We start from the raw sequence: 55,776 nt of genomic DNA on the forward strand, positions 1-55,776 counted from the left end.
GCAAGCGCACCTGATCGCTGCAGATCCGGCCCGCCGCCCGGGCAGCGCCGCGATGGCGGCGCGCCGGGCAAGCGGCGGATGGCGGTCAGGCCGCGTTCTTCATCGCGTGCTTGCGGGTGCGCATCACGTCATGGCAGGCGCGCACTTCCGGCAGCAGGCGGGTGGCGGCATCGCGCGCGGCGACCGGGGTATCGGCGTCGGCGATGGTCTCGTTGAAGGCCTTCAGCAGGCGATCCTCGGACTCTTCCAGCTCGGCGACGTAGCCGTACTTGGTGTCGCCCAGCGCGGCGCGCACCTTGCCGTACATCTGCTGCATGCTGCCGACCATCGTGCCGTGCTCTTCCGGCTTGCCGCCGACCGACTGCACCACCGCGCTCAGGCTGCTGACGATGTCCGACTTGACGCCGGCGATGCGCAGGAACAGCGCGGAGAGCTCGGCGTCGCCCACCTTCTTCGCAGCTTCTTCGTAGAAGTCCTTGCCGTCGCGGGAAATGGCGATGAGGTCGTTGAGGCTGTGCGTGGTCTTGCTCTGGATGCTCATGGAAAACTCCTGTGGCGAAGCCGGCGATATCGCGCAACGGGCACGCGGGGTGGACCTGGATATCGCACGGCGCGGTCGAGGGAATTGCCGCGTTGCGTGGTGTTGGCGATGCTGGGCAGAACGGCATAAAGCGCGCGTGAGCCGTTCGTCCTCGTTCGTCACGCGACATTGCCGGTGGTGAACATGCGTTCATTGGGAACTGCACGCAGTCAGGCATGTGGTGAAATTTTCACCATCCTGTCTGCGCGTGTTGCGGCGCTTCGCCGAGCGCGACTTATCCACATGGTTGCCCCCCGATCGTCCACAGTCGCTGTGGATGACTGCCACCGAGCGTGCCGGTCCAGGACCGCCCGTCGGCGCAGCCACGGCGCCCCCCCGGCACAACGGTCAAAGGCCTATAGTGCAGGCGAGCCCGCGCCACTGCTGGGCGCCGCGAGGTGCGTCATGTTCGCCTGGACCGCGTTCACCCTGCTCGCTGCCGCATCGGCCGCCCCGCCGCCGCCGATGCCACCGCCGCACGCGGCAGAAGCGGTACGGGCTGCAGCGCCAGTCCCTGCGCCAGCCGCCGCACCGATGCCGACGCCGGAGCAGATCCTGCAATTGCCGCCGGCCCTGCACGCGCTGCTGCAGCAACGCATCGACCGCGGCGCCGACGCCGAGCACCGCTTGCAGCAACTGGTGGCATTGGCCTTCGACGCCAACGGCCTGAACCTGCAATACGACCCCAAGGCCACCCACAGCGTCGCCGAGAGCTACGCCACCCGTCGCGTCAATTGCCTGTCCTTCACCCTGCTGTTCGTGGCGATGGCGCGCGACATCGGGCTGCAGGCGCAGGTCCAGGAAGTGCGCCGCGTGCTGAGCTGGTACGAGGACGGCAATGCGCTGTACAACGTCGGCCATGTCAACGCCGGCGTGCGCGTGGACAGCGGCCGCGGCAGCATCGACCTGGACCGCAGCGTGCTGATGGACCGGCGCGGGCCGCAACCGATTGCCGACCGCCGCGCCCTCGCCCACTACTACAACAATCGTGGCGCCGAACTGATGGTCGACGGCGATCTGGACGGCGCACGCGCGCGTCTGGCGATGGCGCTGCAGATGGACCCGCGCTTCGCCGGGGCCTGGAACAACCAGGGCGTGCTGGCGATGCGCGATGGCGACAGCGCCGCCGCCGCACGCGACTACGCCAAGGCCTTGGAGATCGATCCGGAGCACCTGCCGGCACTGTCCAATGCCGTGGGTCTGGCCCGACGCCTGGGCGACAGCACGCGCGAGGCCGCCCTGCAGCGACAGATGGAACAGGTGCGCCAACGCGACCCATTCCAGCAATACCTGCTCGGCAACGAGGCGGAGCGGCGCCAGGACTACGCCGCGGCGATCGCCTACTACCGGCATGCCCTGCACCTGTACGACGGCGCCCACCTGCTGTATTTCGCCCTGGCCCGCGCCTACCTGCACAGCGGCGACACCCGCCGCGCCACCGCGGCGCTGCGCGAGGCCATGGCCCATGCCGATCCGGCCACGCAACCGCGCTATCAGGGCAAGCTGGATGCGCTGCGGCGGCTGTCTTCCACCGCGCGGCCGCTGCGCTAGCGCACGCTAGCCGGCCGCGCCTGCGCAGGCGGCCTCACGCCGTGCCGCCTGACGCGCCCACAGGTAGATCAGCAGGCCACCCACGGCCATGGCCGCACCCACGTAGCCGGTGGAGGTCCAGCCCAGGCCCGCGCCGATCGCGATGCCGCCCAGCCACGGCCCCAGCGCGTTGGCCAGGTTGAACGCCGCATGGTTGGAGGCCGCGGCCAAGGTCTGCGCGTCGCTGGCCACATCCATCAGGCGGGTCTGCAGCACCGGCGCCAGCGCGCCCATGCTGCCGACCGCGACCACCGCCGGCAGCACCGCCCACGGCGAGGTCGCCGCCAGCGGGAACGCCAGCAGCACTGCCAGCGACCACAGCAGCACCAGCGGCACTGCGCGGAACTGCATGCGGTCGAACAGCCAGCCGCCGGCCAGGTTGCCGAGCAGCCCGCCCAGTCCGAACGCCCCCATCGCCACCGGGATCCAGTGTTCGGACACGCCGGTGACCTCCATCAGGGTCGGCGCCAGGTAGCTGAAAACGCAGAACATGCCGGCGAAGCCGATCGAGCCGATGCCCAGCGCCAACCACACCTGCGTGCGGTTGAAGGCGCGCAGTTCGCGCAACGGCGAAGGCCGCGTCTCCTGCGGATCGGCCGGCAGCAGGCGCCACACCAGCAGCACCGTCAACACCGCGATCACCGCGACCAGGGCATAGGCGTAGCGCCATTGCGCCACCTGGCCGAGCCAGGTCGCCAGCGGGTTGCCGACCAGCACCGCCAGGTTCAGGCCCAGCAGCACCCGGCTGACCGCGGCACCGCGCTGGTCGGGCGGGCCGATCGAGGCGGCCACCAGGGTCGCCACGCCGAAATAGGCGCCGTGCGGCAGTCCGGCGACGAATCGCGCCACCAGCATGCTGTGATAGTCCGGCGCCACCGCGCTGGCCAGATTGCCGAACGCATAGAAGCCCATCAGCGCCAGCAGCAGATCGCGCCGCGGCCAGCGCGCGCCCAGGATCGCCAGCAGCGGCGCACCGACCACCACGCCCAGCGCATAGGCGCTGATCAGGTGCCCGACCTGCGGCGCATCGATCGCAAGGCCGCGGCCGATGTACGGCATCAGGCCCATGGTGGAGAACTCGCTGGTGCCGATCGCGAAACCGCCCATCGCCAGCGCGAACAGGATCAGCACGTAGCCGCGCCGCGACAGCGGCGCCATGGCGGATGAGGTCATGCGCACGTCCCGAAGGAAAGGGCCGCCCATTATTGTGCATCGCAACAAGCCCTGCAGCCCCAGGTGCGCAACACCGCGTTGCGTGGCCCCACCGCCCGGGCCGGTCGACCGGATGCGCAAAGATGCCGCCAAGGCAACGCACTGTCCCATCGCGCCGCCGCGAAACCGCCGCGCGCGTCCCCATGTCCTGCAGGCACGCCGCCCTGCAGCGCATCGCTGCAGGGTCGCCCGCCCACCCATACCGAGAGATGCACCGATGACCGATACCGCTTCCCCGCTGTTCACGCCGCTGCGCCTGGGCGCGATCGCACTGGCCAACCGCATCGTGATGGCGCCGCTGACCCGCAACCGCGCCGAAGGCGAAGGCCGCATCCCCTCGCCGCTGGCCGCCGAGTACTACGGCCAGCGCGCCAGCGCCGGCCTGCTCATCGCCGAGGCGACCCAGATCAGCCCGATGGGCCAGGGCTACAAGGACACCCCGGGCATCTACAGCGACGCGCAGGTCGCGGCCTGGAAGAACGTCACCGACGAAGTGCACCGCCGCGGCGGCAAGATCGTGCTGCAGTTGTGGCACGTCGGCCGCATCTCCCACGTCAGTCTGCTGCCGGGCGGCGCCGCGCCGGTCGCTCCCAGCGCGCTGCGTGCCGACGCCAAGACCTTCACCGCCGAGGGATTCACCGATGTCTCCGCGCCGCGCGCGCTGCGCCTGGACGAGATCCCCGGGCTGATCGAGGACTTCCGCCGTGCCGCCCGCAACGCCATCGCCGCCGGCTTCGACGGCGTGGAAGTGCATGCCGCCAACGGCTACCTGATCGACCAGTTCCTGCGCGACGGCAGCAACCACCGCGACGACGCCTACGGCGGCAGCATCGAGAACCGTACGCGCCTGCTGTTCGAAGTGGTGCAGGCGGTGGCGCAGGAGATCGGCGCCGACCGTACCGGCGTGCGCCTGTCGCCGGTGACCCCGGCCAACGATGCGCGCGACAGCGATCCGCAACCGCTGTTCGAGCGCGCGGTGGAACGCCTGGATCCGCTGGGCCTGGCCTTCGTGCACGTGATCGAAGGCGCCACCGGCGGCCCGCGCGACAACATCGCCTTCGACTATGCGGCGCTGCGCGCCAAGTTCCATGGCCCGTGGCTGGTCAACAACGGCTACGACAAGGCGCTGGCCGAAGACGCCGTGGCCTCCGGTCGCGCCGATGCGGTGGCGTTCGGCCGCCCGTTCATCGCCAATCCGGACCTGGTGGAACGGCTGCGCCGCGACGCCCCGTTGAACCAGGTAGACGCCGACACGCTGTACGGCGGCGGCGCCAAGGGCTACACCGACTACCCGACGCTGGACTGATCGCGTCCTGCGGCGGCACCGCATCGGTGCCGCCGCAACGGGCGATGCAGTTGCGCTTGCCCGCTCAGGCCTTGCGCAGGAAGCAGGTCTTCAGCACCAGGCCCTTGATCTTGTCCGAGTTGCCTTCGATGTGTTCGGCATCGTCCTCGACCAGGCGGATGCCGCGGATCACCGTGCCCTGCTTCAGCGGGATCGACGAGCCCTTGACCTTCAGGTCCTTGATCACGACCACCGTGTCGCCGGCCTGCAGCACGTTGCCGTTGCTGTCGCGCACCACCGTCGCCGCGTCGTTGGCGGCGTCGGCCGCGACCGGCCACTCGTGGCCGCAGTCCGCGCACACCCAGTTGGCGCCGTCGACGTAGGTGTTTTCCAGGGTGCATTGCGGGCAGGCGGGTGCGGCGGGCATGGGAGTCCTTGATACGGCGACGACGGCGAGCCGCCTATTGTAGCCGCCCGCCCCGTGCCGCCGTGCGGCCGCGCCAGCCGCAGGAACGCCATGTCCGCTTCGTCCGGGTCCCGCCTCGCGATCTACGCCGCGCTCGCCGGCAATCTCGCCATCGCCATCGCCAAGTTCGTCGCCGCGGGTCTCTCCGGCAGTTCGGCGATGCTCAGCGAAGGCGTGCATTCGCTGGTGGACACGGTCAACGAGCTGCTGCTGCTGTACGGCCTGCGCCGCGCCGCGCGCCCGGCCGATGAGATCCATCCGTTCGGCCACGGGCGCGAGCTGTACTTCTGGAGCTTCATCGTCGCCCTGCTGGTGTTCGCGCTCGGCGCCGGGGTGTCGCTGTACGAGGGCATCGCACATATCCGCGATCCGCAGCCGGCCAGCGACCACACGCTCAACTACATCGTGCTGGGGCTGTCGCTGTTGTTCGAGGGCGGCTCGTGGTGGGTGTCGCTGCGCGAGTTCCGCGCGCGCAAGGGCCGCCTGAGCTACCTGCAGGCGTTCCGCGAGAGCAAGGACCCGAGCCTGTTCACCGTGCTGGTGGAGGACAGCGCCGCGCTGATCGGCCTGCTGATCGCGCTGGCCGGGCTGCTCGCCGCGCAGTGGCTGGACATGCCGGAACTGGACGGCGTCGCCTCCGTCGGCATCGCCGCGGTGCTGGCCTGCTCGGCATTCGTGCTGGCGCGCGAGACCAAGGGCCTGCTGATCGGCGAGCCGGCGGCGCGCCCGCTCGGCGACGCGCTGCGGCGCATCGCCGCAGCCGATCCGGACGTGCGCGCGGTCAACGGCGTGCTCAGCGTGCAGATGGGGCCGGACCAGGTGGTGGCCGCGCTCAGCGCCGAGTTCGAGGACCAGCGCAGCACTGGGCAGATCGAGGCGTGCATCGAGCGCATCGAGGCCGCCGCACGCGCCGAGCACCCCGAGCTGCAGGCGCTGTTCGTCAAGCCGCAGACCCCGGAGACCTGGCTGGCGCGGCGCACCGCACTGCGCCAGCCGCCGCCGGCCTGAATGGCAGCGCGCCGGCGCGACTTGCGGCCCTGCGCCGCTTTTCGTTAGGGTAGCCGGGTAGCACCCCTCTCATCGCGCTGTGACCGTGCCGGCGTATCCCCCTTACTCACTGAACGAGGTTTCCCATGGAGATCGCCAACGGGCTTGTCGCCACCATCCACTACACCCTCACCGACGACGCCGGTGAAGTGATCGACCAGTCCTCGCCGGACAATCCGCTGAGCTACCTGCACGGCGCCGGCAACATCGTGCCGGGCCTGGAAAAGGCGCTGACCGGCAAGCGCACCGGCGAGTCGGTCAAGGCCGACGTGATCCCGGCCGAGGGCTACGGCCCGCGCCACGAGCAACTGGTGCAGCAGGTGCCGCGTGGTTCGTTCCCGGATGCCGCATCGCTGGCGCCGGGCATGCAGTTCCAGGCGCAGACCGACCAGGGGCCGCTGCTGGTCACGGTCACCGAGGTCGGCGAGCAACTGGTGACCATCGACGGCAACCACCCGCTGGCCGGGCAGGTGCTGCATTTCGCGGTGGAAGTGGCCGGCGTGCGCGAGGCCACCGAGCAGGAAAAGAACCAGGGCCACGCCGGCGCCGCCCTGTAAGCGGCCCGGTTTCGCGTCCCCCACGAGGCCCGCCGATGCGGGCCTCGTGCGTTTGAGGCCGCGCTTGCGTCGCGCGGCGGCTTGCCCCACAGTGCGCGGCCCCTCCCGCCCCGGCACCGTCATGCGCCTCGGTATCGACTTCGGCACCAGCAACTCCGCCGCCGCCGCGGTGATCGACGGCCGCGTGGTGCCGATCGACTTCGGCGCGCAGCAGCAGTTCCGCACCACGGTGTACTTCCCCGAGGTCATGCGCGACCCGGCCGAGTTCGACCTGACCCCGGCGCTGGAACGGCAGGTGGACGAGCTGATCGAGTCCGGCCGCCGCGACGCGCTCGCCGCCGGGCGCGAACGCAGCCCCGAGGCGCTGCGCCGCGACGCCATCCGGGTGGTGCGCCGGCAGTGGATGGAAACGCAGATGCGCGAGCCGCGCAGCTCGGCGGCGCTGCTGCAGAACGCGGTGTACGGCGATGACGCACTGGACGCGTATTTCGTCGAGGGCGAAGGCAACCTGGTGCAGAGCCCCAAATCGATGCTGGGCTACAACCTGCATCCGCGCGCGCGCCAGACCATCACCGGCATCGCCGCGCACATTCTCGAACACATCCGCCTGACCGCCTCGCAGCAACTGGGCGTGCAGGTGCGCCGCGCCCTGCTCGGGCGCCCGGTGCAGTTCCGCAGTTCGATCGGCGAGGCCGGCAACGCGCAGGCGCTGGAGATCCTGCACAGCGCCGCGATCACCGCCGGCTTCGACGACGTCGCCTTCCTGGAGGAGCCGGCCGCCGCGGCGATGCACTACCACGCGGTCAGCCGCGAGCGCCACGCCGCGGTCGTGGTCGACATCGGCGGCGGCACCACCGACATCGCCTACGCCAGCGTCGGCGGCGACGCCGCGCCGCAGGTGCACCGCGCCTGGGGCATCCCGCGCGGCGGCACCGACATCGACCTGGCGCTGAGCCTGGCCGGGTTCATGCCGCAGTTCGGCCGCGGCCTCACCCGCGTGCCCTCGCATCACTACGTCGAAGCGGCGATGGTGCAGGACACCACCCGCCAGCGCGATTTCCGCCAGCACCGCTACGACGCCGTGCCGGCGCCGTACGAGGCGCGCCTGCAGGCGCTGCAGGAACCCGGCAATACCGCGCGCCTGTACCGTGCGGTGGAGCGCAGCAAGATCCGCCTCAGCGACGCCGAGCGGCACGCCGAGACGCTGGACTACATCGAAGCCGGGCTGCAGGTGCAGGTGCACGCCGAGGAACTGGTGCAGGCCGCACGCAGCTACCTGGAGGCGCTGCAGGACCTGCTGGCGCAGGTCCGCCAGGACATCGGCGGCGATCCGGCCGCGGTGTTCCTGACCGGCGGCATGTCGCGCGCCGGCTACCTGCAGCGCCTGGTCGCCGCAGCCTTCCCGCAGGCGCGCCTGGTCCATGGCGATCCTTCGTTCGGCGTGGTGCAGGGCCTGGCGCTGGCCGCCGCGCAGGACTAGCGCAGCACGGGCCTGGCGGCACGCCCCCGCCCGGCCACGCCCGACCGGCGCACTGCCTGCGGCCGGCGTTGTTCATACTGCGGCGGCGCGACTGGCGTAGCATGGCGGCACGCTTCAGCGTCACGTCGCTACGCGCGTCTCGTCCGGCCGTTCCTGTCGCCCGACTCGCCCCCTCTCGCGCCACCCTCCGTCCCGTGACAGGCCGGATCCTTCGGAGCGCCATGTCTTCCGCCCCTGCCACGCTCCAGGCCCAGCGCCTGGCGTCGCCGCTCCAGCCACCTCGCCGGCCGACACGCCCGGATCGCGGCGGCTGCGCATGACCGAGCCGATGCGGGACACGGCGGAACCGGCCGTCGCCTGCGACCGCTGCGACGCGATCTGCTGCCGCCTGACCGTGCTGGTGATGCCGGACGACCAGGTTCCCGAGCATCTCACCGAATACACCCGCGAGGGTCTGCACGTGATGGCGCGCGACGAGGACGGCTGGTGCGTGGCGGTGGATGGCGCGCGCATGTGCTGCTCGATCTACGCGCAGCGCCCAGCGATCTGCCGCAAGTTCGCGATGGCCGGCCCGTACTGCCGCGAGATCCGCCGCACCCACCACGAGCAACTGACCCGTGGCATTCCCCTGACGATGTACTGACTGCAGGAGTTCCAGCATGGCACGACCGACCAGCACCACCGCTTCGCCCAGCGCACGGAACACGCGCGGCGCCAGCGCCGGCGCCGACAAGGCGCAAAAGGGCCTGAGCCGCGAGCGCATCGAGGCCGACCTGGCCGCCTTCCACCAGGCCGGCGGCCGCGTCGAGGTGCTCGGCACCACCCGTGTGCTGAAGAAGGTCGACGTCGCCGACGCAGGCTGACGCCCGCCCGCGCATCGCGCGCCGCCAGCGCGCGTGCCTGCGTCAGGACACCGCGAGAACGTGGGCGCCGGTCCGCGCCGAACGATGGCGCACCGCCCGGCATGCCACGACGGCGCCTCTGGTCCGGTGTCGACGCCCGCAACGGCCAGGTCCGATGCGGCGTCTTCGGGAGCCAGCGCCGGGCCGAAGCACGGCGCCGCCTTCACGCCGAAAGCGCATACTGCGATCTCTTCCACGGTCTCGTTTCGGCATGCTCCTGCGCTCCCTGTCCGCCGAACTCGGCCAGCCCGCCTGCGGCAACTGTCGCGATGGCGAGCCGCTGGATTTCGCCGTGCGCATGGCGTTCCAGCCGATCGTCGATGCGGCCACCCGCTCGATCTACGCCTACGAGGCGCTGGTGCGCGGCGAGGACGGCAGCGGCGCGGCGGCGGTGCTGGCGCGGGTGCGCCCGCAGCAGCTGTACCGCTTTGACCAGACCTGTCGGGTGCAGGCCATCGCCACCGCCGCGCAGTTGGGCCTGCGCACGCGCCTGTCGATCAACTTCATCCCCAACGCGGTGTACGAGCCGGCGACCTGCATCCGCCTGACCCTGAAGGCAGCCGAGCACTTCGGCGTGCCGACCGGCGACCTGATCTTCGAGATGAGCGAGTCCGAACGCATCGCCGACCTGCCCAAGGTCGTGCGCATCCTGCGCGACTATGCGCAGCGCGGCTTTCTCACCGCGATCGACGACTTCGGCGCCGGCCACTCCGGCCTGAACCTGCTCGCCGACTTCCAGCCGCACCTGATCAAGCTGGACATGGCGCTGATCCGTGGCATCGATGCCAGCGCCGCGCGCCGTCATATCGTCGGCGGCATCGTCGCGATGGCCGTGCCGCTGGGCTGCCGCGTCCTCGCCGAGGGCGTGGAAACGCCCGAAGAGTACCGCGCACTGCGCGCGCTGGGCATCGATCTCTACCAGGGCTATCTGTTCGCCAGGCCGGCATTGGAAGCCTTGCCGGACGTCACCGATGCGCAGTGGGAGGCGCTGGAACGCGCCGGTTGAGCGGCGCGCTGCCGCAACGCACGGCAGCACGACTTGCCCGCGGCGGCCACGCTTGCGACCATCGCGCCTCCCTGTACGTTTGCCGATGTGCGATGCCTTCGCTGCATACCTTGCTGCCGCCGTGGACACACCGCTGGCTCGACGTGATCGTGCCCGGCGCGCAGATCGTGCTGATCGTGCTTGCGGCCTGGCTGCTGCGGACCGTGCTGCGGCGGCTGATCCGGCGCCTGGGCGAGCACCATGCGCTGCCGCCGGAACTGGTGCTGATGGCGCGCCGCGGCAGTGGCTTCGTGATCTACGCGGCGGCGCTGCTGCTGATTCTCGACCGCTTCGGCGTGTCCGGCACCGTGCTGTGGACCGCCTTCACCGGCTTCGCCGCGGTCGCGGCGGTGGCGTTCTTCGCTGCGTGGAGCGTGCTGTCCAACATCTTCTGCACGCTGCTGATCTTCACTACGCGCCCGTTCCGCCTGCACGACCACATCGAGCTGCTGGAGAACGGCGAGAAGGCGGGATTGAAGGGCCAGGTGATCGACATCAACCTGATCTACACCACGCTGCGCGAGCAGCACGACGAAGGCGAGAGCGTGCTGCAGATTCCCAACAGCCTGTTCTTCCAGCGCAGCACGCGCCGCTGGCGCGGCCACCCGGTGCCGCCCGGACTGGGCTGAGCGCCGCAATACGCACGCCGATGCTGACGCCATCCACATGACGCAGCCGGTATGGTCGATGCCAGCCGCCCAGCGCGGCGATCTTCCCTTCCCGACCAGGTACAGCATGGAATCCGTCATTCATCCGTTCGCCGACCTCTTCGCCCAGCTCGGCCTGCCCAACAGCGAGCCGGAGATCCGCCAGTTCATCGCCCAGCACGGGCCGCTGCCCGATGGCATGCGCCTGGAAGAGGCACCGTTCTGGACGCCCGCACAGGCGCAACTGCTGCGCGAGGAGCGCCTGGAGGACGCGGATTGGGCGATCGTGGTCGATCAGCTCAACATCGCGCTGCACGCGCAGCCCAAGCCGGAATCCGACCGCGCCGGCTGAGCCTCAACGCAGCTGGCTGTCCTTGCTGCCGCGGCGGTTGTAGCCGCTGTGCTCGTGCTGCGCGCGGTCCTGCGCGTCCTGGCAGGCCACGCACAGACGTACGCCCGGCACCGCCTTGCGCCGCGCCTCGGGGATCGGCGCATCGCAGTCCTCGCAATGGCTCAACCCCGGGCCCTGCGGCAGTTGGCTGCGCGCCCGCTTGATCGCATCTTCCACGGTCGCATCGATCTGGTCCTGCACCGCGCCGTCGCCTGCCCACCCGGTGGCCATGGTCGTCTCCGCACTGTTGCCTTGCCTGGATGATGCGGCCGGCACCGACGAATGCAATGCACACCGGCTTCACCTAGCCGAGACGTTCATGCGGCGCCACGCCGCACTCACCAGATCAGGTCGTCCGGGACCTTGAACTGGCTGTAGTACGGATCGTCCTCGCCGCTGGCCGGCGTTGCCGACAGCGCGTCGAACACGATGGTCGCCGGGTCGCGCGCGACGATCTTCTCCACCACCGCGCGCGGCACCGGCACATAGCCGGCATCCAGCCGCGCGATCGCCACGCTGCCGGCGATCAGCTGCGTGCGCAGCGCCGCATCCACGCGCAGTCGCTGGATCTTGCCGGCATCGGTGAAGTGGTAGTCGATCTCGCCGTCGGCCTTGAGCTTATGGCTCTCGACCAGTTGCCGCGCCTGCGCCCGCTGCTCCTGCACGCGGGCCTGCGCATTGCGCTCGGCGGACAGCGCGCGGTCGCGCTCCACCCGCTCCTGCCGCAACCGCTCGCTCTCCAGTTGCTCGGCGCTGGGCGGCGGCGGGGTCTTGCCCTGGCGCGCCTTGGCCTGCTCGCGCGCGACCTGCGCCACCTGGCTCTTCTTCACCAGGCCGGCCTTGAGCAGTTGCTCCTGCAGGGGATTGCGCATCGGAAGCGTCCACGGACTCGGAATCGGGAGGCGCATGATACCCGCAGCGCCTGTCTCCGCCCGCGAAAGCCGCAACCGCGGACAGCACGCGGCACGCTAAGGTAGCGGCATGGACACCCTGCGCTATCTCGTCGGCTACCCGCCCCAGGTCCTGGACCAGGTGCGCGAGCTGATCGCGCGCCAACGCCTGGGCGACTGGCTGCGCAGACGCTACCCCGAGGCCAACACGGTGCGCACCGATCGTCAATTGTACGACTACACGCAGGCGCTGAAGGATCGCTGCATGCGCAGCGCCGAGCCGCTGCACAAGGTGATCTACGACAACCGCCTGCAGGCGGTGAAGCATGCGCTCGGCACCCACACCACGGTGTCGCGGGTGCAGGGCGGCAAGCTCAAGGCCAGCCGCGAGATCCGCATCGCCGGGGTGTTCCGCGATGCGCCGGCAGCGTTCCTGCCGATGATCGTCGCCCACGAACTGGCGCACCTGAAGGAAAGCGCGCACAACAAGGCCTTCTACCAACTGTGTGCGCACATGACGCCGGACTACCACCAGCTGGAATTCGACCTGCGCCTGTACCTGACCCAGTTGGAGCTGACCGAGCGCTGAGACGCGGTGGCGTGCGGCCGCCGCCCGGCGCCCGTACACTGCGCCCCCGACCGATCGCATACTGCCGATGTCCAGCCCCATCCGTCTCGACAAGCATCTCGCCGCCCTGCTGCCGTGTTCGCGCGGCGAGGCGCAGCAGTACATCGAGGGCGGCTGGGTCAGCGTGGACGGCGTGGTGGTCGAGGAACCGCAGACGCCGATCACCACCGAGCAGGTGACGCTGGCGCCCGACGCGCAACTCGGCCCGGCGCAGGCGGTCACGCTGCTGCTGCACAAGCCGGCCGGGATGCGCGCCGAAGACGCGCTCGCATTGGCGACGCCCGGCAACCGCAGCGCGCTGGATACCGGCGACATGCGTGTGCTCAAACGCCATTTCCTGCGCCTGAGCATGCCGCTGCCATTGGAGACCGAGGCCAGCGGATTGCTGGTGCTGAGCCAGGACCGCCGCGTGCTGCGGCGGCTGAGCGAGGACGCGGCCACGCTGGAGCAGGAGTTCGTGGTGGAGGTCAGCGGCACCTTGCAGCCCTACGGCCTGCATCGGCTCGCGCACGGCCTGCGCCATGGCCAGCGCACGCTGCCGCCGTGCAAGGTCAGCTGGCAGAGCGAACAGCGCCTGCGCTTCGCGATCAAGCACGTGCAGCCGGGCCAGCTGCACGACATGTGCGCGCAGGTCGGGCTGCAGGTGACCGGGCTGCGCCGCCTGCGCATCGGCCGCATCCCGCTGGGCAAGCTGGCGCCGGGCGAGTGGCGCTATTTGCCGGAAGGCGAGCGGTTCTGAGGGGCGGCGGGTGCGGCGGCGGCGATCATTGTTGCCAGCGGTCGCACCCTCACCCCAACCCCTCTCCCGGGGGGAGAGGGGCTAGAAGCGCGCGGCTGCTTAGGGCTTTGCGAGCGCGCGCTGGATGGCCTGCTCGGCCAGCGGTGCCATCACCGCATAGCCGGCGTTGTTGGGATGCACGCCGTCGATGGCCACGGTCTTGTCCATGCCGCCGTCGCGGTTGCTCAGCTTGCTGTAGTAGTCCAGGTACACCGCACCCTGCTGCTGCGCGTACTGCTGCATCCAGCTGTTGAGCGCGCGCACCTTCTGCGCCGGTTGCAGGCCCGGGCGCCACGGATAGTCGGTCACCGGCAGCACCGAGGCCAGCACCACCTTGATGTGGTGGGCCTGCGCAAGCTCGGTCATCGCACTGAGGTTGTCCTCGATCATCTCCAGGGTGGACAGCCCGGTGTTGCCGGCCAGGTCGTTGGTGCCGGCCAGGATCACCACCACCGCCGGCTTCAGGTCGATCACGTCCTGGCGGAAGCGCACCAGCATCTGTGCGGTGGTCTGCCCGGAGATGCCACGATTGACGTAGGCGGACTTGCCGGGGAAGAACGTGGTGCCTTCGCGCCGGCCCCAGGCGTCGGTGATGGAGTCGCCGTAGAACACCACGCGCGGGGCGTCCGCGGCCGGTGCCGGCAGCGCGGCATTGTCGGCGCGATAGCGCTGCAGTTGCGCCCAATCGAGCAGGCGCTGCTGCATCGCCTTCACTTCGTCGGGCTTGAGCGTGTCCGGCGCACGCGTGTACAGCGCATCGACCTTGCCCTCCAGCGCCGCGGTGTTCGTGGGCGTTGCCGCCTGCACGGCGCCAGCGGCAGTGGCGCACAGCGCGATGGCGAGGGACAACAGCGAGGGGCATTTCATCGAGGCATTCCTTGTGCGGACAACGGTGATCGCGCAGTGTAACCAACCGTCCGTATTGCCCATGCGGCGCTGCCGCAGCGCCGCCGCGACCGCGTCGTGTCGCATGCGATTCAGCCCGTGCTCACGCGACGACGAGCGCTGGCAAGATCGATGGCGCATATCGCCGCACTCCAGCGCCACGTGCGTTGTGACGCACCGTCGCGGCTTGGCGGCACGCGGCTGCGACCGCCATCGCACCGTGCAGCGACATGCGTCACGCGCATGCCGCGCCGATGACAGCGCGATGCCGTCGCCATCGTTTTTCGCTATCGCCGCAACCTTTTGCGAACGCCCTAACTTTTTCGTAAGTACATGACACACAAGGATTTCCGCTTCTAGGATGACCGCGGACGTGACGGGGGGATCCTCACTCCCAAGCCCGAAGGACATCCATGAAAACGCGTGATGCACACCAGAACCTCTCCCGCCTGCGGCTGGCGTTGATTCCCGGCTTGATGTTCAGCGCAATGGCGATGGCGCAGTCCGCAGGCACTGCAGCGGCGGCGACCGACACCAGCGCCGCCAGCGCGCAATGGCGCAGTACGTTCTCCGGCGGCGCACCGTTCGCCACGCACAGCCTCTGGGACAGTGCCGGCGGCGGCTTCCTCAACACCCGCTTCGCGCCCGGCGAATGGCAGATCACCCCGTTCAACGCGGCGCGCCTGAAGACTGCGTGGACCTTCACCACGCAAGGCGACGTCTCGGCCACGCCGACCGTGCAGGGCACGGCGCTGTACGTTCCCGACTGGGGCGGCCAGCTGTATCGCATCGACACCGACCTGGGCAAGGCGGTGTGGCAGGTGAAGCTGGCCGACTACACCGGCATCGCCGGCTCGCTGTCGCGCAACAGTCCGGCGATCGCGCGCGACAGCATCCTGGTCGGCGACCAGGCCAGCGGCACGGTCCTGGCGATCGACAAGACAACCGGCAAGCTGCTGTGGAAGACCCTGGTCGAGTCCAACCCGCAGGCGCGCATCACCGCCTCGCCGGTGATCTACGGCGACCGCGTGTACGTCGGCGTGTCCTCCGGCGATTGGGGCGGTCTGACGCCGGGCTACAAGTATTCGTTCCGCGGCAGCGTCGCCGCGCTGGACCTGAAGACCGGCAAGCTGCTGTGGAGCTTCCGCACCACGCCCGAGGGCTACACCGGTGCGTCGGTGTGGGGCACGCTGGCGATCGATCCGCTGCGCCAGCGCGTCTACGCCACCACCGGCAACAACTACTCGGTGCCGACCGAGGTCGCCAGTTGCGTCAAGAACGCCAACGGCGACAAGACCGCGCAACTGGCGTGCATGGCACCGGACAACTACGTCGATTCGGTGCTGGCGCTGGACATGCGCAGCGGCAAGCCGGTGTGGACGCGCCGCCTGCAGGGCGCCGACGCCTGGTCGCTGTCGTGCCTGGTCGCGCCGACCAATGGCCTGTGCCAGGACCCGCAGGGGCCGGACTACGACTTCAGCGGCGGCGGCGCCAACCTGTTCACCGCGATCCGCAACGGCAAACCGCAGGCGCTGGTCGGTGCCGGCCAGAAGAGCGGCGTCTACTGGGCCTTCGACGCCGACACCGGGCAGGCCGTGTGGTCGACCCAGGTCGGCCCGGGCGGCACCGCCGGCGGCATCGAATGGGGCTCGTCAGTGGATCCGTTCTCCGGTCGCGTGTACGTGGCCATCAACAACAACGAGCACACGCCGTACACGCTGGCGCCGGGCAACACCGAAACCTGGAACGCCGGCTCCTGGGCCGCGCTGGATGCGGCCAGCGGCAAGATCCTCTGGCAGGTCAAGGTGCCGGGCACCGATCCGGTGCAGACCGCGTTCGGCGCCGGCGGCCGCGGCCCGCTGGCGTCGTCGCCGGGCCTGGTCTATGCCGGCTCGATGTCCGGCGCGATGACCGTGCTCGATGCCAGGACCGGCGCCACCCTGTGGAGCTTCGACGCCGGCGGTTCGGTGTCGAGCGCACCGGCGATCGTCGATGGTGCGGTGTACTGGGGCGCCGGCTACAGCCGTTTCAACTTCGGCACCGGGGTCAACAAGCTGTACAAGTTCGTGCCGTCGAACCGGCGCTGAGCGCAGCCCGCGCTCGCCGCCATGCGTGCATCGCCTCTCCTGCGCACGCGGGAGCGGCGATGCGGCATCGGGTTGGGACACACCGACTCGCGCGGGCATAAAAAAGGCCGGCGGGCTCCGTTTTTCACGAAGCCCGCCGGCCTGTCGGCGTGTTGCTCAGTTGAACGTGTAGTCCAGCGTCAGGAACATTTCCCGGCCATTGTACTCGCTCGCGGTCTGCCCGGTGGTGACGAACTCGAAGCCGCCGGCGTAGTACGGAATCGCACCGACCTTGTCGAAGATGTTCGACACGGCGAGCTTTGCGTGCAGATCCGGCGTGATCTGCAGGCCGACCGAGCCGTTCCAGGTGATCCACGCCGGCGCATGGCCCCGGTAGGTGGTGTCCTGCACGGTGACCTGGTTGCCGTCCTGGGTGACCTGGCAGACGCCGGTGGAGATCGTCTCGCCGCCATTGGACACGGTCACCATGCTCGGCTGGATGCCGTTGGGCAGCACGTCGCAGCCGGCGTAGTTCGGTGCGCGCATCCGGCCGTTGCGCACGCCGGAGATCGACACGTTCCAACGGCCCTTGGTCCAGTCGGCGATCCAGGTCATGCGGCTGGCCACGTTCTGGTAGCGGGTGTTCTGCAACGGATCCGACGCCAGCACGCGCTGCTTGTACGACAGGTTGTTGGTGTAGTTGATGCCGGCGCGGAAATCGCCGTAGCCATCGGTGTGGAACTTGTAGTCCAGCGTCGCATCGACGCCGGCCACGTACAGCGAGGCTTCGTTGATCGGGCCGGACTGCACCGAAACGATCTGGCCGTTGGCGTCGCGCGTCACCATCTGGGTGACCATCCGGCAGTACTCCGATCCGGCCACGTGCGCCGTGTACGGCGACAGGCCCGAGGTGCCGTTCGGCTTCAGGCCGGTCAGGCAGCCTGCCTCGTCGGCGAGCACGGTGTCCTGGCCCAGGTACTGGATGGCGTTGTCCACGCCCATGTTCCAGTAGTCGGCCGACACCGAAAGCCCCTGCACGCCCGGCACCTGCCAGACGAAGCCGTAGGTCCACGAGTGCCCGGTCTGCGGCAGCAGCAGGCGGCTGCCGTTGGTGTAGAGCGTGTAGTACTGCGAGGTCGGGCGCTGCACGCTGTTGCACCAGGTGTTGTTGTTCTGCCCGGCCTTGATCGCGTTCACGCACTGCAGCGGGTCGGCATAGAAGCCCACCGGCGAGGTCGACCCGGTCAGGTAGATGGCCTGCATGTCCGGCGCCTTGAAGTTGGTGCCGTAGCTGCCGCGCAGCAACAGACCGTCGTACGGGCGCCACTCCAGGCCCGAGCCCCAGGTACGGGCGATGTCGGCACGGCTGGCGTCGTTGTACTTGTCCAGGCGACCGGACAGCGTCCAGGTCACCGTGTCCAGCACCGGCAAGCGGAACTCCGTGCCCAGCGAAAAGCGCTGCCGGGTGCCGGCACCGGTGAGATAGGCGCCGAACGGATTCTGGAAGGTGGACGGATCGGCCGCGCGCGGGTCGGGCGACAGCTTGAAGCCGTTGTGCGCCGCTTCGAACACCGCGGCCCAGCCCACCGACCGATCGGCCCAGGGCAGCTTGAACAGGTCGCCGTTGACGCGCAGTTGCGCCTGGTCGAGCCAGGACGACGCGGTGTTGACGCCGGTCACCGCGAACTGGTCGTACTGCTGCGGGGTGATCGGGTTCCAGAACTGCTGCCAGTTGAACGCGTAGATCGGCAGGCCGTTCGCGGTGGTGCCCTGCTGCTGGCCGAGGAAGAAGTTGTTGGTGGCCTGCGCGTTGTAGCCGGTGAACTCCTCGCGGACGATGTACTTCTGGGTGTTGAGGTTGAGGTCCCAGTTGAAGCGGCCGTCGAACACGGTGCCGCGCAGGCCGGCCTGCAGGTTCCAGTTGCGCTCGCGGTCGTAGGTGTTGGCGCTGACGCCGATCTCTTTCTGGGTCAGCTGGCGGATCACCTGGTTGACCGTCTGCCCGGTGGTCTGGTCGTAGAACGGACCGGCACTGAACACGTTGAGCTGCGTGTTGGAGATGCCCACGGTCTGGTACAGCGCGGCCGAGCCGTAGAACTGCAGGCCGTTCTGGAAATCGTATTCGCCCGACAGATAGCCGCTGTTGCTGATGCTGCCCGGGGTCAGCACCCAGTTCTGGAACAGCGCCGGCTGCGCGCAGTAGAAACCGTTGTCGGTGACGCCGGTGACCTGGGCGCCGTTGGTGGTCACCGAGTGCGACTGGGTCAGGCGCGAGTTGCTGAACTTGTCGCAGGTGCCGGCGGGCGGCGTGATGTAGCGGCCGTTGGCGTCGGTGGCCGACAGTGCGATGGCGCCGGCGGCGTCGTACTGGTAGCCGAACATGCGCGAGGCGGGTCCCCAGGCGCCGTAGCCCGCGTCGGCCACGGAATCCTGGTAGGGCCGGTCCATGCCCCACAGCGCGCTGCGGTTGGAGTGCTCCAGGTTGTAGGTCACGTGCCAGTTGTCGCCCGCGCGGCCACCGACGAAGTTGATGTCGCCATAGTCGCGGCCGCCGCGCGTCGCGCCGCCCAGGGTGACCTGCAACTGATTGCCCTGATAGTCCTTCTTCAGGATCACGTTCACCACGCCGGCGACCGCATCCGAGCCATAGATCGACGACGCGCCGGAGGCCAGCACTTCGATGTGATCGATCATCCCGGTGGGGATGTTGTTGAAGTTCTGGAAGTTGCTCTGCTTGTTGAGCGGCTGCGGGTAGTCGACCACGCGATGGCCGTCGATCATCAGCAGGCTGAACCCGGGGCCGAGTCCGCGCAGGTTCACCGAGCGCGCATTGACCGAACTGGAGCCCCACGACGCCGGGTCGGACACCTGCTGGCCCACCTGCGGCAGCGAGTCGAGGAATTCCCACAGCGTGGTGTAGCCCTGCTTCTTGATCTCTTCGCCGGTGATGGTGACCACCGGCGCAGGGCCTTCGACCTCCACCCGCGGGATCAGCGATCCGGTGACCGTCACCGCCTTGAGTTCGACCGGCTTGTCGGCCTTGCCGGCGCCACCGGGCGGGGCCGCGCTGTCGGGCGCGGATTGCGCCATGAGAGAAGGCGCCCACAGCGCGAGCGCAACGGAACTGGCGATGAGTCCACGCCGGAAAGCGATTCTATTCACTGGTCTCCCCCACAGGAGCGATCGATGTTCGAGATGTGCCCAGCCCGCCCTAGCCCCCTGGCCTCGCGCGGGCCGTCCGCGAGGCGGTGCATACACGAACCAAAAGTTCATATATGTGACGCCAGCGTTATAGGCCGAATTTGAATCGATGCAAGCTGCGTTGCAGCACAACGCGATTCGATTTAAGTAATTGAATCTACTGAAATTTGTCGGAAAGATTACAGAAAGGTAACCACCGGCCTCCGATTGCCCGCGCCGGCACGCCAAGGCAGTCCGTTCCGCGGGGATTGGCGCGCACCGTCAGCGCCCCAGGTGGATCCGAAGGCGCACCCTTGCCCGGCCGACACGTGTGACAGGCGATCCGCCCGCTGCGTCGCGCCGCCCCTGCGTCGCGATTTTCGCTGCAGATGGACAGGGTCCGGGTCACGTGCGCGGCATGGTGAAGCGCGCCGATGTGCCCGCCGTGGGCCGCGCTTCTTTCGCGCCATCACACGCAATGTGAGCAGCTGTCTACGAAACCGGCCTTCCGAGCGTGACGCCTGGCACGCAATCGCGGGGGCGTCGCCCGTAGCCTCGGCAGGCACCCTGAACTCGGGTGCAATGGCATCCGGTCCCCTGCCGGATGATCTCGTCCCTCTTCGCAAAAGGAAGATCGATGAATCGCAAGCATGCGTTGTACCTGGCGTTGCTGGCTGGTATCGCCAGTCTGTCCCCCGTCGCCATGGCTGCCATTCCCCCAGCAGCCGAAATGGATTCCGCCCCGGTCGAAGCCCGCCCGGATGCCGCCGCGCTCGGTGGCGCCGAGCTGCGCAGCCTCACCCCGGGCAGCGCCCACGCGCCGCGCCTGATCGAGCTGGCCGCGCCCGACAGCACCAAGGCGGCGGCGATGAAGCAGGCACGCGGGCAACAGGTCAAGAACGGCCAGCCGCTGCAGATCGGCTTTTCCCGCGACGTCGCCAAGCCCGACATCAACCTGCGCCGCCTGGCCTGGCAAACCCTGCCCAATGGCGCGCAGGTCACCAGCTTCGAGATCGTCTCGACCAATGCGCAGGCGCTGCGCGCAGCGCTGCAACTCAGCGCCAGCGGCGCTCAGCCCGGCGATCCGCGCAAGGCGACGCTGCGCTTCGCCGGCGAGGATGGCCGCGTGTTCCAGCAGAGCGGCGCCGATTTCGCCGGCAGCCAGCCCGGCTGGTCGGCGGTGATCGCCGGCGCACGCATGGTGGTGGAGATCGAACTGCCGGCCGGCCAGTACCCGCAGGGCTTCGCGCTGAAGATCCCGCAGCTCTCGCACCTGGACATCAGCCCGGTGGCCAGCGACACGATGATGCGGCCGATGATCGGCGAGAGCGATTCGTGCGAGCGCGACATCGTCTGCCGCGCCAATCCGACCTCCGGCTTCACCTCGGCGGCCAAGTCGGTGGCGCGCATGACCTTCACCAGCGGCGGCAGCACCTATCTGTGCACCGGCACCCTGCTCAACAACAGCAACTCGCCGAAGAAAGCGATGTTCTGGAGCGCGGCGCACTGCATCAGCACCCAGACCGTGGCCAATACGCTGCAGACCTACTGGTTCTACGACGCCACCACCTGCGGCGGCTCCACGGTCAATTCCAACTACACCACGCTCGGCGGCGGCGCCTACCTGCGCTATACCAACACCACCCGCGACACCACGCTGCTTGAGCTCAAGAGCGCTCCGCCGAGCGGCGCGTTCTACGCGGGCTGGAGCAGCTCGGCGATCGGCTCCACCGGTACCGCGATCGAGGGCATCCACCACCCGGCCGGCGACGTCAAGAAGTACTCGCTGGGCAAGGTCACCGCGCTGTCCAGCTCCATCGATGGCAAGTCGCCGCTGTATCGCGTGCAGTGGAGCACCGGCGTCACCGAAGGCGGCTCGTCCGGCTCCGGCCTGTTCACCGTCAACAGCAGCGGCGCCTATCAGTTGCGCGGCGGCCTGTATGGCGGCACCTCGTACTGCAGCGCGCCGAGCGATCCGGACTACTACTCGCGCTTCGCCGACGTGTATTCGTCGATCCAGCAGTACCTGAGCCCGTAAGCCAAGGTCCGGGAGGGCCGTACTCCCGCACCTGCGCCTAGGACAGGCCGTCTCACACGGGCGGCCTGTCCGTTTCGCACGCGGTGGCGCACACCGGCTACACTCGACGCATTCCCCTACCGGCAGATGCGCATTGGCCAAGCCCAACTACTCCTTCGAAAAGCGTCAGCGCGAGCTGGCCAAGAAGAAACAGCAGGAAGAAAAAGAAGCGCGCAAGCGCGAAGCGCGTGCCTCAGCCGCCAAGCCTGCCGCGGACGGCGACGCCGCACCGAACGAAGCCGACACCGCCAGCGACGCCTAGCCGTCGCGGCATCGCAGGCGCCTGCCGCCCAGCGTGATGCTTCCCTCCATTGCCCCTGTCGCGCGACGTGCCTGCATCGACGCGACATGAGCGGCCGCGCTCAGCCGACCTTCTTGGCGAGCATCGTGCCCAGCACGAACAGCACCAGGGCGATGACGATGCCGGCCCAGAACAGGAACTTGGCGACGCCCATCGCTGCGCCCGCCACGCCGCTGAAGCCGAGCGCGCCGGCGATGAGTCCGATGATGGCGATGATGATGGCCCACTTGATCATGATGCGGTCTTCCCGAAACGAGGACAGGCGCACGCCGTGACGGCGTGCACTGGCGCCGACAGACGGCCGACGCTGATGCCGGAGACTAGCCAGCGCGGGATGCGCACGCGGTGAAACGCGGATGCACGCGCCGTGCACGCATCGCACGGCACGGCCTGGCGCTCAGGCGATGCCCCTCTGCGCAGGCGACGACGCTTCGGCCGGCAGGCGCGCCGGACGCCACGCTGCGCGGCGCCGCGGCGGATCGGCCCGGTCGGCGAAGGTAGCGCTGCAGGCCTGTGGCATCCGCACCGCGCGTGCGGCAGCACGACCTGCATGTTGGCGATGCAGCACCGCGGCGTCAGGCACGGGAACCCGCGCGTGGCGCGCACCGCCTCTGCACATCCCCTCCACCCTCCCGTCACGGACCGCGCGCGCGGCTCCCGGCACAGTGCAGCCGGGCACTGTCGCCCGCTCGGAGATCCGCATGGCCAGCCCGCAGGAACTGGAAGAGAAATTCTGGAAGGCATTGAAGTCCGACCGCACCGTGATGCTGGGTCTGGACGGCGTCGAGGACGGCCACGCGCGTCCGATGACCGCGCAGTTCGAGGGCGATCGCGGCGGCCCGATCTGGTTCTTCACCTCCAAGGACAACGCGCTGGTGCAGAAGCTGACGCAGAGCCAGCGGGTGATCGCGGCGTTCAGCGCCAAGAACCACGATCTGTTCGCCAGCATCAGCGGCACCCTCAGCGTCGACAACGACCAGGCGGTGATCGAGCGCCTGTGGAACGGCTTCATCGACGCCTGGTACGAACAGGGCAAGGACGATCCAAAGCTGGCGCTGCTGCGCCTGGATCCGGATCACGCGCAGATCTGGCTCAACGGCTCGAGCCTGATGGCCGGCATCAAGGTGCTGTTCGGCATCGATCCCAAGCGCGACTACCAGGACAAGGTCGCCGACGTGCCGCTGCGCTGAGCGGCACGCGACGCAATGCACGCCAGCCGGCCGCATGCCGGCTGGCCATGCACGATCAGGTCCGCGAGGTCAGCGGCAGCCGCTGACGGATCGCCTCGCGCAGCACGCGTTCGCATTGCCGGGTGGCGGCATCCACGTCGTTCTCGGCCAATGCCTCCGCGCGCGCCAATGCCGCCAACGCGGCGCCCGTGTCGCCACGCTGCGCCGCCATCAGCGCCTGGCAGCGCGGACGCAACGCCGGACTCGTCCAATCGATCTCCGCATTCAGTGACGCATCCAGGGGATCTGCCTGGTCGGCGCCGGCCATGGCACGCGAGAACGCGAGTTCGCAGCGCAACAGCGCGACCAGGGTGTGCCAGGCTTCGGCGACCGGCGCAGGCAGCGTCGCGACCTGCTCTTCGAAAACCGGCTGCAGGGCAGCGATCTGCGCCCACTCGCCACGGATCTGCATGGCTTTCAGCGTGAACCAGACATAGAAAAACCAGCCGTCGCCGTCCGCGAGCAGAGCCAGGCGGTGTGCCGGCAGCTTGTCCGCGGTGACGCCGCGCAGCGAGAGGCCATTGAGTTCGGCCAGCACCTCGGCCAGGGCGTCCGGATCGCGCCGCCGTGCATGCTTCAGCAACTTCAGGCCGTCGCTGCCGCCGAGCGCGCTCTGCAACGGCACCAGATTGCCCAACCCGACTGCCAGATTGAACACGGCTGCGCCGATGCAGAACGCGCCACTGCTGCTGCCCAGCCCCAGGCGCCATGCCAGGAATCCGCATCCGGCCGCCACCAGCAGGTTGGCCAGCGGACCTCCGGCGATCAGCATTAGATACTGGCGGCGCACTGCCGCATACGGGTTCGGCACCGCCAGCACGACGCCCGTGTTGTCGCCTTGCCGCGTGCGTTGCCAGCGAACCCGCCAGCCGCGGCGCCGCGCAAGCAGGTGCAGTGGGCCGACCCGCACCATGGACACGGTCATGCCGACCGCGCGCGCCGCCAACGCGTGTCCGCCTTCGTGGATCGCAATCGTGGCGAACACCGCCAGCGGGAAGATCAGCAGCATCGCCAGAAAGGGCGCCAGCGCCGACGTGACCACGTGCGCCAGGGCCATGCAGCCGGCGACCATCGCCAGGTTGCCGACAATGATCAGGACAAGGCGCACACCTTTGAGCACGGCGTCGAGCCAGGGCGGTGCGGCCCATGCGGTGCGCGTTTGGTCGATGGCGCTCATCCGCGTCCACCCCGTTGGAGCGCGCCTCGCCCCGCCTCGCGCAGCACCCCACTGCGATCGCGCCCTGCCCCGCACCGCTGCTGGCGCGATCTGCCAAGTCCTTGCACGGTTCGCCGGCGCCGTCCGATCGCCCACGCGCCGCGACTAGCGGCGATAGCGCACCGCCAACTGCGCGGCCGCCGCGGCGCGCTGCCGACGCAGGGCAAGGCCGAGCGGGCTCATGGTGGCGACATCGGCGTCGCCCGACTGCTCCTCCAGGGCGCGCTGCACCCGCGGCGACAGGCCCCAGTCCGCGGAAATGGCCTTGGCGCAGTGCGCCGACCACGCCTCCAGCATCTCGGTCATCGCCGCCGGCGTCGGGGCTGCCTCGGCGTGGCGTGCATGGACATCGCGCAGCACCTGCACCACCGAGACCGCGCCCAACCCGCACAACAGCGCCAGCAATTGCGCGGCGTTCGCATCCTCGCGGTCCGGGACCTGCGAGGCGGCATGCGCCGACAGCAGGGTGTGTTCCCACAGCACCGCCGCACAGCGGCCGAAGACGCTGCCGTCGTCGACGATCACCGGCTGCAGCAGCGCCGCCAGCACGATCTGGCGCAGGCCCTCGGTACCGAGCAGGGCCACCGCCCGCTCCAGGTTCTCGATCGGCTCGGGATGGCGGCGGTAGACGACGCTGTTGGCGATGCGCAGCAGGTTGCCGGCCAGCGCCGGGTCCTGGCCGAGGATCGTGGCGATGGAATGCGCGCCGGCGGCCGGATCGTTGATCGCGCGGGTGAGCTGCGGCAGCAGATGCGGGCGCCGCGGCGTATAGCGCGGATGCGCGTCGATGCGCGCCAGCACCGCGGCGGCATCGGCCATGACCGCCGGCGCGACCGCGGCCGATGCAGTGACCGGCCGCCCGGCGAACGCCAGTTCGCATAGCCGCGCCAGGATCGCGGCGTCCGGCACCGGCTCCAGGTCGAGCAGCGCCGGATCGGCGAACGGGTCGACGCCCGGGTCCACGGCGTCGACAGGCGCGACTGGCGCGGTGCGTGCGGACGCGGCCGGCGTGTCGGGCAGGTCGGCATCGTCGGCGCTGAGGCGCGCCTGCCGCGCCTCGGCCGCGTCGCCTTCGCCACGGCGCAGCCACCACCAGAGCCCGGCTCCCAGCACCAGCACACCCGCACTGATGGCAATCCACATGATCGGCACGATCGTCGTCATCCGCAAAACATCGCCAGGTCCCCGCGCCCGGCCACCGGTGCGCGCCCATGCGGCGCGCCATGTCATTCAAGCACGCCGCGCGGTGTTCTGCGCAACGTCGGCGTCACGCGGCCGCCGACCTCCGTCAGGCGGTCATGGACAACGCGCGATCGCACCAGCCGGTGGCAAGCAAGCGGCGTGCCGCAGCGTCCGCCGGCGCCCCGTCCAGTTGCTGCGCCGATCTCCGCAGCGCAGCGCGCAGCGTGCGCGGCCGATCCGGGCCCAGGCCCAGGCGCGCCCGACGACTCGCCTCTCGGCGGCGACGGGACCGCGCGCGCTCAGTGCGGCGCCGGCGCGGGCACCGTGCGATGGCCGTAGCTGAGCACCCGGGTCAGCTTCCAGCCGTCCGGGTCCTGGCGCCACACCATCACGAACTTGGCGATGCCCTCGCAGCGGCCGCTGGCCAGTTCGCAGAAACGGTGTTCGCCTTCCTCGATCGCGCCGAAGTCCTTGACCGGGTAGACCCGCAACGTGCCGGGCAGCAATGCGCGGCGGACCTTGCCGCAGATCCATTTGCGCGTGTTGTCGACCACGCTCGCGCGGTCCCGGGTGACGCCGCCGGTGTCGTGGTAGAACTCCACGTCCGGCACGAACATGGACTCGAACACGGCCATGTCGCAGCGGTTGTAGGCGTCGAACAGGCGCTGGTCCAGCGCCGCGACGGTGTCGAACAGCGGCCCCGCGGCGCCGTCATCGGCCGGTTCCGCGGCACCGGCCACCGCCGTGCATGCCATCAGCCACAACGCTCCCCAGGTTTTCATCGGCAACCTCCCCATGTGTCGATGCGCCACTATGGGCCTGTCGCGACAGCGGCCGCAAGACGGCCGCATGCGGGCACGCGACCGGGTGCGCGATGCACGCCTGCCGCAGCGAGGCGCGCGCCAGGCATGCTCGCCGACGACGGCGTCTGCGCCTGTACCCGTCGGCGCTACATGTTGCGCCGATACTCGCCGCCCACCTCGTACAGGGCGTGGCTGATCTGGCCCAGGCTATGGGTCTTGACCGCCTCCATCAGCGCCGCGAACACGTTGCGGCGCTCGCGCGCGGTGCGCTGCAGCGCGCCCAGGCCGGCGCCGTCGGCGGCCAGCGCCAGCGCGTTGCGGCGCTGCTGCCAGTCGCGCACGTTGCCGATCTGCTGGTTCTTTTCCTGCTCGGTGGAACGGATCAGCTCGATCTCGGTCGCGGTCTCGCCGGCATGCTCCTTGGGCAGGAAGGTATTGACCCCGACCAGCGGCAGGCTGCCGTCGTGCTTCTTGTGCTCGTAGTACAGGCTCTCTTCCTGGATCTTGCCGCGCTGGTACATGGTGTCCATCGCGCCGAGCACGCCGCCGCGCTCGCTGATCGCCTCGAACTCCTTGTACACCGCCTCCTCGACCAGGTCGGTGAGCTGCTCGACGATGAAGCTGCCCTGCCAGGGGTTCTCGCAGAAGTTCAGCCCCAGCTCCTTGTTGATGATCATCTGGATCGCCACCGCGCGGCGCACGCTTTCCTCGGTCGGCGTGGTGATCGCCTCGTCGTAGGCGTTGGTGTGCAGGCTGTTGCAGTTGTCGAACAGCGCGTACAGCGCCTGCAGCGTGGTGCGGATGTCGTTGAACTGGATCTCCTGCGCGTGCAGCGAACGGCCCGAGGTCTGGATGTGGTACTTCATCATCTGGCTGCGTTCGTTGCCGCCGTAGCGCTCGCGCATCGCCCGCGCCCAGATCCGCCGCGCCACCCGGCCGATCACCGTGTACTCCGGGTCCATGCCGTTGCTGAAGAAGAAGCTCAGGTTCGGCGCGAAATCGTCGATGTGCATGCCGCGCGCCAGGTAGTACTCGACGATGGTGAAGCCGTTGCTGAGGGTGAAGGCGAGCTGGCTGATCGGGTTCGCCCCGGCCTCGGCGATGTGGTAGCCGGAGATCGACACCGAGTAGAAGTTGCGCACCTTCTGCTCGACGAAATACTGCTGGATGTCGCCCATCATGCGCAGCGCGAACTCGGTGCTGAAGATGCAGGTGTTCTGCGCCTGGTCCTCCTTGAGGATGTCGGCCTGCACCGTGCCGCGCACGCTGGACAGGGTCTGCGCCTTGATCTGAGCATAGGTCTGCGCGTCCACCAACTGGTCGCCGCTGACCCCGAGCAGGGCCAGGCCGAGGCCGTCGTTGCCCGGCGGCAGTTCGCCGTGATAGCGCGGGCGTTCGCGGCCTTCGAACAATCGCGCCAGGGTCTGCTCGGCCTGCGCCCAGCGCTGCGCATCGGCCTTGAGATGCTTCTCCACCTGCTGGTCGATGGCGGTGTTCATGAACATCGCCAGGATCATCGGCGCCGGGCCGTTGATGGTCATCGACACGCTGGTGGTCGGCGCGCACAGGTCGAAGCCGGAGTACAGCTTCTTCATGTCGTCCAGGGTCGGGATGTTGACTCCGGAGTTGCCGATCTTGCCGTAGATGTCCGGGCGCGGCGCCGGATCCTCGCCGTACAGGGTGACGCTGTCGAAGGCGGTGGACAGGCGCGCGGCCGGCTGGCCGACGCTCAGGTAGTGGAAGCGCCGGTTGGTGCGCTCGGGCGTGCCCTCGCCGGCGAACATGCGGATCGGGTCCTCGCCGGTGCGCCGGTACGGATACACGCCGCCGGTGTACGGATAGCTGCCGGGCAGGTTCTCCTTGCCGAGGAAGGTCAGCAGCTCGCCCCAGCTCCTGTAGCGCGGCGCGGCGATCTTAGGAATGGACTGGTGGCTCAGCGACTCCCGGTAGTTCTCCACCCGGATCGGCTTGCCGCGCACCGCATATTCGGTGACCGGATCGGTGATCGACTTCAGCCGCTGCGGCCACTCGCGCAGCAGCTTCAGCGATTCGCTGGACAGCGACTGCAACGCATCGTTGTAGCGCTGGCGCAGCAACAGCAGGCTGGCGTCCTCGGCAGCGTCGGCCGCCTCGGCGGCTGCGCGCGACGCCGGCAGCAGGTCCTGCGCCGCATACAGTTCCAGTTGCGCCGGCAACTGCGGATCCTGCAGTTCGTGCAGCGCCTGCCAGAATGCCTGCGCGCGGTCGGCGGCCTCGGCCTGGCGCAGCACCCCGGCATTGATCGCCCGGCCCTGCTCGGCGATCTCGGCCAGGTAGCGCACGCGTGCGCCGGGAATCAGCACGGTGGCGCGCGGCTCCTTCAGCGTGGTGTCGAGCTGCGGGCGGAAGTCGCAGTGCGGCGGCGGGCCCGCGGCGGCATCGGCCTGCGCGGTCAGCTTGTCGCGCAGCAGGCGGCACAGATTGACGAACATCCAGCTGACGCCCGGGTCGTTGAACTGGCTGGCGATGGTCGGATACACCGGCACCGCCTCGTCCTCCAGCTGGAACGCCGCACGGTTGCGCCGCCACTGCTTGCGCACGTCGCGCAGCGCGTCCTCGGCGCCGCGCCGGTCGTACTTGTTCAGCACCACCAGCTCGGCGAAGTCGAGCATGTCGATCTTCTCCAGCTGGCTCGGCGCGCCGTAGTCGCTGGTCATCACGTACACCGGGAAATCGACCAGATCGACGATCTCCGAATCGCTCTGGCCGATACCGGCGGTCTCCACGATCACCAGGTCGTAGCCGATGCCCTTGAGCAGCGCGATGCAGTCCTTCAGCACCCGATTGGTGGCGGCGTGCTGGCGCCGCGTGGCCATCGAGCGCATGTACACGCGCGGGCTGCGCAGCGCGTTCATGCGGATGCGGTCGCCGAGCAGCGCGCCGCCGGTACGGCGTCGGCTGGGGTCCACCGACACCACCGCGATGCGCATCTGCGGGAAGCTGGCCAGGAAGCGGTTGAGCAGTTCGTCGGTGACCGAGGACTTGCCGGCGCCGCCGGTGCCGGTGAGGCCGAGCACCGGTGCGGCGCGCCGGCTGCGCGGCTCGGCCGCGGACGCCGTGCCGGACTGCCACTGCTTGCGCAACAGCGCCAGTTCCGCCTCCGAGAACGCCCCGTCCTCGATCGCCGACAGCATCCGGCCGATCCCGATCTCGTCGTCGATGTCCGGCAGCGGGGAGCCGGCCGGCGTCGCGCCACGCGCGTCCGCCGCCGTCTGGCGCCCTTGCCCGGCACGCGCAACCACGTCCTCGATCATCTCCACCAGGCCCATCTTCATGCCGTCGTTGGGGTGGTAGATGCGCTCCACGCCGTAGGCCTGCAGCTCGGCGATCTCCTCGGGAGTGATGGTGCCGCCACCGCCGCCGAACACCCGCACATGGCCGGCGCCGCGCTCGCGCAGCATGTCCACCATGTACTTGAAGTACTCCACGTGGCCGCCCTGGTAGGACGACAGCGCGATCGCGTCGGCATCCTCCTGCAGCGCCGCGCGCACCACGTCCTCGACGCTGCGGTTGTGACCGAGATGGATCACCTCGGCGCCCTGCGCCTGGATCAGGCGGCGCATGATGTTGATCGCCGCATCGTGGCCGTCGAACAGGCTGGCGGCGGTGACGAAACGCAGGGGACTGGCGTCCGTCTGCGGCAACGGAACGCGGGACGCGGGAAGGCTCATCGTGCGGACATCGAAAAGAGAATGCCGCGATTCTAGGCGCGCAGCGCGACACGGGCAGGTTGCGCTGCAGCATCGGCGCCTGGTCGACGGGCCACCTGCACGACACCGCGCCTGGCTATCCGCTGCATGAATACGCTCTCGGCCGCGCGTCAACAGCCGCGCCGGTCGCGGCGTTTCCTCACGCGTCGGCACCCCGCCGATGCCTTCGGAGACATCGCATGTTCGCTCGTCCCTTGTTGCTGGCCACCCTGCTCGGCGGCGCGTTCGCCGGCGCCATGGCCGCCGCGCCCGCGCAGGCGCGCGAAGTGGTGGAACTGTCGGTCCGCACCGCGCCGCCGCCGCCGATCGTGGAACGGGTGGTGGTGCGGCCCGGCTACGTGTGGATGCCCGGCTACTGGCGGTGGAATGGCCACCGCCACGTCTGGGTCGCCGGCCGCTACGTGGTGGAGCGGCCGGGCTACGTCTACGTCGGCCCGCGCTGGGAGCACTACGGCCCGGCCTATCGCTTCCACGCCGGGTACTGGGTCCATCACTGATTCAGCGTCCTGCAGCGCCGCGCGATCGCCGTGCTGGCGGCGCGCGCGGCGGCGTTCCCAATGCCTGCATGGCCGCCCCGCCAAATCCACGCCGCTCCCGCAGGTGCGGCGCCAGCCTCGTCGGGGGGCGCTATTGCGGGAGGGACTTCAGTCCCGACGCATGAAGGTGCCAGGTGGCTTTGTACTTCGCGCGTCGCGGCTGAAGCCGCTCCCACAGATGCGGCTTCAGCCTTGTCGGAGGACTGCACTGTGGGAGGGACTTCAGTCCCGACGACGGAGGGCGTCAGTCGGCGTTCTGCTTCGCCTGTCGCGGCTGCATGACAGTTGACGGCCGCTGCGCTGCGGAGAGACTTCAGTCCGGCGCTTGGGACTGAACGCCGTCGGGGCTGAAGCCCTGCTCCCACACTGCGATCGCATTTGTCGGCGGCCACCACGGGGTGGACAAGGTCCCGACCGGCATCGCTCGCCCACTCGTCTCGTGTGGCGGCCGCCGTCGCCGCCGAGAGCCATCCTGTTCCGCGATCTCAGGCATCGCCCCCGGCCAACGGGCCCTCCTGCCCCGGCGTCGCACAGCGTCACGAGATGCCCGCCCCGCCAGGCCACCACGCCATCGCACCGGCGGGCGGCAATTGCTTTAAAATGCCGCCATCGCGACGCTCAGGGCCTGTTCCGGAACCGTCGCGTTTTTGTTTTGCGCCACCCCCAGGCACGGTCCTGGACCATGGTGCCCGACACCTGCAACGCCAGCGGAGCCCCCATGCTTTTCGAAACGCTAGCCAACACCGGCCACGAACAGGTCGTCTTCTGCCATAACCGCGACGTGGGACTGCAGGCGATCATCGCCATCCACAACACCGTGCTCGGCCCTGCGCTGGGCGGCGTGCGCATGCGCCCCTACGCCAACACCGAGTCCGCCCTGCAGGACGCGCTGCGGCTCAGCCGCACCATGACCTACAAGAACGCGCTGGCCGGGCTCAACATCGGCGGCGGCAAGGCGGTGATCATCGGCGACCCGAAGAGCGACAAGTCCGAGGCGCTGTTCCGCGCCTTCGGCCGCTACGTCGATTCGCTGGGCGGCCGCTACATCACCGCCGAGGACGTCGGCACCGACGTCAACGACATGGAGCAGATCTACCTGGAGACCGAGTACGTCACCGGCGTGCACCAGGTGCATGGCGGCTCCGGCGACCCGGCTCCGTTCACCGCCTACGGCGCGCTGCAGGCGCTGATGGCCTCGCTGCAACGCAAATTCGGCCACGAGGAGATCGGCAAGACCAGCATCGCCGTGCAGGGTCTGGGCCACATCGGCATGGAACTGGTGAAGCTGCTCAAGGAACGCGGCGCCAAGCTGTACGTGACCGACCTGGACCCGGCGCTGGTCGCGCGCGCGGTGGCCGAATACGGCGCCGAAGCGGTGGATCCGGACGACATCTACGACGTCGCCGCCGACGTGCTGGCGCCGTGCGCCCTGGAAAGCGCGCTCGACGAGGCCAAGCTGCCGCGGCTCAAGGTCAAGATCGTCTGCGGCACCGCCAACAACCAGTTGGCCAATCCCGGCGTCGGCGAGGAACTGCACCGCCGCGGCATCCTCTACGCGCCGGACTACGCGGTCAACGCCGGCGGCGTGATGAACGTGTCGCTGGAGATCGACGGCTACAACCGCGAACGCGCGATGCGGCTGATCCGCAGCATGTACCACAACCTCGGCAAGATCTTCGACCTGTCCGAGCGCGAGAACATTCCGCCGCAACAGGCCGCCGACCGCATCGCCGAGGCGCGCATGCAGGCGATCGGCAAGCTCAAGCTGCCGCTGGGCCGCACCGCACCGCGCTCGATGGGCCATCTGCGCGGCGAGTGAGGCACCGTGCCGCCTGCGCCGCAGGCGGTCGGTCGCAGAGGATGCAGGGCCGGGATCCCCCCGACCCTGTCTGATCGACCCCGAACCGGCGCCGCACGCGCCGGACCGGGTCCCCGGACTCAGAAGCCCAGACGATAGCGCAGCGATACCGCACGGTCGTCGCCGCGCGGACCGAAGCGCTGGTCGTAGCCCAGCCCCAGCAGCCCGCCGTTCCAGCGGGTCTGCAGGCTGGCGCCGAACAGGCCGCCCGATCGCGCCGGCTGCAGGTCCACCAGCGGCGCCCAGGCGTTCACGCCGACGAAGCTGGCCTGCCGGTCCAGGCCCTGCGCGGCCAGCGTCTGCTGCCATTCCGCATACCCTTGCAGCGACCAGCCGCGCCCGCCGAAGCCGCCGCGCAGGCCGGCCAGCGCCTGGCTGCGCGAGGAACTGGCGGCACCGGCCATCAGCCCGAAGCCATCGCCGCCCTGTTCGCGGAAGCCATCGCTGTCGATGCGGCTGTAGTCGGCGCCGGCATACGGCGTCAGCCACGCCGGGCCGCGTCCGAGCCGATAACCGACCTCGACACTGGAAGACAGGAAGCGACCGGCGTAGCGGCTGGAGGCGTCGGCGACGGTGTCGCCGAGCAGCAGGCTGCGGTCGAGCTGGCGCTGGTACTGGCCGGTGCCCAGTTGCGCCAGCGCGTAGGCGTCGCCGGCCACCGCGCCGAGATAGGCCTGGCCCTGCACCTGGCGGTTGCGGCTGCGGTCCAGGCTGCCGGCGTCGCTGGCGCGGCTCTCGCCGAAGGCGAAGCCGGCCACCGCGTGGTCGCCCAGCCGCAGATCCTGGCCCATCAGCCAGCCATCGAGCTGGAACGCGCTGCCGGCGAAGCTGCCCTGTCCGGTCTCGCCCAGACGCTGGCTCCAGGCGCCGACCGCGCGTGGCTGGTCGACCAGCGTATCGAAGCGGCTGGACAGTGCGCGCCGCTGCAGGTCCATGGTATCGAAGGTCATCGCGGTGGCCGCGGCATGCGCCTCGCCGGACAGGCTGCGCAGCGTCGCCGACGCCGCCGCCACGCTCGGCGACTGCTGCACCGCGCCGGCCGCCTTGAGCAAGGCCCCGTCGACCGTCGCCGGAGCCTGGCTCAGCTGCGTGTTGAGCTGCGCGAACGCCGCGTCCACGCGCGTCGCCGACGCCAGCGTGGCGGCGCTGATGTTGCCGAAGCTGGCCGCAGCGGCGGTGACGCTCAGCGACTGCACCGTGATCGAGGCGCTGGTGGCGTCGTAGGACAGCGACGAGGTCAGGAACACGTTCGACGGCGTGGTCACCGAGGCGAAGGTGCCGGTAAGCCCGCCGCTGGCCTGCAGCACCGTGTACGCGGTGTTGTTGACCACGTAGTCGCGCTTGCCCAGCACGTACAGCGAACCGCCCTGCAGCACGGCGCTGCCGCCGACCGAGAGCTTGTCGCCGACCAGCAGGGCCAGGCGGCCGTTGCTGCTCTGCACGTAGTTGCCGCTCAGGCTCAGGGTGGCCGCGCCGACCTGGAAGGTGCCGGCATTGGCGACGCTGCCGCCGAGCGCGCCGGTGCCGATGAAGGTCGCGCCGTTGCTGATCGCCACGTTGGAACTGCCGAGGCTGGCCGCGCTGAGCGTGCCGCCCTGCACCTGGGTGTCGCCGCTGTAGGTGTTCTGGGTGCCGCTCAGGGTCAGCGTGCCGCTGCCCTGCTTGATCAGGCCGCCGCTGCCGGCGATGTCGTTGGCCCAGGTCGAGCTGCCGGTGAACCCCACCGTCACGTCGCCCCAGTCGAAGCGGCCCGGCCCCTGCACGGCCTTGCCGACGTTGAGCAGCCCGTAGCCGAAGGTCGCATCCACGCCCGGCGTGCCCAGGTCGGTGGCGGTGCCGAGCAGGGTCTGCCGGACCAGGTCGTTGGTGAAGTACGGGAAGGCCTGCCAGACCAGCGCCGCCGCGCCGGACACCAGCGGCGCCGCGAACGAGGTACCGCTGCCGTAGTAGTAGTCGGGGTTGCTGGTGGAGGTGGTCGCCTTGGGATCGACGAACACCTCGGTACCCGGCGCGACCAGGCAGTAGCGCATCGCCGCGCCGCAGGCGTTGGAATACGAGGCCAGTTGCGTGCCGGTGGTGGAATCGGTGGCCGCCACCACCAGCCAGCCACGCTCCAGGTCCGCCGCCGGCAGCGTGCCGTTGGGGCCGGCCTTGCTGGGCAGCGAGGCGATGTCCGAGGGCGTGGCCTTGGATTCGTTGCCGGCGGCGAACACGACCAGGCCGCCGTTGCCGAGCACGAACGGGCGGTACTCGTCGGCGATGGCGTTGGTCGAGGTCAGGTCGGTCCAGTAGATGCCGCCCCAGGAGTTGTTCATCACCTTGACCCCGGCATTGATCAGGTCCTGGTGCACCTGGGCCAGGCCCAGTCCGCCGCTGACCTGGTTGCCGTTGCCGCTGCCGTCGTCCTTGGGCGGCGTGTCGGAGATGATGCGCGCGGACACGATCTGCGCGCCCGGGGCGATGCCGCCCGGCCACTGCCCGACCGACTTGCCCGCCGCCAGCTGCGCCACGGTGGTGCCGTGGCCGTCGACGTCGTCGACCTTGGTGTTGTTCTGGCTCGGATCGACGTAGATCAGGTTCGACACCACCCGTCCGGCCAACGCCGGATGGTTGCGGTTGACGCCGGTGTCGACCACGCCGATGCGGTAACCGCTGCCGTCGTAGCCGGCGTTGTGCGCGGCCAGCGTATTGGTCAGGGTCAGGTGCGCGTCGAACGCCGGCTGGGGCGGCGGCGGCGAGGTCGGGGGAGGCGACGTCGGCGGCGGCGGTGGGGGTGGCGGCGGCGAGGTCGGAGGCGGCGACGTCGGCGGCGGACTGCCATGGATCAGATTGCCGCCACCGCCACCGCCGCCACCGCACGAGGTCAGCGCAACCGCCACCGCGGCCGCCAGCAGCGACCGTGCCATCAATGCCCGCATGCTCTTCCCCTCTACCCTGATCTGCCGCACCGTCCGGTGCCATTCCCATTCATCGGCCGTCGACGGCGATGACCCACGCCAATCTACACCGAAACATCGCCCGCGGGACGGCCGCGCCGAGTCCCTGCGATTTGGCAGAACCCGCGCCGCGGCAGATAATCGGAATACCACTTTCGTAAGGGTTTGCCATGACCGAGATCGTCATCGCCGCGGCCAAGCGCACCGCCATCGGCGCGTTCCTGGGCCAGTTCAACGGCGTGCCCACGCCGACGCTGGGCGCCGCGGCCATCCGCGCCGCGCTGGAGCAGTCCGGCATCCCCGCCGCCGACGTTTCCGAAGTCATCATGGGCTGCGTACTGCCGGCCAACCTCGGCCAGGCCCCGGCGCGCCAGGCCGCGCGCGCGGCCGGCGTGCCCGACGCCACCGGCGCCACCACCATCAACAAGGTCTGCGGCTCGGGCATGAAGGCGGTGATGCTGGGTCACGACCTGATCAAGGCCGGCTCGGCCAGCATCGTCGTGGCCGGCGGCATGGAATCGATGAGCAACGCGCCGCACCTGCTGCCCAACTCGCGCACCGGCAACCGCTACGGCAACTTCCAGGCGGTCGACCACATGGCCTGGGACGGCCTGACCAATCCCGACGACGGCCAGGCGATGGGCGTGTTCGGCGAGGCCACCGCGGAGAAGTTCGGCTTCAGCCGCCAGGACCAGGACGCGTTCGCGATCGAATCGGTGACGCGCGCACAGGCCGCGCAGCGCGATGGCGCCTTCGCCGACGAGATCGTTGCGGTCGCCGTCGCCACCCGCAAGGGCGAGGTGCAGGTCGACAGCGACGAGCAGCCGGGCAAGTCCGACGTGACCAAGATCCCGGCGCTGAAGCCGGCGTTCAAGAAGGACGGCACGGTCACCGCGGCCAGTTCCTCGAGCATCTCCGACGGTGCCGCCGCGCTGGTGCTGCTGGGCGCCGACGAGGCCGCCCGCCGCGGCGTCGCGCCGCTGGCGCGGATCGTCGGCCACGCGACCTTCTCGCAGGCGCCCGAGTGGTTCACCACCGCGCCGGTGGGCGCGATCCGCAAGCTGCTCGACCAGGTCGGCTGGAGCCTGGACCAGGTCGACCTGTTCGAAATCAACGAAGCCTTCGCGGTGGTGGCGATGGTGCCGATCAAGGAACTGGGCCTGGACCACGCCAAGGTCAACGTGCACGGCGGCGCCTGCGCGCTCGGCCATCCGATCGGCGCCTCCGGCGCGCGCCTGCTGGTGACATTGCTAAATGCGTTGCGCAGCCGTGGCGGCCGCCGCGGAATCGCGACGCTGTGCATCGGTGGCGGTGAAGCGACAGCGGTCGCCATCGAATTGATTTGATTGGGATTAACCCCTGAAACACAAAAATGAATGCGCGTGCGCTTGACAGCCGACTTTGGCTTGTCATCATGTTGAGGGCGCGCATTCGCGCGTTGCCTAACTAAACGACGAGGATAGACACAATGAGCATCAACAAGCTGCTGATCGCAATGGCCCTGGGTCTGGCCCTGGCCGCGTGCTCGAAGCAGGAGCAGGCCCAGGACGCCGCGCAGTCGGCTAACGAAGCCGCCACCGACGCCCAGGCTGCTGCCGACCAGTCGGCTGCCGCCGGCGCCCCGACCGCCGACGCCGCTCAGGCCGCTGCCGACACCGCCGCGACCGCCGCCAACACCGCTGCCGACGCTTCGGCCGCTGCCGGCGCTGCCCCGACCGATGCCGCTGCCGACAAGGCTGCCGACACCGCCAAGGCTGCGGAAGACACCGCCGACAAGGCGAAGGACGCTGCCCAGGAAGCCAAGAAGTAATCACTTCTTGCTTTTTGCAGTCCTGAAAGAGCCGCTGGTCCGCCAGCGGCTTTTTCTTTGCCTGGTGTTTGCCGAGGAGCGCGACCACGGCGCCACCAGCGTGCCGGCACGGCGTGTCCCGAAGGGCGGCGAGTGCAACGACGCATGCACGTCCGCCTCGCGCGAATGCCGCACCGTTTTCCGCCGCTGACGTCGCCTTGCAAACGCGCTTCTTCTGCATGATTTGTCGGCGCCATTGCGTCGCCGTCGCGTTGTGCGCATGCGCGCTGTCCGCATGACCCACACCACGCGCCGCACCGCCGCCAGCGGCCACGCGACCTGCTGGACGCCCACGGTGAGCGACGCTGTCGATGCGCACTGCCGCTACGCGTCGCGCACGTGCGGGCATGTACGCGCCGACGCCGGGCATCTGCATTGCCCGCATCGTCGGCATACGACCGCGACGGCGTGCATCGCCGTGTCCGGCTCCGCACTCGCGGCACCTCCCCAACCAGCGGCACCGCCTTCCTGAACACTGTCCAGCGCCAGGGCCCCGCCTTGACGCAGGCTGCATGCGCGCCCACCTAGGCTGCGCCGCGTCACCCACCCGTGGACGGAGAAGCCGCATGAACAAGACCCCGATCGTCGCCCTGCTGGGCGCCCTCGCACTGGCCGGCTGCCAGGGTCCCGAATCGCAACAGGCGCAGCGCGACGCCAAGGTCGCCGCCGAGCAGACCGGCGAGGCCGCCAAGGAGGCCGCAGGCCAGGTCGCGCAGGCCGGGCGCGAAGTCGCCGCCGACGCACGCGACGCCGCGCACCGTGCCGCCAACTCCGATGCGGTGCAGGATGCCTCGGCCGCAGCCAAGGAAATGGCGGCCGATGCCAGCGAGGCCACCGCCCAGGCCGCGCAGAAGGTCGCCGACAAGGCCCGCGAGAACGCCAACGAAGATCCGCACAACGGCGACCGCGAGCATCGTTGAGTCGCACGCCGCTCCCGCTCGTGCGGGGGCGGCACCTGCGGCGCAACTGGTGTCGTGCGGCGCAGCAGCCAGCCAGGTCTTTTTGTGACGCCGGTCCAAGGCGCTTGCGCCGTCACAGTAGACTTTTGCGATGCCGATCCTTCTTCGCGTGCGGGCCAGGACCCGCCTAGCCCTCCTGTTCTCCGCCGCGGTTTTCGTGCTGATCGGCTTCGGTGTCTTCACCGGCGCGCAGCGCGCCATCTCCGATGCCGAGCGTGTCGCCCATACCCACGAAGTCCTGCGCAACATCGACGAGGTGCAAGCCACCTTGCTGATGACCGAGTCCTCGCTGCGTGGCTACGAACTGACCAACAACCAAGCCTTCCTGACCCTCTATTACGACAGTACCGAGCGCGTGCCGCGGCAACTGGCGCAACTGCGCAAACTGGTCTCCGACAATCCCGTCCAGGTCGCCAATGTGCAGACGCTGGAGCAACTGATGAACACGCGCCTGACGCAGATGCGGCAGATGCTCGCGGTGTATGAGCGCGACGGCCTGGAAGCGTTGCAGCGGGCGATGGCGCCCAACGTGTATCAGAGTTCCAGCGCGATCCGCGACCAGGTGCAGCAGATGACCGACGTGGAACAGCACTTGCTGCAGCGTCGCGACCTGTCCAACCAGCGCAGCGCAGATCTGCTGCGGGCGCTGGCCCTGGCCGGCATTCCGTTCGGCCTGGGCAGCGTCGGCGTGGTCTACGCGCTGCTGTTCCGCGAACTGCGCAACCGCAGCAACGCCGAACAGGCCGCCTCGGTCGCCAACGAGAAGATGGAAACCAGCATCGCCGAGCTGGAGCGCACCAGTGCCGACCTCAACGCCCTCAGCCGCTATACCGGCCTGCTGCAGAGTTGCGTGGAGCCGGCCGAGGCACTGACGGTGACCGCACGCCTGCTCGCCGCGCTGATGCCCGATACCGGCGGCAGCGTCTACCTGCTGCGCGCCTCGCGCGACCGCGCCGAGGAGATCGTCAGTTGGGGCCAGCCGCCGGTCGGCAGCGAGCCGGCCGTGGCGCCGCAGGACTGCTGGGCCTTGCGTCGCGACAAGAGCCATTTCGTGCACGCACAGGGCCACGACTCGGCCTGCGCGCACCTGCGCGAGGATCCCTACGCCGCCGGCGCCAGCACCGCCTGCATTCCCCTGTCCGCGCAGGGCACGCAATTGGGCTTCGTGTTCCTGGCCGGGCGCGGCACCGGTCCGCTGCCGCGCATCGCCATCGCCGAGGCCGCGGCCGAGCAGTTGTCGCTGGCGTTGAGCAACCTGCGCCTGCGCGAGTCGCTGCGCCTGCAGTCGATCCGCGACCCGCTCACCGGCCTGTTCAACCGGCGCTACCTGGAAGAATCGCTAAACCACGAACTGGCCCGTTGCGGACGCCGGCAGATGCCGCTGTCGCTGCTGATGCTGGACGTGGACCATTTCAAGCAGTTCAACGACCTGCACGGCCACGGCGGCGGCGACGCCCTGCTGGCCGCGGTCGGGCAGATGCTGTCGACGCGGCTGCGCGGCGAGGACATCGCCTGCCGCTACGGCGGCGAGGAGTTCACGGTGATCCTGCCGGAGACCGGGCCGGAACAGGCGCAGGCCATCGCCGAACAGATCCGCGGCGCCGCCCAGCAATTGAGCGCGACCGTCGACGGCAAGGCGCTGCCGGCGGTGACCATGTCGATCGGCGTGGCCAGCTATGCGCGCGACGGCGTGGTCGCCACCACCCTGCTGCGCAAGGCCGATGCGGCGCTGTACCGGGCCAAGCGCTGCGGCCGCAACCAGGTGCAGGCCTACGACCCGGCGCTGGACGGCATGGGCTGAACCGGCGGCGGTCGCGGTCGGGCGGCCGTTTTGAAGAAAGCGTCACAAAACCGACGCGATAGAGCGGCGATAGTCGCGCTTCCCCCGACTGGAGACGACAGCCCATGTCCATCTGGAAAGACCAGGGTCCCGCGCGCAAGGATGGCCTGCCGCCCGTTCCCAGTAACGGCGCACTGCCGCCGGAGCCGCGCCCGCCGGGCGATGCCGCCCCGGGCGAACCGCTCGCCGCGGTCGCGGCCGCCGCCCCTGCCGCCCGCGCCGCTGCGCCGGCACCCGCCGCGAAGGAATCGCTGATCGCCGCCGACATCAGCATCGAGGGCAAGATCGAGGGTACCGGGCACATCCGCATCGCCGGCAAGTTCAAGGGCGACGTCAACGTGCAGGGCGATCTCACCATCGAGACCGGCGCCAAGCTCAGCGGCGGCGTGCGCGCCGACAAGGTGGTCATCGCCGGCGAGTTGGAAGGCAACATCGAATCCGCCTCGCGGGTGGAACTGCTCGCCTCCGGCGCACTGATCGGCGACGTCAAGGCCGGCTCGCTGACGGTGGCCGCCGGCTCGCGCATGCGCGGCCAGGCCGACTTCGGCTGGGACGACGACAAGCACGCCCGCAAGGGCGGCAAGCCCGCGGAGTCCGACGCCGGCGCATGAGCAGCCCGCGTCCCGGCAGTCCGGGGGCGACCCGGACCTGCCCGCACTGCAAGGCCACCATTCTCGAAAGCGCCAGTGTCTGCCCGGCGTGCAAGCACCATCTGCGCTTCGATTCGGCGGTGCTGCAGCAGTCGGCGCCGTCGGCGCTGGTGCCGCTGCGGGTGGAGGGCAGCATCCGCCACCCGGACGACGGCAGCGCGTGGGAATACACCGTGTTGGTCAGCATCCGCAACGGCCGCGGCGAGGAAATCAAGCGCCAATTGGTCGGCGTCGGCGCCATGCTCGACGGCGAGGAACGCAGCTTCACGCTGTCGGTGGAGGCGACGCCGGTGCGTGGGGGGAAGCGCGGCAGGCATTAGCGCCTGCGGCGCTGGGATTGGGGATTGGGGATTGGGGATTCGTAAGAGCCTGGCCCCTCTCCCACCGGGAGAGGGGTTGTTGGGGTGAGGGTGCGTCTGCGCGACGACGGTGATCGCTGCAGTTGCTGCCTGGCTACGTGAGCGGCCGTACCCTCATCCGCCCCTTCGGGGCACCTTCTCCCGGAGGGAGAAGGAAGCGCCGGCTAGTTTTTCCACACGTCGAGGGCGCGCTGGCCCCCCATAGCGCAGCCCAAGGCATCGCAGAAGCGAGCCCCTCTCCCTCCGGGAGAGGGGTTGGGTGAGGGTACGGCCGCGCGACGCCGGTGATCGCTGCAGTTGCTGCCTGGCTACGTGAGCAGCCGCACCCTCATCCGCCCCTTCGGGGCACCTTCTCCCGATGGGAGAAGGAAGCGCCGGCTAGTTTTTCCACACGTCGAGGGCGCGCTGGCCCCCATAGCGCAGCCCAAGGCATCGCAGAAGCGAGCCCCTCTCCCACCGGGAGAGGGGTTGGGGTGAGGGTACGGCTGTGCGACGCCGGTGATCACTGCACTTGCTGCCTGGCTACATTGGCAGCCCGCACCCTCATCCGCCCCTTCGGGGCACCTTCTCCCGATGGGAGAAGGAAGCGCCGGCTAGTTTTTCCACACGTCGAGGGCGCGCTGGCCCCCATAGCGCAGCCCAAGGCATCGCAGAAGCGCCCCCCTCTCCCTCCGGGAGAGGGGTTGGGGTGAGGGTGCGTCTGCGCGACGACGGTGATCGCCGCAGTTGCTGCCTGGCTACGTGAGCTAGGCCGTACCCTCATCCGCCCCTTCGGGGCACCTTCTCCCGATGGGAGAAGGAAGCGCCGGCTAACTCATTTCCCACCTGGCGAAGGCGCGATGGGTCGCCATGCCGCACGCCTACGGCAAGGCACGCACCAGCAGTTCCTCGACCGGTACACCCGGCTCCAGCGTGCCGAACGCCAGGCCGTGCGCGCCGGCCAAGCGGCTGCGCACGAACGCGGTGGCGGCTGGGCTGGCGCTGCGCAGCAGGAGCGCGGCCTGCAAGGTCAGCGCAATGCGTTCGGCGAGGCGCCGTGCGCCGTACTCGTCCGCCTCGACGTTGCCGGCCAGCGGCGCGCGCAGTGCGTCCAGCGCCGCGTCGTACGCCGGGTCGCTGCCGGCTGCGGTCTGCAGCTCCGCCAGGACCGCGGCCGCGCTGGCCGGCTCGCGCGCCAGCGCACGCAGCACGTCCAGGCACTGGATGTTGCCGCTGCCCTCCCAGATCGAATTCAGCGGTGCCTGCCGGTACAGCCGCGGCAGGATCGACTCCTCGACGTAACCGGCGCCGCCCAGGCATTCCTGCGCCTCGTTGACGAAGGCCGGCGCGCGCTTGCACAGCCAATACTTGCCCAGCGCGGTGGCGATGCGCGCGAATGCCGCTTCCGACGCATCGACGTCGGCCGCGTCCACCGCACGCGCCACCCGCAGCGCGAACGCGGTGGCGGCTTCCGATTCCAGGGCCAGATCGGCCAGGACGTTGCGCATCAGCGGCTGCTCGACCAGGCGCTTGCCGAACGCGATGCGATGCCGCGCGTGGTGCAACGCCTGCGCCAGCGCCATGCGCATCTGCGCTGCGGCGGCGAGCATGCAGTCGAGCCGGGTCAGCATCACCATGCCGATGATCCGCGCCACCCCGCGCCCTTCCTCGCCGACCCGCTGCGCCCAGGCGCCGGCGAATTCCACTTCGCTGGACGCGTTGGACCAGTCGCCCAGCTTGTCCTTCAGCCGCATCAGCCGCAGCGCGTTGAGCCGGCCATCGGGCAGGCGCCGCGGCAGCAGGAAGCAGGTCAATCCACCCGGTGCCTGCGCCAGCACCAGGAAGCCGTCGGACATCGGCGCGGAGAAGAACCACTTGTGCCCAACCAGGCTGTACGCGCCATCGCCGTCCAGCAGCGTGGCGACGGTGGCGTTGCTGCGCACGTCCGAGCCGCCCTGCTTTTCGGTCATGCCCATGCCCAGGGTGATGCCGGCCTTGTCGGCGATCGGCACATCGCGCGGGTCGTAGCGCGGCGCGGCCGCCTTGTCGGCCCACTCACGCAAGGCAGGGTCCTGGCGCAGCACCGCGACCGCGGCGTGGGTCATGGTCAGCGGGCAACTGGTGCCGGCTTCGGCCTGGTGGTGCAGGTAGCTGAGCGCGGCGCGCGCCACATGCGCGCCCGGTTGCGGGCGGTGCCAGGACAGGCCGGCCACACCATGGCGCTTGGCCGCGTCCAGCAACTGGTGATAGGCCGGATGGAATTCGACCGTATCGATGCGGTGACCGTAGCGGTCGTGTGTGCGCAGCCGCGGACGGTCGCGGTTGGCGTCGAAGCCGAGCCGGTACAGCGTGTCGCCGGCCAGCGCGCCGTACTGCGCGAGCGCCGCGGCGAAGGCGTCGCCGCCTTCGCGTGCGATGGCAGCGCGCAGCACCACGTCGTCGGCCCACAGATCGCGCGGTTCGAACGGCGGCGGCTGGTTGTCGACCGTATGCGTGGCGAACGCGGGCAGGTCCGTGTGCATGCATCTCCCTCCCAGAAGCGCTGCACGCATTGTGGCCGATCCATCGCGCCGCCGCGAACGCGCGCGGCGGATTCTCATCTCCTGCACACCGGCTTGGACACAGTGGCGCCCATGCCGAATGTCGCTTCCCAGGACCTGGTGGTGCTGCGCCCGGAAGGGCTGTATTGCCCCGCCGGCGACTTCCATATCGATCCCTGGCGGCCGGTGCCGCGCGCGGTCATCACCCACGGCCACGGCGACCATGCGCGCTCGGGCATGGGCGAATACCACTGCGCCGCCGCCGGCCTGCCGATCCTGCGCTGGCGCCTGGGCGAGCAAGCCTATCGCGCCTACGACTACGGCACCCGCTTCACCCTCGGCCGCGCGCAGGTGTCGCTGCATCCGGCCGGGCACGTGCTCGGCTCGGCGCAGGTGCGCATCGAGGTCGACGGTGAGGTCTGGGTCGCCTCGGGCGACTACAAGCGCCAGCCCGATCCGACCTGCGCGCCGTTCGAGGTGGTGCGTTGCGATACCTTCATCACCGAGGCCACCTTCGCCCTGCCGGTGTACCGCTGGCCGGACACCAGTGAGGTCGCGCGCGAGATCATCGCCTGGCGCCGCGAGTGCGGCGCGCGCGGCGAGGCGGCCGTGCTGTTCTGCTATGCGCTGGGCAAGGCGCAGCGCGTGCTCGCCGAACTGCAACCCTGGGATGATCAGCCGGCGCTGCTGCACGGCGCGGTGGCGGCCGGCGTGGCGGTGTACCGCGAGGCCGGCGTGGCGATGCTGGACACGCGCACCGTGTCCGAACTGGACAAGCGCGCCGACTATGCCGGGCAACTGGTGCTGGCACCACCGTCGGCCGCCGGCAGCCCGTGGCTACGTCGCTTCCGCCATGCGCAACTCGGCTTCGCCTCGGGCTGGATGCGGCTGCGCGGCAACCGCCGCCGGCGCAACTACGACCGCGGCTTCGTGGTCTCCGACCACGCCGACTGGCCGGACCTGCTGCGCACCATCGACGAGACCGGAGCGCGCCGCGTGATCGCCACCCACGGCAACACCGACGCGATCATCCGCGCCCTCAACGAACGTGGCGTCGCCGCCGAGGCGTTCCGCACCGATTACGGTGGCGAGGAATGAAACGCTTCGCCGCGCTGTACCGGCAACTGGACCAGAGCACCGCGACGCTGGACAAGCGCGCGGCACTGGTGGCGTACTTCGAGCAGGCGCCGCCGGCCGATGCGGCCTGGGCGATCTGGCTGCTCAGCGGCGGCAAGCTGCGGCGCATCGCCAACACCCGCGAACTGCGAGAGTGGATCGCGCAGGAAAGCGGCCTGCCCGGCTGGCTGGTGGACGACAGCTACGACCACGTCGGAGATCTGGCCGAAACGCTGACCCTGCTGCTCGACGATCCGGCCGAAACCCCGGACCCGGCGCCATTGCGCGACTGGATCGAAGAGCGCCTGCTGCCGGTGGCGGCGCAGGACGACGCCGCGCGCCGCGCCGCGGTGGTGGCCGGCTGGCACAGCCTGGCCTTCGACGAGCGCCTGCTGTTCAACAAGCTGCTGACCGGCGCGCTGCGGGTGGGCGTGTCGCAGCGGCTGGTGCAGCAAGCCTTGGCGGCGATGTCCGGGATCGACATTGCACGCATTGCACAGCGCATGCTCGGCGCCTGGTCGCCGACGCCGCAGGCGCTGGAGCAACTGCTGTCCGACGAGGTGCTGCCCAGCGACCGCCAGCAGCCCTACCCGTTCTTCCTGGCCTCACCGCTGGAAGCCGAGGCCGCCACGCTCGGCGCGCTCGACGACTGGCTGCTGGAATGGAAATGGGACGGCATCCGCCTGCAACTGATTCGCCGCGACGGCGAAGTGGCGCTGTGGTCGCGCGGCGAGGAACGCCTGGACGGCCGCTTCCCGGAGATCGAAGCGGCCGCGGCGACGCTGCCGCGCGATGCGGTGATCGACGGCGAACTGCTGGTCTGGCGCGAGGGCGAGTCCGCGCCACTGCCGTTCACCGCGCTGCAGACCCGCATCCAGCGCCGCAAGCCTGGTGCCAAGACCCTGGCCGATACGCCGGCGCGGGTGCTCGCCTACGACCTGCTGGAACTGGACGGCCAGGATCTGCGCGAGCAGCCACTGCAGCAGCGCCGCGCGCAGTTGCAAACGTTGCTGGAAGCGCACGCCGATCCGCGCCTGGCGCTGTCGCCGCAGGTGCAGGCCGCGACATGGGAGCAGGCGGCGGCGGTGCGCGAGGATGCGCGCACGCGCGGCGTGGAAGGATTGATGCTCAAGCGCGCCACTTCGTCCTACCAGTCCGGCCGCCGCCGTGGCGACTGGTGGAAATGGAAGGTGGCGCCGCTGACCATCGACGCGGTGCTGCTGTACGCGCAGGCCGGCCACGGCCGGCGCAGCACGCTGTACACCGACTACACCTTCGGCCTGTGGGACGGCGAACAGTTGGTGCCCGTCGCCAAGGCGTACTCGGGGCTGGACGACAGCGAGATCCTGGCGCTGGACCGCTGGATCCGCGCGCACACCACCGAACGCTTCGGCCCGGTGCGCGCGGTGACGCCGTACCAGGTGTTCGAGCTCGGCTTCGAGGCGGTGAATCGCAGCAGCCGGCACAAGTCCGGCATCGCCGTGCGCTTCCCGCGCATCCTGCGCTGGCGCCACGACAAGCCGTTCGCCGAGGCCGACCGCTTGAGCACGCTGCAGGCGCTGGCGCGATGAGCGCAGCCGCAGTGCGTCGGCGCCCGGCCGATGCGCCGCTGTACGCCTGGTTCGCGCGGCAGGGCTGGCAACCGCTGCCGTTCCAGCGCGCGCTGTGGGGGCATTACCTGGACGGCGGCTCCGGTCTGCTGCATACGCCCACCGGCAGCGGCAAGACCCTGGCTGCATTCGGCGGCCCGTTGTTGGAGGGCCTGCGTGCGCAGGCCGCGGCACAGGCGGCCGCAGCAAAAAAGAAGCCCGCCCCCGGCAAGGGCGCAAACGCGACCGCCAAGACCGTATCGCCGCCGCGCACGCGCCGGCAGGCGCAACGCGACCTCAAGGTGCTGTGGATCACCCCCTTGCGCGCGCTCGCCGCCGACACCGTACGTGCGCTGCGCGAACCGGCGCAGGCGCTGGGCCTGGACTGGCAGATCGGCCTGCGCACCGGCGACGCCAGCGCCCGCGACAAGCGCCTGGCGCGCAGCGGCAAGCTCGACGTGCTGGTGACGACGCCCGAATCGCTGGCGCTGCTGCTGTCCTACCCCGACACCGCGCCGCAACTGGCGACGTTGCGCTGCGTGATCGTCGACGAGTGGCACGAACTGCTCGGCAACAAGCGCGGCGTGCTGCTGCAGCTGTGCCTGGCGCGGCTGCGCGGCTGGGCGCCGACGCTGCGCACCTGGGGCCTGTCGGCCACGCTCGGCAACCTGGACGAAGCGCGCGACGTGCTGCTGCCGCACCTGCCGCAGGCGCCGATCGTGGCCGGGGTCAAGCCGCGCACGCTGACCCTGGAGACGCTGGCACCCGCGGTCGGCGAGCGCTTCCCCTGGGCCGGGCATCTTGGCCTGGCGCAATTGCCAAGGGTGCTGGAAAAACTCTTCGCGGTGCGCACCAGCCTGCTGTTCACCAACACCCGCGCGCAGGCCGAGCTGTGGCACCAGGCGCTGACCTCGGTGTGGCCGGAAGAGGCGCACACGCTGGCGCTGCACCACGGCTCGCTGGACCCGGCGCTGCGCAGCGCCGCCGAGCAAGGCCTGCGCGACGGCAGCCTGCGTTGCGTGGTGGCGACCTCGAGCCTGGACCTGGGCGTGGATTTTCCGGCCGTCGACCAGGTGCTGCAGATCGGCAGCCCCAAGGGCGTGGCGCGGCTGCTGCAACGCGCCGGCCGCGCCAAGCACCGCCCCGGCGAGGCCGGCCACGTGCTGTGCGTGCCCTCGCACGCGCTGGAACTGGTCGAGTACGCCGCCGCGCGCCGCGCCATCGCCCATGGCCGCATCGAATCGCGGCCGTCGCCGCGGTTGTCGCTGGACGTGCTGGCACAGCACTGCATCACCTGCGCACTGGGCGGCGGCTTCGCTGCCGACGCGCTGTACGCCGAAGTGCGCGGCACCGCCGCCTTCGCCGCGCTGGATGCGCCGACCTGGCAGGCGGTGCTGGAGTTCGTCGTGCAGGGCGGACGCGCGCTGGCGCAATACCCTGACTACCGCAAGGTGGTGCTGGACGCGGACGGCCTGTACCGCGTGCACGACCGCCGCATCGCCCTGCGCCATCGCTTGTCGATCGGCACCATCACCAGCGACGGCAGCGTCGCGGTGCGCTTCCTGCGCGGCGGCCGGCTCGGCGCGGTGGAGGAACAGTTCGTCGGCCGCCTGCGCCGCGGCGACCGCTTCCAGTTCGCCGGGCGCCTGCTGGAACTGGTGCGGCTGGAGGACATGACCGCCTACGTGCGCCTGGCCAAGGGCGGCGACGGCAGCGTGCCGAAATGGATGGGCGGGCGCATGCCGCTGTCCTCGGAACTGGGCCGCGAAGTGGAAGCGGTGTTCGCCGATCCGCGCGGCGAGGCCGAGCTGCGCGCGCTGGCGCCGCTGCTCGGCCTGCAGCGCGCGCTGTCGAACCTGCCGGCGCCGCAGCGGCTGCTGGCCGAGCGCGTGCGCGCCCGCGACGGCCAGCACCTGTTCGTGTATCCGTTCGCCGGCCGCCAGGTGCACGAAGGCCTGGCCGCGCTGCTGGCGCTGCGCTGGGGTCGGCGGCAGCGCAACACCTTCAGCTTCGCCGCAAACGACTACGGCCTGGTGCTGTCGCCGGCGGAGGACGCGCCGATCGATGCGACGCTGCTGCGCGCGCTGCTGAGTCCGGCGCAGTTGTTCGAGGATCTGCGCGAGAGCCTCAACCTGGGCGAACTGGCGCGGCGCCAGTTCCGCGAGATCGCCCGCGTCGCCGGCCTGCTACCGCCCAGCCTGCCCGGCCGCCTGCCGCGCAGCCTGCGCCAACTGCAGGCGTCCAGCGGCCTGCTGTACGACGTGCTGAGCCGCTTCGATCCCGAACACCTGCTGCTGGCGCAGGCCGAGCGCGAGGTGCTGCAGGGCGAGATGGAACTGACCCGGCTCGCCGCCACCCTGGACGACTGCGCCGCGCGCGAGCTGGCGCTGCACAGCCCGCGCAGCCTCACGCCACTGGCGTTCCCGCTGTGGGCCGAGAGCATCCGCGGCCAGCTCAGCACCGAGGACTGGAAGGCGCGGGTGATGCGCGCGGCGGCACAACTGGAGCAGCGCCATGCGCGCTGAACTGGACTGGCGGCTGGCCGGCGAACCGATGCGCCTGCTCGGCGATCGCGCACTGTACTGGCCGGCGCGGCGGCGGCTGCTGATCGCCGACCTGCACCTGGGCAAGGCCGACGTCTTCCGCCGTGCCGGCATCGGCCTGCCGCGCGGCGGCACGGCGCTCGACCTGGCGCGGCTGTCGGCCTTGCTGCAGGCGCAGGACGCGGCGGAACTGTGGATCCTCGGCGACGTGCTGCATGGCGCTGCAGCCGATGCCGACTGGCAGCGGCAATGGCATGCCTGGCGCGCGCAGCATCCGCAGCTGCGCGTGGCCGCGATCACCGGCAACCACGACCGCGCCCTCGCCGGCGCCGGGCTGGACATCGCGCCGCTCGGCACGCAGGTGGAGGACGGCCCGTTCGTGCTGCGCCACGATCCGGCCACCGATGCGCAGCGCCACGTGCTGTGCGGGCACCTGCACCCGCTGGTCAAGCTGCCCGGGCTGCGTCCGCGCTGGCCGGCGTTCTGGCTGCGCGAGGGCATGACCGTGCTGCCGGCGTTCTCGCACTTCACCGCGGGCGTCGCCCCGGTGCTGGCACAAGGCGAGCGCCTGGTCGCCTGCGTCGAAGGCGCGGCCTTGGCGCTGCCGGTGGCGACGGCGTAGGTCGGGCGCGGCGGCTGGTCGATCATCGACACACACATCGAGGCCGCATCACCTTGTGGGAGGGACTTCAGTCCCGACGCGACCAACTGAAGTGTGTCGGGGCTGAAGCCCCTCCCACACAGGATTGGCGAATTGCGGCACGACAATGTTGTAGTGCAAAAACAGAACAACCGCGGAACCACGGATGCCCTGCCACCTGTCGTAGGAGCGGCTTCAGCCGCGACCGGGCTTTACCGTGAAAGCCAGGTCGCGGCTGAAGCCGCTCCTAAAACACCACGGCACCATCGCCGTCGGACCACGCTCGCTACGTCGCGCTCTGCACGCGCAGCCACGCGGCGAATCATCGAAGCTCGCGTCCAACCGCGTCCGCGACCTCACCGCCTACGGCAGCGACGCGCGTCGCGCCACCGCGTCCTGCAACGCCTCGAGAAACTCCGGTGCCAGCGACAACTTGCCGAACCAGCCGTGCTGGGTGCCGCTGAGCACGCGCAGCATGTGCCCGCGCCCGCCGGGCATGCGCCCTGCCGGCAACATGCCCACGTCGCGCAGCCGCGCCACCACGTCGCGCTCGGACTGGAACAGCGGGGTCAGCCAGCGGCTCCAGAACTGGTACACCGCCACGTGCGCCTGGCGCTGCGCCTGGTAGCGCGCCAGCGCCGCGTCGATGTCCGGCGCGGCGCGCAGGCTCTCGCGCAATGCCCAGGCATCCATCAGTGCCATGTTGACGCCCTGCCCCAGCTGCGGGCTCATCGCATGCGCCGCGTCGCCGGCCAGGACCAGGCGGCCGCGGTACCAGTGCCGCTGCACCGCATCGCGGTAGCTGGCCCGCGCCAGTTGCGCCGGCGCGTCGATCTGCGCCAGGCGTTCGCGCGCCTGCGGCCACAACTGCGCGATCTCCTCCAGCCACGGCTGCACGCCGCGCGCCTGCCAGGCATCGAACTCGGCGGTCGGCAGGCTCCAGAAGAAACTCACCCGCGGCTCGGCATCGCCCGGGCGGGTGCCCACCGGCAGCAGACCGATCATCTTGCGCGCGGCGACGTAGCGCTGGCGCAGTTCGTCGGCGAACGCCCAGTCGCCGCGCGGCAGCAGGCACCACAGCGCGCCCCACGGATACACCCGGTCCAGCCGCGTCGCCTGCACCTGCGCGCGCAGCGCCGAGGCCGAGCCGTCGCAGGCGATCACCAGGTCGAACGGCCCGTGCCAGCGGCCGTGCTGGTCCTGCACCCGGCGCAGCGTGTCGTCGATGGCGACGATGCGCGTATCGCGCTGCAGCGTGGCGTAGCCGTCCCAGGCCTGCGCCAGCAGGGCGAACAAGGCGCCGCGCTGCATGCCCAGCCCGAACAGGCGCGCCTCCAGGTCGCGGTAGCGCATGTCCATCACCGCGCGACCGCACGGGGTCTCGCCATACAGGCGGTGCACCGGCGCGCCGTAGGCCAGGGCCTGATCGAGTAGGCCGATCCGCCACAGCACCTGCAGGCCGGTCGGCTGCAGCAGGAAACCGGCACCGACCGGCCCGGGCTGCGCCGCACGCTCGAACACCTGCACGCGGTGCCCGTCGCGCGCCAGCAGCAGCGCCAGCGTCTGGCCCGCCGTGCCGTAACCGACGATCCCGATCTGCAGTCCTTGCTTCATTGCCTCCACCGCCTGCCGACGCCGACACCACGGCGTCTCCCATAAAAAACCCCGCCGAAGCGGGGTTCAAGGCACAACCGAGTCAACGCGAGCGCTTACTCGACCGGCGTGATATTCGAGGCTTGCGCGCCCTTCGGACCCTGGGTCACGTCGTAGCTGACACGCTGTCCTTCCTGCAGGCTGCGGAAGCCCTTGGAGTTGATCGCGGAGAAGTGCGCGAACACATCGGCGCTACCGTCTTCCGGAGAAATAAAACCAAATCCCTTGGCGTCGTTGAACCACTTGACGGTACCGTTCGGCATGGTGATGCGAGACCTTTTGCAGTGAATGGGTGGTGGTTGTGCGGCAGCCGCACCGGCGGAGTATGCAAAGCTTGCGCAACGAAGACAATCACCCGCGCGCCAGTTCCCCCACCAGCTCCGGCAGCCCGACCGAGGCCGCCTCGACATTGGCCAGCACCTCGGCCAGGGTGATTTCCTCGGCGTCGCCGCAGCCGGCCGCCCAGTTGGCCACGATCGCCAGGCAGGCGTAGTCCAGGCCCAGCTCGCGCGCCAGCCCGGCTTCGGGCATGCCGGTCATGCCGACCAGGTCGCAACCGTCGCGGCGCAGCCGCGCGATCTCGGCGATGGTTTCCAGGCGCGGCCCCTGGGTGGCGGCGTAGCAGCCGCCGTCCACGAGGGTGGTGCCGGTGACGCGCGCGGCGGCGAGGATCTTGCTGCGCAGCAGCGGCGAATACGGATGGCCGAAATCCACGTGCAGCACCTCGCTGCCCGGCTCTTCGCACAGGGTGGAGATGCGCCCCCAGGTGTAGTCGATGAGCTGGTCCGGGCAGGCCAGCACGCGCGGGCCGAAGCGCTCGGTGATGCCGCCCACCGTGTTCAACGCGAGCACGCGCGTGGCGCCGATCTGCTGCAACGCAGCAAGGTTGGCGCGGTAATTGATCTTGTGCGGCGGCAGCGAATGGCCTTCGCCATGGCGGGCCAGGAAGGCGACGCGGTGGCCGAGCAGCGTGCCGACCCGCACCGGGCCGGAAGGCGCGCCGTAGCGCGTCTCGACCTCGTGGGTCTGCACGTCGTCGAGCTGCGCGAGCTTGTAGACGCCGGTGCCGCCGATGACGGCCAGTGCGATGTTGTCCATGCGGATCCTCGAACGAAAGGGAACGCCTGCGCCGGCGACGCGCGCCGGCAGCGGGGAACGGCAGCAACGCAGGCAAGGCTGGCTCGCCTGCCCCGCTTACTCCTTCATCGCGTAGATCGCCGGCAGGTTGCGCAGGGCCTCGTTGACGTCCATGCCGAAGCCGAACACGTAGCGGTCCGGCACCTCGACGCCGACATAGTCGGCGCTGACCCCGGGCACGCAGCGGTCGTGGCGCTTGACCGTCAGCGCGGCGATGCGCACGTCGGTGGCGCCCTGCTCCAGGCACCACTCGCGCACTGCCTTCAGGGTCAGGCCTTCGTCGAGGATGTCGTCGAGCAGCAGCACGCGGCGGCCGTACAGCGCGGTGGCCGGGCGGTGCTTCCACACCAGCTCGCCGCCGACGGTCTCGCCGCGGTAGCGGGTGGCGTGCAGGTAGTCCAGCTGCAGGTCCTGGCCGCGGCTGCCCAGTTCCAGCGCCAGCTGGCCGGCGAACGGCAGCGCGCCGTGCATGATGGTCAGGTAGACCGGGATTTCGCCACGGTAGTCGGCGGCGATGGCGTCGGCCATCTGGGCGATGGCCTGGTCGATGCTGTTGCGATCGACCAGCAGGTCGGCCTGGGCCAGGGCCTGGGCGATGGTGAGAGTGGACATCAGGCGGTTTTTCCGAAGGTGGAGAGCAGATGGGATTGGGTGTGGCCATAGCGGGCGTCGGCCAGCAGGCCGTCCCAGCCAAGGCCGCCGCGGCCGATCAGGCCGAGCAGCGCGGCGGTGTTGAGCGGGCGGTCGCGCACGGCCTGCAGCGAGTCTTCGACCAGTTCCGGATGGCAGACCAGGACCACGTCGCAGCCGGCGTCCAGGTGCGCGGTGACCCGCGCGGCGACGCCGCCGGCGGCGAACGAGGCGGCCATGCCGATGTCGTCGGAGAACACCACGCCGCGGAAGCCCAGCTCCTGGCGCAGGATCTGCTGGATCCAGCGCGGCGAGTAGCCGGCCGGTTCCGGCGCCACCTGCGGGTAGACCACGTGCGCCATCATCACCGCATCGGCGCCGGCGGCGATGCCGGCGGCGAACGGCACCAGGTCTTCCTGGCGCAGGGTGTTCAGCGAACGCGGGTCCTCGGCGTTGTCGACGTGGGTATCCTCGAGCACGGTGCCGTGGCCGGGGAAATGCTTGAGGGTGGCGCCCATGCCGACGCTGTGCATGCCACGCACATAGGCCGCGGCGAAGGCCGCGACCACCTGTGGGTCGTCGCTGAAGGCGCGGTCGCCGATGGCGCGGTTGCCGCGTGCCAGGTCCAGCACCGGGGCGAAGCTGAGGTCGATGCCGCTGGCGCGGATCTCGCTGGCCATCAGCCAGGCGTGCTGCTCGGCCATCTCCAGCGCCGCGGCCGGATCGCGCGCGTACAGCGCACCGAAATCCTGCAGCGGCGGCAGTGCGCTGTAGCCCTCGCGGAAACGCTGCACGCGCCCGCCTTCCTGGTCCACGCAGAGCAGCAGCGGCCGCGGCGTGGCGGCGCGGATCGCCGCACTCAACTCGGTCACCTGCGCGCGCGAGGCGAAATTGCGTTTGAACAGGACCACGCCGGCCACCGCATCGTGCTGCAGCCAGTCGCGCTCCTGCGCGGTGAGTTCGGTACCGGCAACGCCGATCGCGAGCATGCGGGGGATTCCTCCTGCCGGCGCGGTTCAGGCGCCTGTGGGCCGGCATTGTCGCAGATGCCGGCGTCGGCGGCAGGTCGCCCCTCTGTCAGCCGACACGTCTCGGTAATGAACGCGTGCGGGCTGTGGCGCACGCGGCGACGCGCGGCGCAACAGGGCCGGGCCGCGCTGCGGTTCGCCCGGTCCACGCGCACCAGGCGGCCTTGCGGCCAGTTGTCTGGCTGGCGTGGCCGGCACGCGCGGGAGCCGGGAGACGCCCGCGGCGAGCTGGCATGGGCCGCAGCAGGATGCGCACCACCGCGGGCCGCCCTCGCCTCCTGTGACGCTGGCTGGCGCGCCCTCACGGCGAGCCCAACGTACAGCGCGCGACGTCCTAGACCGCGCAGCCGTCCGGGCCGCAGTCGTGGCCCGCCTGGGCTTCAGCGAGCAGGCCACGCACGGTGGCGGCGAACACCTCCGGCGGCTGCGCGCCCTGCAGCGCCTGGCGGCCATCGATGACGTAGGTGGGCACCGCGCGGATGCCCATGGCCTGCGCCTGCTGCAGCTCCGCCTCGATCTCGTCCAGCCCCTCGTCGCCGGCCAGCAGCGCCCGCACCCGCGCCGCCGACAGCCCGCCGGCGGCGCCGGCATCGCACAGCGTCTGCGGATCGGCCAGGTTGCGGCCCTCGGCGAAGTGCGCATGGAACAGCGCCTCGGCGACCGCGTCGGCGTCGCCCTCGCGCGCGGCCAGCCACAGCAAACGGTGCGCCGGCAGCGTGGTCACCCGCACCTGCCCGCGACCGAAGTCGAACGGCAGGCCTTCGGCCCGCGCGGTGGCCTGGGTCTGCGCCAGAATCTGCTCGGTGCGCGCCGCACCGCCGAACTTGGTCGCATAGGCCTCGCGCAACGGCACCGGCTCGGTGCCGGCGTCCGGATCGAGCTGATACGGATGCCAGTGGACCTCCAGCGCCGGCGCATCCGCGCCGAGCGACGCAAGACCTTGCTGCAACCGGCGCTTGCCGATCCAGCACCAGGGGCAGACCACGTCGGACCAGATATCGATGCGCATGAGCGGGGATTCGGGATTGGTGATTCGGGATTGGCAAAAGCATAAGCCCGATCGCCGCGAGAAGCGGGGATTCGGGATTCGGGATTCGGGATTCGCAAAAGCGGGCCGCGTGCGGTGTTTGGCTTTACGCTTTTGCCAATCCCGAATCCCCACTACCCAATCCCTGCCATTCGCAGAATGGACACGTCGCCAGCGCCACGTTGTAGTACCGCGGGTCGTCGGTGACCTCGGCGCCGAGCCAGTCCGGCTTGGCGAACGCATCGTCGGCGCTGTCCAGTTCGATCTCGGCGACCACCAGCCCGGCGTTGTCGCCGAGGAACTCGTCCACTTCCCACAGGTGTCCCTGGTGCTGCACGAGATGCCGGCGCTTGTCGATCAACCCGCCCACGCACAGCGCCAGCAGCGCGCGCGCATCGGCCAGCGGAATCGGATACTCGAACTCCTGGCGGGTATGCCCGAGCTCGCGCGACTTGAGGTTGAGAAACGCCTCCTCGCCCTGCACCCGCACCCGCACCGACGCCTTCTGCGCCCCGCTGGCCAGCGCCGCCTGGTCGTTGAGATAGCCCTGCGCCATCGGAATCACCGCATGCGCCGCCGCGCGCCAGCCGTCGTGGGTGACGAGGAATTTGCGTTCGATTTCGATGGCCATGGGAATCGGGAATGGGGAAAGGAGAATGGAAGAAGCTTAAACCGCGCGTGCAGCCGCTGTTGCGAATCCCTAATCCCGATTCCCCATTCC

At 70.0% G+C, this 55,776-nt stretch carries 51 protein-coding genes (1 of these 51 running past the window's edge); 29 read left to right on the plus strand and 22 right to left on the minus strand.

The genetic code is table 11. From position 1 onward, the window contains the following. Positions 1-85: 85 nt before the first annotated feature. The gene (locus PG878_RS14610; RefSeq protein WP_041500455.1) at positions 86-541 is read right to left on the minus strand and encodes a PA2169 family four-helix-bundle protein; all 456 of its coding nucleotides are present in this window, start codon (positions 539-541) and stop codon (positions 86-88) included. 444 nt (positions 542-985) lie between these two features. Between PG878_RS14610 and PG878_RS14615 the strand changes: the two genes are divergently transcribed. Next, positions 986-2,131 carry a tetratricopeptide repeat protein gene (locus PG878_RS14615; protein ID WP_311185975.1) on the plus strand — a complete coding sequence of 382 codons (1,146 nt, stop codon included), beginning with the start codon at positions 986-988 and terminating at the stop codon, positions 2,129-2,131. A gap of 6 nt (positions 2,132-2,137) precedes the next feature. Here the strand turns inward: PG878_RS14615 and PG878_RS14620 are convergent, their stop codons facing one another. Next, the gene (locus PG878_RS14620) at positions 2,138-3,343 is read right to left on the minus strand and encodes an MFS transporter (protein ID WP_209031662.1); all 1,206 of its coding nucleotides are present in this window, start codon (positions 3,341-3,343) and stop codon (positions 2,138-2,140) included. Between the two features lie 256 nt (positions 3,344-3,599). On the opposite strand from PG878_RS14620, the gene PG878_RS14625 reads away from it, so the two are divergent. After that, positions 3,600-4,688 (plus strand): alkene reductase, encoded by a 1,089-nt coding sequence (locus PG878_RS14625; protein ID WP_209031661.1) that lies wholly within the window; start codon positions 3,600-3,602, stop codon positions 4,686-4,688. 64 nt (positions 4,689-4,752) lie between these two features. Here the strand turns inward: PG878_RS14625 and PG878_RS14630 are convergent, their stop codons facing one another. Beyond that, positions 4,753-5,094: a zinc ribbon domain-containing protein YjdM gene (locus tag PG878_RS14630; protein WP_017908239.1), complete on the minus strand. Its 342-nt coding sequence runs from the start codon at positions 5,092-5,094 to the stop codon at positions 4,753-4,755. Positions 5,095-5,184: 90 nt separating this feature from the next. On the opposite strand from PG878_RS14630, the gene PG878_RS14635 reads away from it, so the two are divergent. The 8 genes from PG878_RS14635 (at position 5,185) to PG878_RS14670 (ending at position 11,163) form a co-directional block, all read left to right on the plus strand. After that, complete coding sequence (locus tag PG878_RS14635; RefSeq protein ID WP_209031660.1) at positions 5,185-6,141, plus strand: cation diffusion facilitator family transporter; 957 nt, start codon at positions 5,185-5,187, stop codon at positions 6,139-6,141. Between the two features lie 125 nt (positions 6,142-6,266). Next, positions 6,267-6,737 carry an FKBP-type peptidyl-prolyl cis-trans isomerase gene (locus PG878_RS14640; protein ID WP_010342327.1) on the plus strand — a complete coding sequence of 157 codons (471 nt, stop codon included), beginning with the start codon at positions 6,267-6,269 and terminating at the stop codon, positions 6,735-6,737. A gap of 121 nt (positions 6,738-6,858) precedes the next feature. After that, a complete protein-coding gene (locus PG878_RS14645) occupies positions 6,859-8,217 on the plus strand; it encodes an Hsp70 family protein (RefSeq protein ID WP_209031659.1) in 1,359 nt (452 codons plus the stop codon). 316 nt (positions 8,218-8,533) lie between these two features. Beyond that, complete coding sequence (locus tag PG878_RS14650; protein WP_209031658.1) at positions 8,534-8,860, plus strand: YkgJ family cysteine cluster protein; 327 nt, start codon at positions 8,534-8,536, stop codon at positions 8,858-8,860. Between the two features lie 16 nt (positions 8,861-8,876). Beyond that, the gene (locus tag PG878_RS14655) at positions 8,877-9,080 is read left to right on the plus strand and encodes a hypothetical protein (RefSeq protein ID WP_209031657.1); all 204 of its coding nucleotides are present in this window, start codon (positions 8,877-8,879) and stop codon (positions 9,078-9,080) included. 250 nt (positions 9,081-9,330) lie between these two features. Then, positions 9,331-10,125 (plus strand): EAL domain-containing protein, encoded by a 795-nt coding sequence (locus PG878_RS14660; protein ID WP_209031656.1) that lies wholly within the window; start codon positions 9,331-9,333, stop codon positions 10,123-10,125. A gap of 92 nt (positions 10,126-10,217) precedes the next feature. Further along, complete coding sequence (locus PG878_RS14665; protein ID WP_209031655.1) at positions 10,218-10,793, plus strand: mechanosensitive ion channel family protein; 576 nt, start codon at positions 10,218-10,220, stop codon at positions 10,791-10,793. A gap of 106 nt (positions 10,794-10,899) precedes the next feature. Next, the gene (locus PG878_RS14670) at positions 10,900-11,163 is read left to right on the plus strand and encodes a DUF2789 domain-containing protein (RefSeq protein ID WP_209031654.1); all 264 of its coding nucleotides are present in this window, start codon (positions 10,900-10,902) and stop codon (positions 11,161-11,163) included. 3 nt (positions 11,164-11,166) lie between these two features. Here PG878_RS14670 and PG878_RS14675 read toward each other — a convergent pair whose 3' ends face one another. Further along, on the minus strand, positions 11,167-11,433 hold the full coding sequence (locus tag PG878_RS14675; RefSeq protein ID WP_010342319.1) for a DksA/TraR family C4-type zinc finger protein: 267 nt from the start codon (positions 11,431-11,433) through the stop codon (positions 11,167-11,169). Positions 11,434-11,540: 107 nt separating this feature from the next. After that, the gene (locus PG878_RS14680) at positions 11,541-12,074 is read right to left on the minus strand and encodes a DUF2058 domain-containing protein (protein ID WP_209031653.1); all 534 of its coding nucleotides are present in this window, start codon (positions 12,072-12,074) and stop codon (positions 11,541-11,543) included. A 109-nt stretch (positions 12,075-12,183) separates the two neighbouring features. Between PG878_RS14680 and PG878_RS14685 the strand changes: the two genes are divergently transcribed. Beyond that, positions 12,184-12,681, plus strand: coding sequence for a M48 family metallopeptidase (locus tag PG878_RS14685; protein ID WP_209031652.1), 498 nt, complete (start codon positions 12,184-12,186; stop codon positions 12,679-12,681). Positions 12,682-12,748: 67 nt separating this feature from the next. After that, the gene (locus PG878_RS14690; protein WP_209031651.1) at positions 12,749-13,459 is read left to right on the plus strand and encodes an rRNA pseudouridine synthase; all 711 of its coding nucleotides are present in this window, start codon (positions 12,749-12,751) and stop codon (positions 13,457-13,459) included. Positions 13,460-13,558: 99 nt separating this feature from the next. On the opposite strand, the gene PG878_RS14695 is transcribed toward PG878_RS14690, so the two are convergent. After that, positions 13,559-14,365: an SGNH/GDSL hydrolase family protein gene (locus tag PG878_RS14695; RefSeq protein WP_209031650.1), complete on the minus strand. Its 807-nt coding sequence runs from the start codon at positions 14,363-14,365 to the stop codon at positions 13,559-13,561. A 506-nt stretch (positions 14,366-14,871) separates the two neighbouring features. Here PG878_RS14695 and PG878_RS14700 point away from each other — a divergent pair. Continuing rightward, the gene (locus PG878_RS14700; protein WP_244672663.1) at positions 14,872-16,470 is read left to right on the plus strand and encodes an outer membrane protein assembly factor BamB family protein; all 1,599 of its coding nucleotides are present in this window, start codon (positions 14,872-14,874) and stop codon (positions 16,468-16,470) included. Positions 16,471-16,626: 156 nt separating this feature from the next. Here PG878_RS14700 and PG878_RS14705 read toward each other — a convergent pair whose 3' ends face one another. Then, positions 16,627-19,539 (minus strand): TonB-dependent receptor domain-containing protein, encoded by a 2,913-nt coding sequence (locus PG878_RS14705; protein ID WP_209031648.1) that lies wholly within the window; start codon positions 19,537-19,539, stop codon positions 16,627-16,629. 727 nt (positions 19,540-20,266) lie between these two features. Between PG878_RS14705 and PG878_RS14710 the strand changes: the two genes are divergently transcribed. Together PG878_RS14710 and PG878_RS14715 are read left to right on the plus strand one after the other, a co-directional pair. Then, a complete protein-coding gene (locus PG878_RS14710) occupies positions 20,267-21,667 on the plus strand; it encodes a trypsin-like serine peptidase (protein WP_209031647.1) in 1,401 nt (466 codons plus the stop codon). Positions 21,668-21,800: 133 nt separating this feature from the next. Next, positions 21,801-21,968, plus strand: a complete 168-nt coding sequence (locus PG878_RS14715; RefSeq protein WP_209031646.1) for a hypothetical protein — start codon at positions 21,801-21,803, stop codon at positions 21,966-21,968. A gap of 100 nt (positions 21,969-22,068) precedes the next feature. On the opposite strand, the gene PG878_RS14720 is transcribed toward PG878_RS14715, so the two are convergent. Further along, the gene (locus tag PG878_RS14720; RefSeq protein ID WP_209031645.1) at positions 22,069-22,242 is read right to left on the minus strand and encodes a DUF1328 family protein; all 174 of its coding nucleotides are present in this window, start codon (positions 22,240-22,242) and stop codon (positions 22,069-22,071) included. A gap of 466 nt (positions 22,243-22,708) precedes the next feature. On the opposite strand from PG878_RS14720, the gene PG878_RS14725 reads away from it, so the two are divergent. Next, positions 22,709-23,197, plus strand: coding sequence for a pyridoxamine 5'-phosphate oxidase family protein (locus PG878_RS14725; protein ID WP_010342308.1), 489 nt, complete (start codon positions 22,709-22,711; stop codon positions 23,195-23,197). A 55-nt stretch (positions 23,198-23,252) separates the two neighbouring features. On the opposite strand, the gene PG878_RS14730 is transcribed toward PG878_RS14725, so the two are convergent. The 4 genes from PG878_RS14730 to PG878_RS14745 all read right to left on the minus strand — a co-directional run bounded on the left by PG878_RS14730 (position 23,253) and on the right by PG878_RS14745 (position 30,147). Next, entirely contained in the window at positions 23,253-24,413 is a 1,161-nt protein-coding gene (locus tag PG878_RS14730) for a M50 family metallopeptidase (protein WP_209031644.1), read from the minus strand. Positions 24,414-24,557: 144 nt separating this feature from the next. Further along, a complete protein-coding gene (locus tag PG878_RS14735) occupies positions 24,558-25,595 on the minus strand; it encodes an HDOD domain-containing protein (protein WP_244663863.1) in 1,038 nt (345 codons plus the stop codon). 338 nt (positions 25,596-25,933) lie between these two features. After that, positions 25,934-26,416, minus strand: coding sequence for a nuclear transport factor 2 family protein (locus PG878_RS14740; RefSeq protein ID WP_209031642.1), 483 nt, complete (start codon positions 26,414-26,416; stop codon positions 25,934-25,936). Between the two features lie 167 nt (positions 26,417-26,583). After that, on the minus strand, positions 26,584-30,147 hold the full coding sequence (locus tag PG878_RS14745) for a methylmalonyl-CoA mutase family protein (RefSeq protein WP_209031641.1): 3,564 nt from the start codon (positions 30,145-30,147) through the stop codon (positions 26,584-26,586). 218 nt (positions 30,148-30,365) lie between these two features. Between PG878_RS14745 and PG878_RS14750 the strand changes: the two genes are divergently transcribed. Beyond that, a complete protein-coding gene (locus PG878_RS14750; protein ID WP_244672660.1) occupies positions 30,366-30,683 on the plus strand; it encodes a YXWGXW repeat-containing protein in 318 nt (105 codons plus the stop codon). 757 nt (positions 30,684-31,440) lie between these two features. Further along, positions 31,441-32,541, plus strand: coding sequence for a Glu/Leu/Phe/Val dehydrogenase dimerization domain-containing protein (locus PG878_RS14755; protein WP_209031640.1), 1,101 nt, complete (start codon positions 31,441-31,443; stop codon positions 32,539-32,541). Between the two features lie 119 nt (positions 32,542-32,660). Here PG878_RS14755 and PG878_RS14760 read toward each other — a convergent pair whose 3' ends face one another. Further along, positions 32,661-35,486 (minus strand): autotransporter serine protease, encoded by a 2,826-nt coding sequence (locus PG878_RS14760; RefSeq protein WP_244663861.1) that lies wholly within the window; start codon positions 35,484-35,486, stop codon positions 32,661-32,663. Between the two features lie 200 nt (positions 35,487-35,686). Between PG878_RS14760 and PG878_RS14765 the strand changes: the two genes are divergently transcribed. The 7 genes from PG878_RS14765 to PG878_RS14795 all read left to right on the plus strand — a co-directional run bounded on the left by PG878_RS14765 (position 35,687) and on the right by PG878_RS14795 (position 41,134). Next, positions 35,687-36,862: a thiolase family protein gene (locus PG878_RS14765; RefSeq protein WP_010342299.1), complete on the plus strand. Its 1,176-nt coding sequence runs from the start codon at positions 35,687-35,689 to the stop codon at positions 36,860-36,862. A 122-nt stretch (positions 36,863-36,984) separates the two neighbouring features. Further along, a complete protein-coding gene (locus PG878_RS14770) occupies positions 36,985-37,326 on the plus strand; it encodes a hypothetical protein (protein WP_160948354.1) in 342 nt (113 codons plus the stop codon). 7 nt (positions 37,327-37,333) lie between these two features. Beyond that, complete coding sequence (locus PG878_RS14775) at positions 37,334-37,516, plus strand: hypothetical protein (protein ID WP_209031638.1); 183 nt, start codon at positions 37,334-37,336, stop codon at positions 37,514-37,516. A gap of 415 nt (positions 37,517-37,931) precedes the next feature. Next, positions 37,932-38,285: a hypothetical protein gene (locus tag PG878_RS14780; protein ID WP_010342297.1), complete on the plus strand. Its 354-nt coding sequence runs from the start codon at positions 37,932-37,934 to the stop codon at positions 38,283-38,285. A 130-nt stretch (positions 38,286-38,415) separates the two neighbouring features. Next, a complete protein-coding gene (locus tag PG878_RS14785) occupies positions 38,416-40,125 on the plus strand; it encodes a diguanylate cyclase (RefSeq protein ID WP_209031637.1) in 1,710 nt (569 codons plus the stop codon). A 104-nt stretch (positions 40,126-40,229) separates the two neighbouring features. Then, positions 40,230-40,775 carry a bactofilin family protein gene (locus PG878_RS14790; protein WP_209031636.1) on the plus strand — a complete coding sequence of 182 codons (546 nt, stop codon included), beginning with the start codon at positions 40,230-40,232 and terminating at the stop codon, positions 40,773-40,775. Next, positions 40,772-41,134, plus strand: a complete 363-nt coding sequence (locus PG878_RS14795) for a hypothetical protein (protein WP_010342294.1) — start codon at positions 40,772-40,774, stop codon at positions 41,132-41,134. Before PG878_RS14790 ends, PG878_RS14795 begins: the two co-directional genes overlap by 4 nt. A gap of 899 nt (positions 41,135-42,033) precedes the next feature. On the opposite strand, the gene PG878_RS14800 is transcribed toward PG878_RS14795, so the two are convergent. Continuing rightward, positions 42,034-43,689: an acyl-CoA dehydrogenase family protein gene (locus PG878_RS14800; protein ID WP_425611782.1), complete on the minus strand. Its 1,656-nt coding sequence runs from the start codon at positions 43,687-43,689 to the stop codon at positions 42,034-42,036. Positions 43,690-43,785: 96 nt separating this feature from the next. On the opposite strand from PG878_RS14800, the gene PG878_RS14805 reads away from it, so the two are divergent. The 4 genes from PG878_RS14805 to pdeM are packed head-to-tail and all read left to right on the plus strand — an operon-like array spanning position 43,786 to position 49,562. After that, the gene (locus PG878_RS14805; RefSeq protein WP_209031634.1) at positions 43,786-44,790 is read left to right on the plus strand and encodes a ligase-associated DNA damage response exonuclease; all 1,005 of its coding nucleotides are present in this window, start codon (positions 43,786-43,788) and stop codon (positions 44,788-44,790) included. Continuing rightward, positions 44,787-46,379 (plus strand): ATP-dependent DNA ligase, encoded by a 1,593-nt coding sequence (locus tag PG878_RS14810; RefSeq protein WP_209031633.1) that lies wholly within the window; start codon positions 44,787-44,789, stop codon positions 46,377-46,379. Before PG878_RS14805 ends, PG878_RS14810 begins: the two co-directional genes overlap by 4 nt. Beyond that, positions 46,376-48,922, plus strand: a complete 2,547-nt coding sequence (locus tag PG878_RS14815; RefSeq protein ID WP_209031632.1) for a ligase-associated DNA damage response DEXH box helicase — start codon at positions 46,376-46,378, stop codon at positions 48,920-48,922. The genes PG878_RS14810 and PG878_RS14815 overlap by 4 nt, the downstream gene beginning before the upstream one ends. After that, on the plus strand, positions 48,912-49,562 hold the full coding sequence (gene pdeM / locus PG878_RS14820) for a ligase-associated DNA damage response endonuclease PdeM (RefSeq protein WP_209031631.1): 651 nt from the start codon (positions 48,912-48,914) through the stop codon (positions 49,560-49,562). The genes PG878_RS14815 and pdeM overlap by 11 nt, the downstream gene beginning before the upstream one ends. Before the next feature lie 381 nt (positions 49,563-49,943). Here the strand turns inward: pdeM and PG878_RS14825 are convergent, their stop codons facing one another. The 8 genes from PG878_RS14825 to rlmD form a co-directional block, all read right to left on the minus strand. Then, positions 49,944-51,194: an FAD-dependent oxidoreductase gene (locus PG878_RS14825; protein WP_209031630.1), complete on the minus strand. Its 1,251-nt coding sequence runs from the start codon at positions 51,192-51,194 to the stop codon at positions 49,944-49,946. A gap of 95 nt (positions 51,195-51,289) precedes the next feature. Then, complete coding sequence (gene cspE / locus PG878_RS14830; protein ID WP_003488188.1) at positions 51,290-51,496, minus strand: transcription antiterminator/RNA stability regulator CspE; 207 nt, start codon at positions 51,494-51,496, stop codon at positions 51,290-51,292. An 88-nt stretch (positions 51,497-51,584) separates the two neighbouring features. Then, positions 51,585-52,331, minus strand: a complete 747-nt coding sequence (locus PG878_RS14835) for an S-methyl-5'-thioinosine phosphorylase (protein WP_244672659.1) — start codon at positions 52,329-52,331, stop codon at positions 51,585-51,587. A gap of 96 nt (positions 52,332-52,427) precedes the next feature. Further along, a complete protein-coding gene (locus PG878_RS14840) occupies positions 52,428-52,982 on the minus strand; it encodes a hypoxanthine-guanine phosphoribosyltransferase (RefSeq protein ID WP_209031629.1) in 555 nt (184 codons plus the stop codon). Then, complete coding sequence (gene nagZ, locus PG878_RS14845; RefSeq protein ID WP_209031628.1) at positions 52,982-53,989, minus strand: beta-N-acetylhexosaminidase; 1,008 nt, start codon at positions 53,987-53,989, stop codon at positions 52,982-52,984. Before nagZ ends, PG878_RS14840 begins: the two co-directional genes overlap by 1 nt. A gap of 373 nt (positions 53,990-54,362) precedes the next feature. Continuing rightward, positions 54,363-55,037, minus strand: a complete 675-nt coding sequence (locus PG878_RS14850; protein ID WP_209031627.1) for a DsbA family oxidoreductase — start codon at positions 55,035-55,037, stop codon at positions 54,363-54,365. 124 nt (positions 55,038-55,161) lie between these two features. Further along, a complete protein-coding gene (locus tag PG878_RS14855; RefSeq protein ID WP_209031626.1) occupies positions 55,162-55,686 on the minus strand; it encodes a CYTH domain-containing protein in 525 nt (174 codons plus the stop codon). A 69-nt stretch (positions 55,687-55,755) separates the two neighbouring features. After that, positions 55,756-55,776: the 3' portion of a 23S rRNA (uracil(1939)-C(5))-methyltransferase RlmD gene (gene rlmD, locus PG878_RS14860; RefSeq protein WP_209031625.1), read on the minus strand. It continues 1,326 nt past the right edge of the window; only the last 21 of its 1,347 coding nucleotides appear in the window; its start codon lies beyond the right edge, outside the window — the gene reads right to left on this strand; the stop codon is at positions 55,756-55,758.

It is taken from the genome of Xanthomonas hawaiiensis, from assembly GCF_031834635.1.
Classification (GTDB): Bacteria; Pseudomonadota; Gammaproteobacteria; order Xanthomonadales; family Xanthomonadaceae; genus Xanthomonas_A; species Xanthomonas_A sacchari.

What these genes read in the sequence shown, in the direction of transcription:
- PG878_RS14805 (WP_209031634.1), top strand. Translation starts at nt 43,786, where the DNA reads ATGCCGAATGTCGCTTCCCAGGACCTGGTGGTGCTGCGCCCGGAAGGG.
- PG878_RS14725 (WP_010342308.1), top strand. Translation starts at nt 22,709, where the DNA reads ATGGCCAGCCCGCAGGAACTGGAAGAGAAATTCTGGAAGGCATTGAAG.
- pdeM (WP_209031631.1), top strand. Translation starts at nt 48,912, where the DNA reads ATGCGCGCTGAACTGGACTGGCGGCTGGCCGGCGAACCGATGCGCCTG.
- PG878_RS14720 (WP_209031645.1), bottom strand. Translation starts at nt 22,242, where the DNA reads ATGATCAAGTGGGCCATCATCATCGCCATCATCGGACTCATCGCCGGC.
- PG878_RS14855 (WP_209031626.1), bottom strand. Translation starts at nt 55,686, where the DNA reads ATGGCCATCGAAATCGAACGCAAATTCCTCGTCACCCACGACGGCTGG.
- PG878_RS14835 (WP_244672659.1), bottom strand. Translation starts at nt 52,331, where the DNA reads ATGGACAACATCGCACTGGCCGTCATCGGCGGCACCGGCGTCTACAAG.
- PG878_RS14795 (WP_010342294.1), top strand. Translation starts at nt 40,772, where the DNA reads ATGAGCAGCCCGCGTCCCGGCAGTCCGGGGGCGACCCGGACCTGCCCG.
- PG878_RS14700 (WP_244672663.1), top strand. Translation starts at nt 14,872, where the DNA reads ATGGCGATGGCGCAGTCCGCAGGCACTGCAGCGGCGGCGACCGACACC.
- PG878_RS14645 (WP_209031659.1), top strand. Translation starts at nt 6,859, where the DNA reads ATGCGCCTCGGTATCGACTTCGGCACCAGCAACTCCGCCGCCGCCGCG.
- PG878_RS14665 (WP_209031655.1), top strand. Translation starts at nt 10,218, where the DNA reads ATGCCTTCGCTGCATACCTTGCTGCCGCCGTGGACACACCGCTGGCTC.
- PG878_RS14745 (WP_209031641.1), bottom strand. Translation starts at nt 30,147, where the DNA reads ATGAGCCTTCCCGCGTCCCGCGTTCCGTTGCCGCAGACGGACGCCAGT.
- PG878_RS14630 (WP_017908239.1), bottom strand. Translation starts at nt 5,094, where the DNA reads ATGCCCGCCGCACCCGCCTGCCCGCAATGCACCCTGGAAAACACCTAC.
- nagZ (WP_209031628.1), bottom strand. Translation starts at nt 53,989, where the DNA reads ATGCTCGCGATCGGCGTTGCCGGTACCGAACTCACCGCGCAGGAGCGC.
- PG878_RS14840 (WP_209031629.1), bottom strand. Translation starts at nt 52,982, where the DNA reads ATGTCCACTCTCACCATCGCCCAGGCCCTGGCCCAGGCCGACCTGCTG.
- cspE (WP_003488188.1), bottom strand. Translation starts at nt 51,496, where the DNA reads ATGCCGAACGGTACCGTCAAGTGGTTCAACGACGCCAAGGGATTTGGT.
- PG878_RS14710 (WP_209031647.1), top strand. Translation starts at nt 20,267, where the DNA reads ATGAATCGCAAGCATGCGTTGTACCTGGCGTTGCTGGCTGGTATCGCC.
- PG878_RS14670 (WP_209031654.1), top strand. Translation starts at nt 10,900, where the DNA reads ATGGAATCCGTCATTCATCCGTTCGCCGACCTCTTCGCCCAGCTCGGC.
- PG878_RS14785 (WP_209031637.1), top strand. Translation starts at nt 38,416, where the DNA reads ATGCCGATCCTTCTTCGCGTGCGGGCCAGGACCCGCCTAGCCCTCCTG.
- PG878_RS14650 (WP_209031658.1), top strand. Translation starts at nt 8,534, where the DNA reads ATGACCGAGCCGATGCGGGACACGGCGGAACCGGCCGTCGCCTGCGAC.
- PG878_RS14695 (WP_209031650.1), bottom strand. Translation starts at nt 14,365, where the DNA reads ATGAAATGCCCCTCGCTGTTGTCCCTCGCCATCGCGCTGTGCGCCACT.
- PG878_RS14815 (WP_209031632.1), top strand. Translation starts at nt 46,376, where the DNA reads ATGAGCGCAGCCGCAGTGCGTCGGCGCCCGGCCGATGCGCCGCTGTAC.
- PG878_RS14675 (WP_010342319.1), bottom strand. Translation starts at nt 11,433, where the DNA reads ATGGCCACCGGGTGGGCAGGCGACGGCGCGGTGCAGGACCAGATCGAT.
- PG878_RS14730 (WP_209031644.1), bottom strand. Translation starts at nt 24,413, where the DNA reads ATGAGCGCCATCGACCAAACGCGCACCGCATGGGCCGCACCGCCCTGG.
- PG878_RS14680 (WP_209031653.1), bottom strand. Translation starts at nt 12,074, where the DNA reads ATGCGCAATCCCCTGCAGGAGCAACTGCTCAAGGCCGGCCTGGTGAAG.
- PG878_RS14850 (WP_209031627.1), bottom strand. Translation starts at nt 55,037, where the DNA reads ATGCGCATCGATATCTGGTCCGACGTGGTCTGCCCCTGGTGCTGGATC.
- PG878_RS14825 (WP_209031630.1), bottom strand. Translation starts at nt 51,194, where the DNA reads ATGAAGCAAGGACTGCAGATCGGGATCGTCGGTTACGGCACGGCGGGC.
- PG878_RS14765 (WP_010342299.1), top strand. Translation starts at nt 35,687, where the DNA reads ATGACCGAGATCGTCATCGCCGCGGCCAAGCGCACCGCCATCGGCGCG.
- PG878_RS14610 (WP_041500455.1), bottom strand. Translation starts at nt 541, where the DNA reads ATGAGCATCCAGAGCAAGACCACGCACAGCCTCAACGACCTCATCGCC.
- PG878_RS14760 (WP_244663861.1), bottom strand. Translation starts at nt 35,486, where the DNA reads ATGGCACGGTCGCTGCTGGCGGCCGCGGTGGCGGTTGCGCTGACCTCG.
- PG878_RS14740 (WP_209031642.1), bottom strand. Translation starts at nt 26,416, where the DNA reads ATGAAAACCTGGGGAGCGTTGTGGCTGATGGCATGCACGGCGGTGGCC.
- PG878_RS14770 (WP_160948354.1), top strand. Translation starts at nt 36,985, where the DNA reads ATGAGCATCAACAAGCTGCTGATCGCAATGGCCCTGGGTCTGGCCCTG.
- PG878_RS14625 (WP_209031661.1), top strand. Translation starts at nt 3,600, where the DNA reads ATGACCGATACCGCTTCCCCGCTGTTCACGCCGCTGCGCCTGGGCGCG.
- PG878_RS14735 (WP_244663863.1), bottom strand. Translation starts at nt 25,595, where the DNA reads ATGTGGATTGCCATCAGTGCGGGTGTGCTGGTGCTGGGAGCCGGGCTC.
- PG878_RS14690 (WP_209031651.1), top strand. Translation starts at nt 12,749, where the DNA reads ATGTCCAGCCCCATCCGTCTCGACAAGCATCTCGCCGCCCTGCTGCCG.
- PG878_RS14750 (WP_244672660.1), top strand. Translation starts at nt 30,366, where the DNA reads ATGTTCGCTCGTCCCTTGTTGCTGGCCACCCTGCTCGGCGGCGCGTTC.
- PG878_RS14755 (WP_209031640.1), top strand. Translation starts at nt 31,441, where the DNA reads ATGCTTTTCGAAACGCTAGCCAACACCGGCCACGAACAGGTCGTCTTC.
- PG878_RS14615 (WP_311185975.1), top strand. Translation starts at nt 986, where the DNA reads ATGTTCGCCTGGACCGCGTTCACCCTGCTCGCTGCCGCATCGGCCGCC.
- PG878_RS14685 (WP_209031652.1), top strand. Translation starts at nt 12,184, where the DNA reads ATGGACACCCTGCGCTATCTCGTCGGCTACCCGCCCCAGGTCCTGGAC.
- PG878_RS14640 (WP_010342327.1), top strand. Translation starts at nt 6,267, where the DNA reads ATGGAGATCGCCAACGGGCTTGTCGCCACCATCCACTACACCCTCACC.
- PG878_RS14655 (WP_209031657.1), top strand. Translation starts at nt 8,877, where the DNA reads ATGGCACGACCGACCAGCACCACCGCTTCGCCCAGCGCACGGAACACG.
- PG878_RS14620 (WP_209031662.1), bottom strand. Translation starts at nt 3,343, where the DNA reads ATGACCTCATCCGCCATGGCGCCGCTGTCGCGGCGCGGCTACGTGCTG.
- PG878_RS14660 (WP_209031656.1), top strand. Translation starts at nt 9,331, where the DNA reads ATGCTCCTGCGCTCCCTGTCCGCCGAACTCGGCCAGCCCGCCTGCGGC.
- PG878_RS14635 (WP_209031660.1), top strand. Translation starts at nt 5,185, where the DNA reads ATGTCCGCTTCGTCCGGGTCCCGCCTCGCGATCTACGCCGCGCTCGCC.
- PG878_RS14705 (WP_209031648.1), bottom strand. Translation starts at nt 19,539, where the DNA reads ATGGCGCAATCCGCGCCCGACAGCGCGGCCCCGCCCGGTGGCGCCGGC.
- PG878_RS14780 (WP_010342297.1), top strand. Translation starts at nt 37,932, where the DNA reads ATGAACAAGACCCCGATCGTCGCCCTGCTGGGCGCCCTCGCACTGGCC.
- PG878_RS14790 (WP_209031636.1), top strand. Translation starts at nt 40,230, where the DNA reads ATGTCCATCTGGAAAGACCAGGGTCCCGCGCGCAAGGATGGCCTGCCG.
- PG878_RS14810 (WP_209031633.1), top strand. Translation starts at nt 44,787, where the DNA reads ATGAAACGCTTCGCCGCGCTGTACCGGCAACTGGACCAGAGCACCGCG.